This window comes from Wolbachia endosymbiont (group B) of Melanargia galathea (assembly GCF_964030625.1).
Taxonomy (GTDB): Bacteria; Pseudomonadota; Alphaproteobacteria; order Rickettsiales; family Anaplasmataceae; genus Wolbachia.
This window is the reverse complement of record NZ_OZ034910.1, coordinates 403,700-461,370: the sequence shown is the minus strand read 5'-3', so window position 1 is coordinate 461,370 and position 57,671 is coordinate 403,700. Positions and strand designations below refer to the sequence as shown.

At 34.7% G+C, this 57,671-nt stretch carries 58 protein-coding genes and 2 pseudogenes (2 of these 60 running past the window's edge); 35 read left to right on the top strand and 25 right to left on the bottom strand.

What is annotated here, in order from left to right:
• The 5 genes from AAHF52_RS02135 to AAHF52_RS02115 form a co-directional block, all read left to right on the top strand.
• Positions 1-857: the 3' portion of a helix-turn-helix domain-containing protein gene (locus AAHF52_RS02135; protein ID WP_213863740.1), read on the top strand. Its footprint begins 82 nt before the window's first position; only the last 857 of its 939 coding nucleotides appear in the window; the start codon falls outside the window, past its left edge; it ends in the stop codon at positions 855-857.
• Between the two features lie 169 nt (positions 858-1,026).
• Complete coding sequence (locus tag AAHF52_RS02130; protein WP_143688756.1) at positions 1,027-1,692, top strand: RadC family protein; 666 nt, start codon at positions 1,027-1,029, stop codon at positions 1,690-1,692.
• 170 nt (positions 1,693-1,862) lie between these two features.
• The gene (locus AAHF52_RS02125) at positions 1,863-3,059 is read left to right on the top strand and encodes a hypothetical protein (protein WP_213863739.1); all 1,197 of its coding nucleotides are present in this window, start codon (positions 1,863-1,865) and stop codon (positions 3,057-3,059) included.
• An 86-nt stretch (positions 3,060-3,145) separates the two neighbouring features.
• On the top strand, positions 3,146-4,054 hold the full coding sequence (locus AAHF52_RS02120) for a helix-turn-helix domain-containing protein (protein WP_006013992.1): 909 nt from the start codon (positions 3,146-3,148) through the stop codon (positions 4,052-4,054).
• A gap of 46 nt (positions 4,055-4,100) precedes the next feature.
• Positions 4,101-5,087, top strand: a complete 987-nt coding sequence (locus tag AAHF52_RS02115) for a helix-turn-helix domain-containing protein (RefSeq protein ID WP_006013990.1) — start codon at positions 4,101-4,103, stop codon at positions 5,085-5,087.
• A 95-nt stretch (positions 5,088-5,182) separates the two neighbouring features.
• Here the strand turns inward: AAHF52_RS02115 and AAHF52_RS02110 are convergent, their stop codons facing one another.
• From AAHF52_RS02110 to AAHF52_RS02040, 15 genes and pseudogenes are all read right to left on the bottom strand, one after another.
• The gene (locus AAHF52_RS02110; protein ID WP_143688973.1) at positions 5,183-6,097 is read right to left on the bottom strand and encodes a patatin-like phospholipase family protein; all 915 of its coding nucleotides are present in this window, start codon (positions 6,095-6,097) and stop codon (positions 5,183-5,185) included.
• 8 nt (positions 6,098-6,105) lie between these two features.
• A complete protein-coding gene (locus AAHF52_RS02105) occupies positions 6,106-6,321 on the bottom strand; it encodes a hypothetical protein (protein ID WP_006015629.1) in 216 nt (71 codons plus the stop codon).
• Between the two features lie 67 nt (positions 6,322-6,388).
• Positions 6,389-6,922: an ankyrin repeat domain-containing protein gene (locus AAHF52_RS02100; protein ID WP_006015625.1), complete on the bottom strand. Its 534-nt coding sequence runs from the start codon at positions 6,920-6,922 to the stop codon at positions 6,389-6,391.
• A gap of 52 nt (positions 6,923-6,974) precedes the next feature.
• Positions 6,975-7,919 carry a contractile injection system protein, VgrG/Pvc8 family gene (locus AAHF52_RS02095; protein ID WP_006015622.1) on the bottom strand — a complete coding sequence of 315 codons (945 nt, stop codon included), beginning with the start codon at positions 7,917-7,919 and terminating at the stop codon, positions 6,975-6,977.
• A complete protein-coding gene (locus AAHF52_RS02090; protein ID WP_006015620.1) occupies positions 7,920-8,129 on the bottom strand; it encodes a tail protein X in 210 nt (69 codons plus the stop codon). It lies immediately after the preceding gene.
• A complete protein-coding gene (locus AAHF52_RS02085; protein ID WP_039950887.1) occupies positions 8,126-8,473 on the bottom strand; it encodes a phage tail protein in 348 nt (115 codons plus the stop codon). The genes AAHF52_RS02090 and AAHF52_RS02085 overlap by 4 nt, the downstream gene beginning before the upstream one ends.
• Positions 8,473-10,737, bottom strand: coding sequence for a phage tail tape measure protein (locus tag AAHF52_RS02080; RefSeq protein WP_342068477.1), 2,265 nt, complete (start codon positions 10,735-10,737; stop codon positions 8,473-8,475). Before AAHF52_RS02080 ends, AAHF52_RS02085 begins: the two co-directional genes overlap by 1 nt.
• A 109-nt stretch (positions 10,738-10,846) precedes the next feature.
• On the bottom strand, positions 10,847-11,104 hold the full coding sequence (locus tag AAHF52_RS02075) for a phage tail assembly protein (protein WP_264375233.1): 258 nt from the start codon (positions 11,102-11,104) through the stop codon (positions 10,847-10,849).
• 88 nt (positions 11,105-11,192) lie between these two features.
• Positions 11,193-11,699: a phage major tail tube protein gene (locus AAHF52_RS02070; protein ID WP_108783961.1), complete on the bottom strand. Its 507-nt coding sequence runs from the start codon at positions 11,697-11,699 to the stop codon at positions 11,193-11,195.
• An 11-nt stretch (positions 11,700-11,710) separates the two neighbouring features.
• Positions 11,711-12,886, bottom strand: coding sequence for a phage tail sheath subtilisin-like domain-containing protein (locus AAHF52_RS02065; protein ID WP_264376938.1), 1,176 nt, complete (start codon positions 12,884-12,886; stop codon positions 11,711-11,713).
• Complete coding sequence (locus AAHF52_RS02060) at positions 12,883-13,440, bottom strand: hypothetical protein (protein WP_264376937.1); 558 nt, start codon at positions 13,438-13,440, stop codon at positions 12,883-12,885. Before AAHF52_RS02060 ends, AAHF52_RS02065 begins: the two co-directional genes overlap by 4 nt.
• A 6-nt stretch (positions 13,441-13,446) precedes the next feature.
• Positions 13,447-14,718: a hypothetical protein gene (locus AAHF52_RS02055; protein ID WP_264376936.1), complete on the bottom strand. Its 1,272-nt coding sequence runs from the start codon at positions 14,716-14,718 to the stop codon at positions 13,447-13,449.
• Entirely contained in the window at positions 14,715-14,918 is a 204-nt protein-coding gene (locus AAHF52_RS02050) for a hypothetical protein (RefSeq protein ID WP_108784583.1), read from the bottom strand. The genes AAHF52_RS02055 and AAHF52_RS02050 overlap by 4 nt, the downstream gene beginning before the upstream one ends.
• 4 nt (positions 14,919-14,922) lie before the next feature.
• The gene (locus tag AAHF52_RS02045) at positions 14,923-16,116 is read right to left on the bottom strand and encodes a hypothetical protein (RefSeq protein ID WP_342068476.1); all 1,194 of its coding nucleotides are present in this window, start codon (positions 16,114-16,116) and stop codon (positions 14,923-14,925) included.
• A 20-nt stretch (positions 16,117-16,136) separates the two neighbouring features.
• Positions 16,137-17,435 (bottom strand): annotated as a pseudogene (locus AAHF52_RS02040) (DUF4815 domain-containing protein); the annotation flags it as partial.
• A 221-nt stretch (positions 17,436-17,656) separates the two neighbouring features.
• Here AAHF52_RS02040 and AAHF52_RS02035 point away from each other — a divergent pair.
• Complete coding sequence (locus tag AAHF52_RS02035; RefSeq protein WP_264376686.1) at positions 17,657-18,670, top strand: IS110 family transposase; 1,014 nt, start codon at positions 17,657-17,659, stop codon at positions 18,668-18,670.
• Positions 18,671-18,799: 129 nt separating this feature from the next.
• Here the strand turns inward: AAHF52_RS02035 and AAHF52_RS02030 are convergent.
• The 8 genes and pseudogenes from AAHF52_RS02030 to AAHF52_RS01995 all read right to left on the bottom strand — a co-directional run.
• Positions 18,800-19,432 (bottom strand): annotated as a pseudogene (locus AAHF52_RS02030) (DUF4815 domain-containing protein); the annotation flags it as partial.
• Between the two features lie 15 nt (positions 19,433-19,447).
• Positions 19,448-20,131, bottom strand: coding sequence for a hypothetical protein (locus AAHF52_RS02025; RefSeq protein ID WP_108784542.1), 684 nt, complete (start codon positions 20,129-20,131; stop codon positions 19,448-19,450).
• A gap of 90 nt (positions 20,132-20,221) precedes the next feature.
• Complete coding sequence (locus tag AAHF52_RS02020; protein ID WP_342068475.1) at positions 20,222-22,270, bottom strand: AAA family ATPase; 2,049 nt, start codon at positions 22,268-22,270, stop codon at positions 20,222-20,224.
• Positions 22,271-22,287: 17 nt separating this feature from the next.
• A complete protein-coding gene (locus tag AAHF52_RS02015; RefSeq protein WP_264376934.1) occupies positions 22,288-23,526 on the bottom strand; it encodes an AAA family ATPase in 1,239 nt (412 codons plus the stop codon).
• Positions 23,523-24,023: a hypothetical protein gene (locus tag AAHF52_RS02010; protein WP_264375362.1), complete on the bottom strand. Its 501-nt coding sequence runs from the start codon at positions 24,021-24,023 to the stop codon at positions 23,523-23,525. The genes AAHF52_RS02015 and AAHF52_RS02010 overlap by 4 nt, the downstream gene beginning before the upstream one ends.
• A 37-nt stretch (positions 24,024-24,060) precedes the next feature.
• Complete coding sequence (locus tag AAHF52_RS02005; protein WP_226079816.1) at positions 24,061-24,849, bottom strand: AAA family ATPase; 789 nt, start codon at positions 24,847-24,849, stop codon at positions 24,061-24,063.
• 11 nt (positions 24,850-24,860) lie between these two features.
• Positions 24,861-25,682: an ATP-binding protein gene (locus tag AAHF52_RS02000; RefSeq protein WP_264376933.1), complete on the bottom strand. Its 822-nt coding sequence runs from the start codon at positions 25,680-25,682 to the stop codon at positions 24,861-24,863.
• Between the two features lie 94 nt (positions 25,683-25,776).
• Positions 25,777-26,271 carry an RNA polymerase sigma factor gene (locus AAHF52_RS01995; RefSeq protein WP_264376932.1) on the bottom strand — a complete coding sequence of 165 codons (495 nt, stop codon included), beginning with the start codon at positions 26,269-26,271 and terminating at the stop codon, positions 25,777-25,779.
• 591 nt (positions 26,272-26,862) lie between these two features.
• Here AAHF52_RS01995 and AAHF52_RS01990 point away from each other — a divergent pair.
• The 28 genes from AAHF52_RS01990 (at position 26,863) to AAHF52_RS01855 (ending at position 50,189) form a co-directional block, all read left to right on the top strand.
• On the top strand, positions 26,863-27,315 hold the full coding sequence (locus AAHF52_RS01990; protein WP_226079873.1) for a crossover junction endodeoxyribonuclease RuvC: 453 nt from the start codon (positions 26,863-26,865) through the stop codon (positions 27,313-27,315).
• 103 nt (positions 27,316-27,418) lie between these two features.
• Positions 27,419-28,639, top strand: a complete 1,221-nt coding sequence (locus AAHF52_RS01985; RefSeq protein ID WP_253303060.1) for a DNA modification methylase — start codon at positions 27,419-27,421, stop codon at positions 28,637-28,639.
• Positions 28,640-28,772: 133 nt separating this feature from the next.
• Positions 28,773-30,665 carry a hypothetical protein gene (locus AAHF52_RS01980; RefSeq protein ID WP_108784567.1) on the top strand — a complete coding sequence of 631 codons (1,893 nt, stop codon included), beginning with the start codon at positions 28,773-28,775 and terminating at the stop codon, positions 30,663-30,665.
• 183 nt (positions 30,666-30,848) lie between these two features.
• Positions 30,849-31,331 (top strand): hypothetical protein, encoded by a 483-nt coding sequence (locus AAHF52_RS01975; protein ID WP_342068474.1) that lies wholly within the window; start codon positions 30,849-30,851, stop codon positions 31,329-31,331.
• A gap of 14 nt (positions 31,332-31,345) precedes the next feature.
• Positions 31,346-32,836, top strand: a complete 1,491-nt coding sequence (locus AAHF52_RS01970) for an ankyrin repeat domain-containing protein (protein WP_405197536.1) — start codon at positions 31,346-31,348, stop codon at positions 32,834-32,836.
• Positions 32,833-34,677: a phage terminase large subunit family protein gene (locus tag AAHF52_RS01965; protein ID WP_342068473.1), complete on the top strand. Its 1,845-nt coding sequence runs from the start codon at positions 32,833-32,835 to the stop codon at positions 34,675-34,677. Before AAHF52_RS01970 ends, AAHF52_RS01965 begins: the two co-directional genes overlap by 4 nt.
• 244 nt (positions 34,678-34,921) lie before the next feature.
• Positions 34,922-36,265 (top strand): IS110 family transposase, encoded by a 1,344-nt coding sequence (locus tag AAHF52_RS01960; RefSeq protein ID WP_262986668.1) that lies wholly within the window; start codon positions 34,922-34,924, stop codon positions 36,263-36,265.
• 13 nt (positions 36,266-36,278) lie between these two features.
• Positions 36,279-36,512 (top strand): gpW family protein, encoded by a 234-nt coding sequence (locus AAHF52_RS01955; protein ID WP_264375273.1) that lies wholly within the window; start codon positions 36,279-36,281, stop codon positions 36,510-36,512.
• 39 nt (positions 36,513-36,551) lie between these two features.
• Positions 36,552-36,839: a hypothetical protein gene (locus AAHF52_RS01950; protein WP_007302904.1), complete on the top strand. Its 288-nt coding sequence runs from the start codon at positions 36,552-36,554 to the stop codon at positions 36,837-36,839.
• Positions 36,840-36,854: 15 nt separating this feature from the next.
• Positions 36,855-37,130: a type II toxin-antitoxin system RelE family toxin gene (locus AAHF52_RS01945; RefSeq protein ID WP_127463629.1), complete on the top strand. Its 276-nt coding sequence runs from the start codon at positions 36,855-36,857 to the stop codon at positions 37,128-37,130.
• Between the two features lie 128 nt (positions 37,131-37,258).
• A complete protein-coding gene (locus AAHF52_RS01940; protein ID WP_264687457.1) occupies positions 37,259-38,656 on the top strand; it encodes a phage portal protein in 1,398 nt (465 codons plus the stop codon).
• Entirely contained in the window at positions 38,656-39,699 is a 1,044-nt protein-coding gene (locus AAHF52_RS01935) for a S49 family peptidase (protein WP_264376332.1), read from the top strand. Before AAHF52_RS01940 ends, AAHF52_RS01935 begins: the two co-directional genes overlap by 1 nt.
• 77 nt (positions 39,700-39,776) lie before the next feature.
• Complete coding sequence (locus AAHF52_RS01930) at positions 39,777-40,145, top strand: head decoration protein (protein WP_264376270.1); 369 nt, start codon at positions 39,777-39,779, stop codon at positions 40,143-40,145.
• A gap of 37 nt (positions 40,146-40,182) precedes the next feature.
• Positions 40,183-41,187 (top strand): major capsid protein, encoded by a 1,005-nt coding sequence (locus AAHF52_RS01925; RefSeq protein WP_264376269.1) that lies wholly within the window; start codon positions 40,183-40,185, stop codon positions 41,185-41,187.
• Between the two features lie 93 nt (positions 41,188-41,280).
• Entirely contained in the window at positions 41,281-41,586 is a 306-nt protein-coding gene (locus AAHF52_RS01920) for a hypothetical protein (protein WP_262986521.1), read from the top strand.
• A gap of 1 nt (position 41,587) precedes the next feature.
• The gene (locus tag AAHF52_RS01915) at positions 41,588-42,094 is read left to right on the top strand and encodes a phage tail protein (RefSeq protein WP_264376268.1); all 507 of its coding nucleotides are present in this window, start codon (positions 41,588-41,590) and stop codon (positions 42,092-42,094) included.
• Positions 42,091-42,573, top strand: coding sequence for a hypothetical protein (locus AAHF52_RS01910; protein ID WP_264376267.1), 483 nt, complete (start codon positions 42,091-42,093; stop codon positions 42,571-42,573). Before AAHF52_RS01915 ends, AAHF52_RS01910 begins: the two co-directional genes overlap by 4 nt.
• Positions 42,560-43,024 (top strand): phage baseplate assembly protein V, encoded by a 465-nt coding sequence (locus AAHF52_RS01905; protein WP_264375274.1) that lies wholly within the window; start codon positions 42,560-42,562, stop codon positions 43,022-43,024. The genes AAHF52_RS01910 and AAHF52_RS01905 overlap by 14 nt, the downstream gene beginning before the upstream one ends.
• On the top strand, positions 43,025-43,279 hold the full coding sequence (locus tag AAHF52_RS01900) for a PAAR domain-containing protein (RefSeq protein WP_264375275.1): 255 nt from the start codon (positions 43,025-43,027) through the stop codon (positions 43,277-43,279).
• Positions 43,263-44,354, top strand: coding sequence for a YhcG family protein (locus AAHF52_RS01895; protein ID WP_264375276.1), 1,092 nt, complete (start codon positions 43,263-43,265; stop codon positions 44,352-44,354). The genes AAHF52_RS01900 and AAHF52_RS01895 overlap by 17 nt, the downstream gene beginning before the upstream one ends.
• Positions 44,355-44,361: 7 nt before the next feature.
• Entirely contained in the window at positions 44,362-44,697 is a 336-nt protein-coding gene (locus AAHF52_RS01890) for a GPW/gp25 family protein (RefSeq protein WP_213864022.1), read from the top strand.
• 2 nt (positions 44,698-44,699) lie between these two features.
• On the top strand, positions 44,700-45,494 hold the full coding sequence (locus AAHF52_RS01885; RefSeq protein WP_213864020.1) for a baseplate J/gp47 family protein: 795 nt from the start codon (positions 44,700-44,702) through the stop codon (positions 45,492-45,494).
• Positions 45,494-46,648: a phage tail protein gene (locus AAHF52_RS01880; RefSeq protein ID WP_264375277.1), complete on the top strand. Its 1,155-nt coding sequence runs from the start codon at positions 45,494-45,496 to the stop codon at positions 46,646-46,648. Before AAHF52_RS01885 ends, AAHF52_RS01880 begins: the two co-directional genes overlap by 1 nt.
• 168 nt (positions 46,649-46,816) lie before the next feature.
• Entirely contained in the window at positions 46,817-47,521 is a 705-nt protein-coding gene (locus AAHF52_RS01875; RefSeq protein WP_264376876.1) for an ankyrin repeat domain-containing protein, read from the top strand.
• Between the two features lie 38 nt (positions 47,522-47,559).
• Complete coding sequence (locus tag AAHF52_RS01870; RefSeq protein WP_342068472.1) at positions 47,560-48,012, top strand: ankyrin repeat domain-containing protein; 453 nt, start codon at positions 47,560-47,562, stop codon at positions 48,010-48,012.
• Positions 48,013-48,016: 4 nt separating this feature from the next.
• Positions 48,017-48,451: a DUF2924 domain-containing protein gene (locus tag AAHF52_RS01865; protein WP_264339131.1), complete on the top strand. Its 435-nt coding sequence runs from the start codon at positions 48,017-48,019 to the stop codon at positions 48,449-48,451.
• Positions 48,445-49,932: a recombinase family protein gene (locus tag AAHF52_RS01860; RefSeq protein ID WP_342068471.1), complete on the top strand. Its 1,488-nt coding sequence runs from the start codon at positions 48,445-48,447 to the stop codon at positions 49,930-49,932. The genes AAHF52_RS01865 and AAHF52_RS01860 overlap by 7 nt, the downstream gene beginning before the upstream one ends.
• Before the next feature lie 131 nt (positions 49,933-50,063).
• Positions 50,064-50,189, top strand: coding sequence for a hypothetical protein (locus tag AAHF52_RS01855; protein ID WP_010405125.1), 126 nt, complete (start codon positions 50,064-50,066; stop codon positions 50,187-50,189).
• Positions 50,190-50,336: 147 nt separating this feature from the next.
• Here AAHF52_RS01855 and AAHF52_RS01850 read toward each other — a convergent pair whose 3' ends face one another.
• Positions 50,337-52,295, bottom strand: coding sequence for an ankyrin repeat domain-containing protein (locus AAHF52_RS01850; RefSeq protein WP_214303357.1), 1,959 nt, complete (start codon positions 52,293-52,295; stop codon positions 50,337-50,339).
• Positions 52,296-52,450: 155 nt separating this feature from the next.
• The gene (locus AAHF52_RS01845; protein ID WP_264376879.1) at positions 52,451-53,890 is read right to left on the bottom strand and encodes a hypothetical protein; all 1,440 of its coding nucleotides are present in this window, start codon (positions 53,888-53,890) and stop codon (positions 52,451-52,453) included.
• 970 nt (positions 53,891-54,860) lie between these two features.
• On the opposite strand from AAHF52_RS01845, the gene AAHF52_RS01840 reads away from it, so the two are divergent.
• A protein-coding gene (locus AAHF52_RS01840; RefSeq protein WP_342068470.1) for an ankyrin repeat domain-containing protein crosses the window boundary here: on the top strand, positions 54,861-57,671 show its 5' portion. The gene runs 1,380 nt beyond the window's last position; only the first 2,811 of its 4,191 coding nucleotides appear in the window; its start codon is at positions 54,861-54,863; its stop codon lies beyond the right edge, outside the window.

Sequence of the window (57,671 nt, the reverse complement as noted above, 5' to 3'; positions counted from 1 at the left end):
GATATACTCAAAAAGATTTAGCAAAAAAAATCGGAACAACATATCAGGTAATACTTCAATACGAAAAAGGAACACGCAGAATTTCAATTAAGAAGTTATATGAATTAGCAGAAGCATTATCAACAACTGCTAGAGATCTAGCTTGCGTACAAGAAGTATCAAATGAGGGAAGGTATGAGGGAGAAGAGGTATTAAATCTAGTAAGAAGACATAGAGAGATTAAGGATCAAGAATTACGTGAAACGTTTTATTTATTAACTAAATTCATCCGTATTAGTGAGGAAGAAAGTGGAAAGGCGGTAAAAATAGAAGTAGCAAAGGGTTTGGTTAAGGAAGGAGTTTCTGCTCATGTTATCTCTCGAACAACCAATTTATCTGTTGATGAATATGATAATGATGAGAAAAAAATTTCCATTCCGTATAAAGTAGGTCAAAGAGTAAAAGAATGGAGGTTGAGAAGAGGATACACTCAGGAAGATTTAGCAAGTAAAGTGGGCATAATAAATCAAAGAATATATGAATATGAACAAGGACGAGCTGCTGTTTCACTTGAAATGTTAGATGAAATAGCAAAGATGCTATTAATTAATATTACAGATCTGCTTCCAGAAACAAGAGAAAATGAGAATAGTGAAGTGGAACTATCAAGGTTAATAGAAGAATACAAAAAGATTAAAAGCCAAGAATTACGTCATGTACTCATAAAATCTCTGTTTGAAAGCATACAAGTTTGCAAAGAGAAAGTGAAGAGAGTAGAAAAGATGAAAATTGCAAAGAATTTAGTTAAGGAAGGAATTTCTATCAATATTATTTTAAAAACAGTGGGCATCTCTTTAGACGAAATTCAACAAATTTAAAATAAAAAATCAGTATCTATTAATATCTTTACCTATTCATGAAAAAATAAGTAAAAAAGATTGAAAAATTGATTTGACTTCACTCAAAAGCTATGGCCTTATGCCAATGCTGACAAAAAACAGCAGTAAATATATAAAAACATTTTGTTATTAGTGAAGGGTAATTTTTATGAATAATAAGAAAGATCGTAGAGAAGAAATAGAATTCAGAGCATTAGAAAGCAACGGTAAAGCACTACTTGATCGTGAAGTAATAGAAACGTTTCTAAGTGCAGTGCATGACAGGGAAGAAGCTCGAATTATTGCTAGAAAGCTAATAGATAATTTTGGAATAGGAGGAGTTTTAGGCCAGGAAATAGATGACTTGAAAACTATAGAAGGGATAACTGACTCTACAGTAGCAGTAATTTTATGCCTAAAGGAAGCTGCAAAGAGAGTACCAAGAGAAGAGTTAAAGAAAGGACCTGTAATGGATAACTTGGAAACCATAGTAAAATATTTGAGGGTGAGTATTGGTTATTCAGAGGAGGAAAAGATGAAAATAATATATTTTGATCAAAAGTGCCGTTTAAAGGGGGAAGAAGTGTTCACTGGTACAGTGGATAAGGTACCTTTTTACATAAGAGAAGTAACAAGAAAGGCATTAATAAGAAAAGCGACGTCAATAATAATATCGCATAACCACCCAGAAGGAAGGTTAAAGCCATCTGATGAGGATGAAGCTGTAACTAAAGACTTGGCTAAAGCTTGTCAGACTATAGGGATTAGGTTGCTGGATCACATTATCATCACAAGTGTTGGGTATTTTAGCTTTAAAGAGCAAGGACTGTTATAAAGCAGATGTTTGAAGATTTTCATGAGTTGTTTAACTACTTGAATGAAGAAAGTATTTGCAATCACATTAATCATTGCTTATAATTAATGAGAAAGTATATATTGAATTAATAATAAAGTAATAAAGTAGGTTATAGACTTAGTAAAGTATATTTAATAGCGGAGGCTAATATGGTTAATAAAATAATTGTACCTTTTGATGATCAAGAAGGAGGTACTTACGAGTTAAACATTGATCTTGATAGATTATCAAAAGGTGAGGTGTTAAATGCTATTGTAGGAATTGGTCGTACTAAGGAGCAATCCACCTTTGTAAGCAAAATTAATAAGGCTAAAAAGCCTGAAGAAATAGCACCTTTCCCTGGTAGAGAAGTTCGCGAAAACAAAATCAACTATGGGAAAGGATTTGACTATGTTTATGGCACAAAACCTGTAAGTGATCAAGAAGATAAAAATCCATTTGCTTCAGCTTTGAAAAAAATAAAGCCAAGTGCAGAAAAGTTGAGCTGGTTTAAGAGTGCTGTGGTAAGAGCAAAAAGTCCAAATGAACTGCACAAGGTTGTAGACGAAGCACTAGCTGCTGGAGCAAGGCTAAATGCATGTAATGATGGAGAGTGGAGCCTCGCGGAATATGTGATACTGGGCACACATTTTCATAAATTTGATAAGGCTGATCGTAAAAAGCTAATACGTAAATTAATGCTAAACGGTGCAGAGTTTCATGATACTTTATTGGAGAATAAATTGATAGGTGAAATCTATAATGAGCTACAACCAGAAGTTCAGCCACATATAGATGAGAGACTAGAAGAACTAGAGAAAGCTGGCGAAAGTGCTGTGCAAGAAGGAGAATTAATAGATGTTGAAATAGATAATACAACATCGTATATAGAATTTTCTGGGGATAGCAAGGTAGAGGTAGCCAAAATACTGGAAGCAAAAAGAGAGCTAGGAAGTAATATTTTAAAAATTGGCAATGATGCAGTTGAGGTTAAAAGTGAGAAGGGAGGTATAAGAAACTATATCGATATGTCAGATGGAAGCTCTATTATATTAGAATTTCCTACAAGCATTGGTAAGCTAGATATTATATTGTACCACGATGTAAAAAAATATGATCAAGTACAAGTCAGAGTAGAAAATAAGGAAATGTGGTCTAAATTACAAGAAAGAGGCGAAGAAATAGGAAAAAATTGTCTTTTTGCTGGAGTAAAACTTAAAGAAGCAGTAGAAAAGGGAAGTTTTATGAGATGTGGCATATGGAATAGCAAGCAGCTTATGAAGGAGGTTGATAGCCCAAGTGAAAAATTGTCTTCATGGGTAGATAAAGTACGTGAAAATAGTAAAGAAACTTTTAGGGGGCTTTAATTCATTTATTTTAAGGTTCCAGAGTCTACCATTATATCTGGAGCCTTTGAGCTATAGTAGAAAATATTATATGTATGGTTCTTTGTATGGAAAAAAGTCTAGACTGTGAGGTAGGGCAAAAAGTAAAAAATTGGAGGTTAGAGAGAGGGTATACTCAGAAGGATTTAGCGGAGAAGGTTGGTGTAAAGTACTGGGCAATACTGCAATATGAAAAAGGGAGTCGTAAAATTCCAATTAAGAAATTATATGCTATAGCAGAAGCATTATCAGTAAATGTTAAAGGTCTAGTTTGTGGAGAGACGCTACCAAATGAAAAAAGATATTTTGAAGATGAAGAAATATTAAATTTAGTAAAGGGTTATAAAGATAAAGAATTAAGCGAGGTATTTTATTTATTAACCAAATTTATTCGTTTGAGTGAGGAAAGAAGCAGAAAAGCGGTAAAAATAGAAGTAGCAAGGGGTTTGATGAAAGTAGGAGTTTCTGCTCATGTTATCTCTCGAACAACTAACTTATCTATTGGTGAGTATGAGGAGAACAAAATTCCGGTTCCATACAAAGTAGGGCAAAGGATAAAAGAGTGGAGATTGATACGAGGATATACACAAAAAGATTTAGCGAATAAAGTTGGCATAACAAATCAAGGAATATACGAATATGAACAAGGGAGAGCTGCTGTCTCACTTGAAATGTTAGATGAAATAGCAAAGGTATTATCAATCAGTATCATAGATCTACTTCCCGAATCAGATGAGGATAGTGAAGCGGAAGAAAAGCTATCAAAGTTGATAGAAGAATACAAAAAGATTGAGAGTCGGGAATTACGCGATATGCTAATCAAGTCTTTATTTGAAGGTATACATGTTTATAGAGAAAAGGTCAGAGAGGAAAAGAAGATTGAAGTTGCAAGGAATTTAGTGAAAGAAGGAATTTCTGTTGATATTATCTTGCAAACGACAGGCTTATCAAATTATATGATTGAGAAATTTTTGTGATTTCATAAAAACTTAGCCAATAGTGGATTTTTTTGTGATAGAATATATGTTTGCTTCTGTAGGAAAAACAGCTTTTAGAGGATTTATCTATGATAATTCAGAGCATATTGGCTCAGTAAGCTACGAGCTGGGGAAAAAAATAGAAGGTTGTAGGATAGTACAAGGGTATACTCAGGCAAAATTAGCAAGCAAAATTGGTTTAACACATAAGGAAATACATAACTTTGAACTAGGGTGCAAGGCTATTACAATCAAAGAATCGTATATAATAGCAGGAGCATTGTCAGTTAATGTTATAGATCTACTTCCAGGACCAACAGTACTAAGAGAAAACAGTTGGTATGAAGATGAGGATAAAGAAATAGTCTATCTAACAAAAATACATAGAGAAATTAAGGATCAGGAATTACGCAAGAAGCTGTATCCATTAGTAAGGTTTGTATATATTAGCGAGAAAATTAGCCAAGAAGAAGCGAAAATAGAAGTAGCAAAGAATCTAGTGAAAGAAGGAGTTTCAGTTGATATTATTTCCCAAGTGACTCGCTTATCTACTTACGAATATGATGATATAGAGAAAGAAATTTGTACTGATTCTATACTCTACAAAGTGGGGAAAAGGATAAAAGAGCAGAGATTAATACGGGAATACACTCAGGAGGACTTGGCAAATAAAATCGGTTCAACACCTAAAGAAATACACGACTATGAACGAGGATATACAGACATTCCAATTGAAATATTATATAAGATAGCAAAGACATTATCAGTTAACATTAAAGCTCTTGGACTAACAGAATATGAAAATGAGCCAGTTTTTGGGTTTATAGGTAAATGCGAAAAAATTGAGGATCAAGAATTACTGGATACGGTAGCTAGATCTTTATCTGAAGGAATGCAAACTGGTAAAGAAAAGGTTAAAAAAGCAGAGAAAATCAAGATTGCAAAAGATCTAGTTAAGGAAGGTGTTGCTATTGATATTATTGTGCGAGCAAGTGGCCTAACTGCTGATGAGTTGGGTGAGTGTGAAAATTGAATGTGTTTAAGATATAAGTAAAGTTAGTTAATGATTTAACCAGCAGAATTTGCTAACCAACTTTTTTGGCTCAGTTGAATTTTGCTTGGTATAAATTAAGATATGAAATCGCAAAGTTTATCTATTAATTTCTGGTTGTCCTCTATCATTGCATTTGCCTCTTGCTGAAGAGATTTGATATTTTTGAGTGTAATATTGTCCATCTCAGTCGATGCTACTTTCAATTGCGATTGTATTCTTATATATTTATCGTCTATTACTTGTTCTAGTTGATAATCAACGCAATCCAATCCAGAGGCAAACATCACATTCAGTAGTGGCTTGATCCACCCTATTTTGCCAAATTTCCTTGAGTTAGCATACTTTATACTTCTATCTGTTCCACCAGTGCCTATTGATAGCAGTATAATCTCATCATTTGGAAATAACCTCTTACCACTTGCATATGCACAAGCCGCTGGATTATTTGCAAACACTCCACCATCTATCAATACTCTCTCTGTTTGGCTAATTTTCAGACGTTTTGGTGTGAAGTACGTTGGAGCAGCTGTTGTAGCTCTGAGTGCATCTTTCAACTTAATGTTTTTTTCTTTCCAACTTTTGAAGAAAAATTCACAACTATTGTGAATGTCATAACTGGTGAGTAGTAGATTACTCGCAACATCGGCCATAGTACTTTCACCAAAGTATTTGTTGAGAATAAATTCCATATTTCTATATGAGTACTGAGAACCACTCAGCCAAGAAGCAATTGATTTTCTCCAAAATGATGATTGAAAGATATATGCTCCATACTCTTGATAAAGTTCAACCAAATCATTGGCAGAGTATTGAAGTTTATTGCTTTTACAAAGTCCAGCAACAATAATCCCACCGGTTGAGGTTCCTGCCATTAAATCAAAAATCTGGGAAATTGGCTTTTTTGTCCTAGATTCAATTTCTGCTAGAATAATGGCAGGTATTATCCCTCTAATGCCACCTCCATCAACGGATAAAATGTATTTTACCACTGTGAAATTTATTTGTGTTTTTGCTCAAGCTCATTAACTTCTTCAATGAGGTTTTTTACCCGCTCCTCAAGGCGATAAACTGTTTCCATTAGTTCGTGATTTCGTTCTATAAATTGATCATGAATTTGTACTTTTAAATCAAGCTTAGCGAGCCACCAAATTGTTGCTATGGTCTGTATTACTATCGTTACTATTACTGTGATTGGGATTTTTTGCTTTTTCATGTGAAGATATTAACTTGTTATGGATAGTTTTAGAAGTTTATATACAGATTATAGAAAACTTACAGCTTTAGTGATTTCTTTCTATTGATTTGTATCGATCCTCTGCTTCTGCAAGTAGCTTAATGATTTCATCATAAGGTTTGTCCTTATTATGCCGTGATCTTAATACAGCAATTTTCCTTGGTGTTTTTCCATCTGTATCTCTAATGGTAGGGTCTGAACCTTTGTCTAATAAAAATCTAATTATCTCCAATTTGCCTTCATATGTAGCTGCATGTAAAGGTGTCCATCTTTCATATTTCGTAGCATTTATATCAACTCCTTTTTCTACTAGGAATTTTACAACCTCTGCACATCCCTCTTCTGCAGCATAATGTAGTGCTGTTAATTTAGGGATCTGCACATTAATATCTAATAGATTTTCTACTAAGAATTTTACAGTCTCTAAGTTACAATTTTGAGAAGCAATGCGTAATATCGTTTTATAATTATCTGCAGCCTTTGCCTTCATGTAGGAATAGGTAGCAATAATACATACTATTACTGTTATAAGCCACCAAAAATGCAGCTTGTTTTTTGTATCTTGACCCAATTTATCCATATTCAACATCTTTTTAATATTAAATAGATCATTTACTCATTTTTTATTAACATTACTTACTCAAAGATGCTGACAACATAGTAAGGTAACCTGAGCTATTTAAAGTATGCTCCGCTCTATTAACTATCCATTCACCATCTACCGCTTGGTTAAAGTCTATAAGATTAAGTTTAGCTTCTGCAAAAATTTGAGGATTACCAGGCATAGTTATATCTAAAGCTTCATTGTTACGCTTCAATTGTTTCAACTTGGCATTTGCTGCACTCAGCGCTGACTCTGCATTAGAGTAAAGTTCCAGCATAATATAACTTGGCTCGCTACTACCAACTGTTTCTTTAATAGTTTCGCCCTTTTCATAGCTATGCCACTTTGCCACTACTGAATTATACTTATCACGTACGGTAAAATGTACTTTCCAGTTAATTGTATCTTGAGGTCTAATAGTCGTTGTTCCTAAAGCTTTTCCTGTGGCTGATTTTGCCATATTCTTTGAAATAAACAATATATACCCACCAGCTAATTTTGCCATTGCTTCACGCTCTGTTGCGATCTTTGTTAACAGACTTATATCACTTTCATCTGCCTGATTAATATGGGGTATCAATACACTCTTAAATTCCTTAGCGACTTTGTATCCATATCCATGTTTTTGGGCTATTTCTTTTACTAAGTTTTCTATGGTAATTTGGCGCCATTCTTTTGATACTTTTGCCTTCAAAGATATTCTTAAATTTGTTGCATGAGCTTTGATTAGTAGAGTCTTAGGTGGACCCTGTATAGTCACTTCGTTGACTGTATATATACCCATTGGAAAGATTCCAAATTCCTTATAACCTAGTGCTATGTTCAATTCATTCGGAATATCTATGTCTTCATCCCTGTAATTAACACACACTTCAACTACATCATCTATTATTCCTGATTCATCTGTAAGGTGCAATGATATAACTCTATCTTTAATTGATTCACATTTATCTATTATAAAATCTGGCTGCATTTATTCCCAGACCTTTAATTTTGACTTTTGTACTATTTTCTTAATAGTAGGAAGCTTTATCTTTAATCCTGCAGGCAAAAAGCTTCCGTATTCTGCCAAACCTAAGTTCTCTGCTAGTACTAATTCCACTACTCCATCAGTAAATCCGTAATGTTTCCAGCAAATCAGATCTAACATCTCATTTTCTTTACTCACATAGTATACAGTCATCTATAGCTTTTTAAACTCAAACTAAATTCAACTTTTCTTGGTAGTCCATTAGGTAAAAAATACATCTGCTTTTCTTCTAACCTAGTAATTACGAATTGTCCTAAAATATTACCTAAACTATCTACTAAAATATGTGGTTTTTCAGCTTCTTTCACACTCTTTAATTGATTTAGCCCGTTGAGATTATGCAGATAAATCATTCCTTCTAAATCTATATTTTCTACACCTTGACCGATATTTTGTAATAGTGGCATATTTTCAATACACTCAATCGTGCTCCAACGATTTTCTTTGCTATACTTTAAACTTGTGGGAGCAAACTTATACGGACCAAGAGATAGCATCAATAAAATGTCTCTACCGTATCAAATAAAACATCACGTGACTTTTCTCTTATCCTTTTTATTACTTCATCTGCAAGACTACGAACATCTTGGTTAGGTTCTGCTTTAATGCTGATAGTGTAATTATTAGTGATGTTCTGAGTTTTATTTTGTTCTTTATTTTCAAACTTACTCCTTGCAAATATCTTATCGCTCTCTGTCTCCTCAATAAGGCTTTTGACTCTGAAGCTATTTTTATTTCTCTTTGAAAATTCTTTAATTATACTGTTACCTAGCACAGGATTTCCACTGTTGAGAATATTACTCTTTATGGGAGTATGGACTGCTTTTATTTCAGTTTTTCTTTTTTCAAATTCTTTCAGTGGGCTATTTTCCAATACTTTTCCAAATACACTTTCCCCTATCCATGAAAAAGCTTTTCCTATAGGTTCAATGAGTGATTTCCACAAGCTAGAGAAAAAGTCTTTCACCTTTTGCCAGTTAGCTATAACAAGAGCTGCACCAGTAACAAGTCCAGCAACTAAAAGTCCTATAGGGTTAACGAGTGTTATTGCTCTTAGTCCTGTTACTACTGCAGGAAAAACTGTAGCTGATAAAAATGAAAATACTCCAAGTAGGTTTGCTTTCAGACTAAAAATCGTACTTCCTAGCAATGTAAATCCGTATCCTAGTCCTACTGCTACAATTTTTAAACTTATCAAGGATGCTACAGTACCCATGATCGCCGTGGTTAAAGTTGGATATTTTTCTGCAAACTCTGCTATATATCTAGTTTTTTCTTGTAAAAATTCAGCTATAGATTTTAAAGTAGGCAACATCACTGAGCCCAGGTTCATACCAACTTCAGCTATTGCATTTCGAAGAAGTCGTAATTTATTAGCTGTAGTGTCTGCACGATTTTTGAATTCTTCTTGTAGAGAGCTCTTGTACTTTTCTGTATTAGCCAATAACTTTATTGCATCCTCATACTTATTAAAACTTCCAGCTAATAATGCAATATCATCTTGATATTCCTGACCGAAAAGTTTCATCAGGATTGTAGAACGTTCCTGATTATCCATTTTCTTTAGAGTTTGAAAAAAATAGAGTAATGCTTCTTCGCCGTTTTCGCTTATTCTTTGTACTATTTCTTCTGCAGTTATTCCCATTTGCTCTAATGCTGCTTTAAAATCCCCTCCTTGTTCTTCAGCAGTCTGAAGTTTACTAAGTAGAGCATTTATAGCAGTTGCAGCTTTTTCAGGTGTTTTACCTAAGCTAATGAAAGCATTTGCTAAACTACTTGTTTTCTCGATATCCAAACCAAACTGCTTTGCAGTACCACCAACTATTGCTAGAGTTTCAACCATATCTCTTGCTTTAGCAGCAGTGTTATCTGATAAGTGGTTGATCACATTACCAACATGTTCCATTTTACTAACATCAATGCCATAAACGTTAGAGAGTTTAGCTATAGAATCACCTGCTTGCTCTGCAGACATATCAAATGCTGTAGACATTTTTGCCACTGTTTCTGTAAACATAAAAAGATCTTCTTTCTTGATACCAAGTTGACCACCACTTGCAGCTATTTGTGCCAGTTCTGCGGCTGATAATGGTATAGTGCGTGACATCTCTTTTAACTTCTTTGCAAATTTAGTTGCTTCATCCGTTCCTTTTTTAAAATCTACCACTTTTGTAACATCAGCCATAGCACTTTCAAAGTCAATCGCAACTTTAACTGGAGCTGCAAGCGTTAGCCCTAGCCCAATAGTCTCTATAATTTGTGACTTAAAATGTGCTTTGCTTGCTAAAAAACTTTGGTGACTACGTATTGCAGACCCAAGCTTACCATACTTACCTTTTAGCACTTCAATAGAAGAACCAAGTTTATATTGATCACTTACTAATGACTTAATATTTCTTCCACTTTTCCTTACTTCTTCATTAAATGAATGCAAAGCATCTCTCTTTTTCAAATATGCTTCTTTTGCTTTTGTTGCAGAAAACTTAGCTTTATCAAATTCAGCTTTTAAAGTTTTGTTCGGTTTCTCTATTGCTTTCATTTGTTTAGCTAAAGATTTTACTTGATCTTCAAAGCCCTTCCACGACCTCCTGCTAGTCAAAACATCACTACCCAACTGCTTAAATTTTGATACTGATTTTAAAGATGAGTCAAGCTTTCTTATGTTCTCACCAAGATGAGTAAGTTGACTACTACTGCCCTTTATTACAGTATTAAAACTGCCATCAAGTACTGCACCTATTTTTATCGATAATACTGACATTTGAACTCCCTAGCTAATTTGCTCCATAAAATAAATTCACTAATCTCCATATCAAGTATTTGTTCAACTCCGCCTCCTACAACAGAGCTGAACATTAATACTTCTGACCTCAAGTTCTTTGAATAACTGGTGAAAAAAAATCCTTGAGCACCTCTTGTACTTTAACATAATCAGCAATATCTAACTCCTCAATTGATTCTTTTGCCACTGATGTTAAGTTCGCTGTCAGAGTGACTTCTTTACTTAAATCACTACCATTTAGACGATCTATGGCAAGATAATCCCTAACTTTTGGACGTCTAACGGTAAGTTCTGAGACAGAAATTCCATCAACTGTAATTGGGTTGTTTAGTGTTATAGTTTTCATAAAATTCTCCTAAAAAATAAAATATTTTTACACTTTTAAAGTTATTTTAATATGCTTCTCCTTAAAAAATAAAATTTCAAATAAGTTTTCATATTCCTAAAACCGTTTGCAGCAAGGCCATTTGATCAACGCCATTTATCTTTCTTATCATATTTTCAGCATCGATCTCTATCAGCTCATTGCCACCTATGGTAAGTTTATAGTAATGAGCAGCTACAGTACACTTCAGCGTTGCTTTTTCAGCAGGTTTCCAGTTACCAAAATCAAATTCTTTAAAAATGCCTCTTAAATTGATTATTACTGCTTCAATATCATTACTTCCACTACCTTGCATTCCACCACGGAGCATCAAAGCTACTGAATTTCCATTTATCAACCCAAATAGCCGAAAGAGCTCTGTATCGTATTCAGCAAAAGTGAAATCTGCTTCAAGCTTTTCCATGCCCATATCAATATTTACTGGAATATCCATACCACCAGCTCTGTATTCTTCAGTTTTTATGGTAAGCTTCGGCAAGGTTATTTCATCAATTTTCCCTGCATAACCACGACCATCAACAAATACGTTAAAATTTCTCAGTATTTTCGGTAACACTTTACTTGCTCCTAACTTATTATACTATTATTTACAAGATGAGACCTGAATATTATTTGCTCAGCCGGATATGGTGGTGTAAATTCGAAATCAAAATATACTTTCCCGCTTGCAATATTTGCCGGTGTATTGAGCTCTGGTGTTGTATAACATTTTCCGCTAATAATTGCTCCTTGTGCTTTTAAACTTGCAAGATAAGAATTCACCCCCTCAATTACATCATCTATATAAGTTTTGGTGATATTTCGATCAACTGCCCAGAGATGAGCTCGAAGTAAACTATCATTAATTAAATCTGCAGTCCTTCTCACTGACAAAAAAGCCCATTTTGAGTCATTTGAACATGTTCTATTTCCCCAAAGCCTATAGCCATTTTGATGAATTATCGTTGTTACTTCATTTTCATTTAAGTGGTTTGCTCTGCAATTTGTATTACCGAGAGTAAAATCAATAGGCCTGCTTGTTCCAACAATACCGTTTATTTCTTTATTTGAAGGTGAGTGCCAGAAGCCTTGCTCGCTGTCTATCTTAGCTATTAAACCAGCTACAAATGGACTCGATGGCAAGATTTCTTCTTTTCCTTCAATAAATAACTTAATCCATGGGTCAACCACGTAAACTCTTGAGCTGCCTACACTTTTTCTCCATTTTATTGCTTCTTCATCATTAGTATTTGGTCCATCTGCTACTATTATGCTTCTCAGCTTTTCTGCTATAGGAATTAATGCTGCAACCACTGGATTTTTGCCATCTTCTGGTAGTTGGTGAGTAAACTGAGGTGCAATTAATATTCTTGGCGCAACATGAACTATGCTTTCACTGCTGAGAAATGCCTCAATTCCCTGATATTCTCCGGTTTCCTCATCAACACCGCCAATTATATTCTTCAGCGTCTCTTCTTCTTTTAATTTTGGATCACTTTCTTCAACTCGAATAACTACTACTGTTGCACCAATTTGGGAAAATACTCCATTTACTGCTGAAAAAAGAGTCCCCTTTTTGCCAAGTTTTACCGCTTCTTTTAAGCTTCCTGCTATCAGTACTGGCTTATTCAGTGGAAATTTTTGCCCATCTGCTTCAGGTGCAGTACCAATTACACCTATCACTGATGATTTAGCTGTGCGTACTACCTTGGCCCCTGAGGTTACCTCAATAACATTTACACCATGTAAAAATTGCTCTGTCATTTTTTTTGCATTCTTTGTTTAAAATCATTGAGCAAAGCCTGTAGCTCTACTTCACTTTTAGCTTCTTCAATTTTCCTCTTCGCCATGTCTTCCAACTCCTCGCATTTCACTATCGCTTTTACTGCTTTTTTCACTTTTTCCTCGATTATCCTTGCCATTTCGATAACTGTAATACCACGGACTTTTGCTAAAGGTTCTATAATTTCTTTATCCTTTTCATCTATAGATTCTGGTGCTGCTAGAATGCTTTTTGCGGCTTTCGCTTGTATCGCATACGACTTAGACTTCTGGTGAGAATGTCCTGTGTATTGGTTAGTATAGTTATCATAATAAGCACGAAGATTAGAAAGTGCAGAAAATTTCGCATTTTGCAATAACTCCAATTCAATATCTTCTTGATTCCGCTGAGCAATTTCTCCTCCTTCTGTTAAACAATAGCTTTTTTGCCAATCAAAATCTTTTGGCGCTTCATACCAATTTTTACCTTTTGGCTTGCTTTCAAGTATTGTTGTTTCTACTTGTTTATCATTTTCAAATCTAATGTAGATAGACATTGTTTGTTACCTCCAAATCTCATGCGTGTTAGATAATCCTGGACATTGCCAAGCCCTTAGCGTTCTCTCTACATCTATCTCAAGCCCTGTAGTTAAAAAATTGCTCCGAAAGTTATAAATACTCCACCTCATAAACCAACTGTAATGGTGATAATCAGATGTGTAAAAATATGGCGATGCGTAAAATAAAATTGCTACTGTCTTATTTGCTGGCACAGTAATATTATTTGAACTACTAAATACTGCAGAATTAGTTGAGTAGTTGTAAATATTTGTCCAAGTTATTCCTGAGATTGCCGATTTATTAGTATTAACGTGACTAGGTGTTCCTACGAATAACCCTGCTCCTTCATATCCTGAACTCCAACGTGATGAACCACTAAAATGAAGCGTTCGTGTTTTATCGCTGTTTGTAGTGTTTTTTACAAATATTACTCCAAGTAGTGCATATGGGTAACTGTATTGATCTGAGCTGTGACTACGACGTAAAAATGCTTTTCTGTACAGAAATTTACCGTTACTTCCTTGTAAGAAGTACAACTGTGGTGGATGATAAAAACTAGAATACGTACAATCATAAGTATTACTACCTGCAAGGAGCTGCAGCATATAGTCGGTTTTTGCTGTATCTTTATACCACTGCCCTAATTCTGTTTTGAAATAGCCATTATCATCAGACCAACCATAGTCATTATATCGATTAAGAATGCCAAACAGAAAAGGTAATGATTCAGGTTCAACCATATTGCGCTTTCTTATCTCTTTTATAATTGATGACCCATTTGGCACATCATTAATCGAGTTAAATTTAGTTGTAAGGATTTTTAATTGGTCTTCTCTAGTTTTTATTTCTTTCATAACTGATGAACCAGTTGGTATATCGCTTATGGCTTTAAGGCTATTTAATGTGTTTCTTATGCTATTTAGATCTCCGGCATTATTGATGGTGGCAACATGTGAATCTTTTCTGCTATCAAGTAGTGATAAATTTGTAATTCCTTTTTCATCTATTTTCTTTAATGACTTTCCTTCTAATTCAGAGATTGCTGCTAATGCATTGTTTTTACTACTATCTAATTTATTTAAATGACTTGTGCTACTGTCAAGAAGTTCTTTTAATTTTATGTCAGTCATCTGTACAATATCAAGTACTGTACTTTGCCCAGCAATAGACTCTAGAGATTTTGCGAGATATGCGAGTTGATCAGGGGTAGCATTTACAGATAGATCTTTCAGTCTCTGATGCAATGCATAAACTACTTCTTTGGCGATAGTCATCTGTTATTACTCCAAAAATTCAAAAAATTCTCAAAATTCAGTCGTTCAAATGCTTTTTGAAGATCGTTGTGTTTACTTTCCCTCTCACTCATATCTTCATCTATTTTTTCTACCGCTTTGCGAATACGTACCACATCTTGCACAGCAATATTCTCTGGATGTGGTAAAGGATATCCGCGCCTCGTTTCATTATTTGGCATTTTTTTACGTTATAACAATCCGCAAGTTTTTTACCTTTGGCCGATAGACAACCGTTCCACTTAAAACTAATTTTATCCTTGTCTCATTGCCATTAAAGTTTGTCAGCACATGAGTTCTCTCTACCCAATTTTCTCCAATTGGTTTTCCTGATGTTAAATTTACTAATTGCCAATCCACATTTTTTTGCACATATGCTTTAACATCTGCAGTGCCAGGTATCAGCGCATCATATGTTATGGTAATCTTAGTGTTAGCTCCTGCTGTAATGCTTCTTGTAACATAATCTCCGAACTCTGAAAGATTACCCAGAACTAACTGTAACCCAGGATAAAGAACTGGACTTTTTTCTCGCCCTCCTTTTAGGCTTGCTTTTACCGTTAATTCCCCATTTATTCTTTCACGCAGTGCGAGCGGCAAATTATCAGACAAAAAATTTTCTTTTCCTTCTTCATCTGTTAAAATAAATTCTACATTGGTATCAAATGCTACTTTTTCGACGTTCGTCAAAACAATTAAATCTGATACGTTATTTGCAGTAACCTTGCCAAGATCAATAATGTGAGAAACTTCGCTAAATTTTGCAGCCAAAAGCCGAAACGTTAAATCTAAGTTCTGATGTGGAGTCCAAGTACTTGCGTTGCTAGATGAGAGTAATACTCCTACTTGATATGGCTGACTCGTTACCCAACGGCTATTTACTGCATCATATTTGCCAAGTTTTGCTATTTTTACTGCAGTACCCTGATCATCAGTAAGCAGTACTATTGCATACTCTCGTCCTGCATGGCAAAACACTGGTGACCAAGTAATACGTGTTGCTGTGCCATCCACCTTTATATCTCTTGGCTCAATATAACTTTCAGCAATGACAGTCTGCGAGGGCATTCCCACTGCTGTTTCTCTAATCTGCACAACAACACGTTTTTTGCCTTTATTTACAAACCATAGTTCCACGCCTCCTATGTGCCTACTTTCATTTAGAGTAAATGTTTGCGCTAAAGGATCAACTCTTCTTGCCGCGATAACTCTTCTTCTTTCCTCTATGGTAATTGTTTTTTTACCAGTATAAGTTGCTTCTCCATAACTGCCTTTATCACCGAAGAACTGCACTAACTTAGTTCCAGCAGGAATGTTTCTTGGTACAGTAAATCTTCCTTTTATTTTTCCTCTGTTATCAGCAATAAATGTTGCGATCATGTTTTTCTTTCAAATATTTTCTATGCTTGAGGTTGAATAAAAATTCCATCAAACTTTAATTCCTTAAGCTTTTCACCAGTTGCAAAACCCTCAATCTCAAAATTTTGAGTTGCTTCTCGCATAAATTCAGTTTCGTATGAGGTACTTGACAGCAGCTCTGTTGTTTCTTTAACATTAAATACTCTGGTTACTGGACTTTTCCAATTTGTTTTTACCTCCGTCCAGTGATCAATATTTTTATTTAAAGTAATTTGTGCTGGTACTGGATCAAAGGCTTGATACGGATTAATTTTTTCTCCTGTAGTCTGTAAAAGCTGCTCCAGTACCGGTTCAAGTTCATACGGCAACAAATAAGTTTTTTCTCCTCCATCAATATCAGCAATCGTTACATCTATTGGTAAAATTAATTCCTTGTTTACTATCGCTGCAGACTGCGAAATTCCTTGATCACGCATATCATCATCGAAGAACGAATCAACAAATACTCCTTTTTTCGTTGTAGGTTCTCTTGAATTTGCATCACTGCGTAAACGTTCCTCTGCAACCAGCGCATAAAGATCATTTATTCCTTTTTTCATTGCTTCAAGCTCATTCATCGGTACAGCATGAATAGCATTATTCACTATTTTTACCCCTTCGCCTTTCTTCCACGTCTGATGAATGTAGCAGAGCAAAAGTTGTCCAGAGGGCGCTTTAGGCATCGATGGTCGCCAAGAATGGGAAATTCCTTTTATTCTCCTTACCACCCCTTTGCTATCGATAGTAATTAAATCAAAGCGGGGCATTTTCCAGGTATAATCAATCAAAACCAAGCTGTTATCAACTGCTCCTTTTACTTTACACCCCTGCTCACTTATATCTTCAGGACTTACATGAGTGCGACAGCGGTAAGTTATTTGATAACTACTTCCAGGAGCTGGTTCTTTGCCGGGTAATGACCAATCAATATTTCCTGCGTTTAGTTTATAATCTACACTATTTTCATAAATAACATTACCTTGTTTAATTTGAATAATTTCAAGTACTGCAGAGTCAGGTATTGGATCAACAGCTCCTGAATATGAACCATGAGTAATGGTAATGGTTTTTTGAACAGTTATATCTACTTTTTTAATTTCACTTATTGGAAAATCATTAACCTTCAGTTCCATTACTCTTTGGCTATTTGGCTGAAAAGTATGTGGTTCTGATTCAACTGATTTTATATCTGGATCTTCATCAAAAGAAATGCGAATACTGTGAGGTAACTCAATCTCATAGCCATCAACATGAGCTTTTCCCTCATTAATTACAAATATTTTTTTTCCTCCTTCCCCCTTGTATCTTGTAAAAAGCATCTAATGTTTTAAGCTTAAGCATTAGGTGGAGGAGGGAAGAACTCTGTTTCCCCTCTTAGATATAAAATCTGTAAGAAAGATAAGAGTTCCCTCCTCAAAAGTATAGGCTGGACGGTATCGTAGAAAGACCTAAATGGCTCTAATTCTGTATCCACAAGGTTAGCCTTACTTTTCGTTTTAAATGGTAACGTATGGGGTTATATATGATCAACAACTTTCTTGGAATTGATGTATCAAAAGATCGCTTTGATGTTTTTCTTTCATTCATAAGTAAAAAAGAAAAGCGTGAAACTAGGAAAAGAAGCTTTAAGAACGATGATCTTGGGTTTCAAGGTCTGCTGAGTTTTCTACAAAAGCATAATGTGGAAGAAGTAAAGTCATGCATGGAGGCTACTGGTTGTTATAGCGAAGCTTTGGCTGAATTTCTGCACAATGCTGGACATTTTGTTAGTGTTGTAAATCCTTATTGTATTAAATCTTATACAAGGAGTAAACTCGTAAGACAAAAGAATGATCAGACTGATGCAGAAATTATTGCTGATTATTGCCAAAGACAGGAACCAACTCGTTGGACACCACCTTCTTCTGAAATGAAAAAATTAAAACATCTTTATCGTTGCTCAGTTGCGTTAAAAGATGAATTAGCATTAGTAAATAACCACCTAGAAAAAAAAGAGAGACTGCCTAAAGAAGTTGCAAATGCTTGGGAAGACCTTGCAATGAATATAGCTCAAAAAATAGAAACAATAAAAAACTCCGTACGTGAACTATTAAAGCAACACAAAGAGTTGTTGGAAAATTTTCAACTTCTACTGACTATTCCAGGCATAGGAGAGGAATCAGCAGTAGCTATTTTAGCTGAAATCCCTGACATAAAAGCTTTTAGAGATGCCAGGCAATTGGCAGCATATACAGGAGTTATACCGAAAAATATAACATCAGGTTCATCTGTACATTCTAAACCAAGATTAAGTAAATCAGGTTCACAAACATTACGTAAGGCCCTTTTCTTTCCTGCCATAGTAGCCAAGAATCACAATCCTATCATTGTGAGTTTTTGCCAAAGACTAAAGAAGAAGGGTAAGCATAATATGGCAATTGTGGGAGCTGCAATGCGTAAGCTACTCCATATCATTTTCGGTATCCTGACATCCAAAAGTGCTTTTGATCCAAATCATATCAAGAATTACAGAACTAGGATGTTGACTGTAGTTTAAAATCAAAAAATGCTTCCAATCCATTCAACATATTCACTAACTGTAATCTGTGTACTGTTACACAATCAGAAGTATTTTTTGATTTTATGATACAGCTTGAGTAATTTTTTTGTTGACTAGCAAGACAGTATCTTCCTTTTGCAGGAACATTACTTCAAGGCCATTTACAACGTAGGAACCATTTGCCTCTTTGTCATAACGAGCAAGAGCAGTAGTTACTATATTTGCTTGTGGTGGCGGTGAATGTTCTATCAATACTCCATTTTCAATATTGTAAATTGGGTAAAATTCGCCATTTGTAGAGTTAACAGTAACACTTTCTACTTGGTATCCCCAAATGGTGGAAACTTTAAGCCTTGCAGCTCCTACTTCCTGATAGTTTCTTGTACCAATAGCAGGATCACGAAGATTTTCGTCCTCAAGTTCTGTAATGGTAGATTCTACGTAATAAACACCTATACGCACTGTGGTACTCAGTGGAATAACAAACTCTTTTGCCTCTACTTTTCTCACCGCTCCACGAAGATAGATTTTTCCTGACTCAAGTGTAACTTTACCAGTTTCTCTATCTATAATACAATTGCTTCCTGTTATAACATCGCCATCACGAAATATTGCATCGCCTATGCCTTTAAGCTTAGAGAGAGCATATTCTTGCGTCTCGTTTAATTCTGCTGACTGTAGACCTCTTCCTGCTAGAAACAAGCTTTTTTCGTATTCTTTGTCAGGATTAAAGCGGTTATAATAGCTATTTAAGGTCATCTTTTTTCTCTTTTTCTAAAATGTCACTACAAACGAAAAAGTTTCCCTGGTTGCTGAAGTCCTAATGAGCGGTACTGTATGTTCTAAAACTAATAAGATCCCTGGGTCTTCTATATCTTGTGGTTCAAAATACCTTTGTCCAGGAGGCAATTTTTCTTTTACCCTTGTACCAACCATAACTCCTAGTTCCCTTATCACTTGATTTGCTGCATCCGTGAAATCGAAAGTAAATTTAAGGTACAAATTATTGGTTGGTACATTTGAGGACCTAAACCTCCCTGTTGGAGTCAAAAGCTCTCCATTCTCATCACCTGTGCAAAAGAGAACCTCATCTGCAGTACGTCTGCCAAGTTCATTCAAGAGCTTTATAGAATTTATAGGTTCAGGTGGTGTGCTTTGAGTATATTCTACAGTAACTGCACTATTTGCCGTGATAGAGCTATTTTCCGTAAGTTTTATTACACCAGTACTGCTATCAACTGTATAGTCTATACTTGGCTGATAAATTATTTGTCCTGTAAAAACCCTTACATCTTTAATAGTGTGGTGATCTAGAGCTATTTCACCCTCAACAAAAACTTTTTCGACCTGATGGCTACTTTCCCAATTTGAGTCACCACTGCCCCAGGCAAGATGTAGAGACTGCTCTTTTATACTTGCTGCTATTGCTGCTCTTCCTGACTGTGTGAGAATTGACATTTTTAATTAAGTCTCCTATATTATATATGTACGATGACTTCAAAATTCGTCCGCAAAAATCAAAATATTTTTTTATATCAGAAAAATTTTTTAGGAGAATAGCTCAGCTCCACAGCTAAACTTTCCAACACCACGAGCAAATGGTCCGCTAGGAATGTCAAGCCATTTATCTTCTTTTGAACCAGTAGCCATTCCCTTAACCAGCTTCCGTGCTTGTAACAGCTCTTGAACTATACGCTCCATTCTATCTCTTCCTATACTGTGAAACTCCTCAGGTAGTCTATGCCGCTGTTTATACACTCCTGTACTTCCTGTATGGGTAAATGGATGTCCAGAAATTGCTGCTCGTGTAATTGCAGTTATAAGATGCTGCTTTGAATCTTTTTCGTTCATATTTTTTATTCTTAATCTTTCAGTTATGTCCTCTAACAATCCTGTTTCTTCATTTCTTAAATAAGTGCGTAAAGTGCGATCAGCCAAACCGTTTGCTTTAACAATTGCTCCATAAAATAATGCGTTCTGTCTTACAGATTCTCCTATTGATTTAAAAATTGTCAGTTTAGCTGTATCTTCCACAGACCAAAAAGCGTATGAACACCTAACACCATTAACAAGAGCAGATGTACCTCTAATGGCATCACGTGCTTGCTCAACAGTCGATATAGGTTTTTCACTTTTTGGCTTTCTCATATGATGGGCAGTAATTATTGATGCTCCAGTGCTACCTGCTAAATCAGATAATAAAGACATCAAATAATCGCCTACGGCTGGGTCAGTATTTAAATCAGCATGCACGAATGATGCAAGTGGATCAAATACGATTAATTTTAAGTCTTTTATTTTATTAAGTTGTTTTGTTATCGATTCAAATTCAGGAGAAGTCTCTATAACTTTACCTGAAACACTCTTTATGATTGTAAGTGATCCACTAACATTTGGTAATGGTAAAATAAAGAGCCTATCTTTATATTTTAATCTTTCGCATTGCGAATCAAGACGCTCTAAACGACGATGTATTTCACTCATATCATCTTCTGCTGAGAAAATTACCACAGATCCATGTTCAGTAACTAAAGGACCAAAACCACATGGCTGATCTTTTCTACTCGCAACTTTCAGTGCTAAATCAAGCAGAAGCATACCTTTACCAGTATCTCCCATTGCAGCTAGAATAGATGTCACTCCTAAAGGAAATAACCCTTCAACAAGAAACTTTTGCTCTGGTACTGGACCTATAAAACGTTCCACACTCCATTCTTGAATATTAAGAAATTGCTTAACGATGATTTTTTTCGAGTTATTTTCAATGAATTCAGGAATATTCATCTTTTCTTCTATACCATCAGCTGAATCCCATCCTTTTGGTTTATTCTCCGGTATTTCAAGAAGAGTAAGTGATAAAACACCAAGAAAAGTAAGCTTTTTCACAACTTTCTCAGCATATTGTTTACCTGGCTCATCATTGTCTGGCCAAATAATAACATGCTTACCCTTAAGTGGTGACCAGTCTGTTTTTTCTATTGGTGCATTTGCTCCTAACATTGCAGTTGTGGCAGTCATACCTTGCTCTATCAGAGCATCTGCACACTTTTCACCTTCAACTAAAATCACCTTATCAGATTTCATGATACCTGGAATATTATATAAAGGCCTGGTCTCTGGTAGAGTAAAACTAGACCTTTTTACATCAAAAGGAAGATATCTTTTTCCTGAATCAGTGTTATAACGATAAACTGTAACAATCACTTGATCACTTTCATCGTAATAGTTCCATGATGCCGTTGGTTGCCCCAGAGTGTTATTTTTTTCCGAATAACCAATCCACTTAGCAATATCTTCTATCGTATCAGTAAATTGATTTTTTCCAGTAACAGCAGCCCAAAGATCAAAAATATCTCCTCCTTCTTCGGTAGAAAAATCATGCCATAATCCGGCTTTACTGCCAGTTAACTCCACTATCATACTTTGTCCTTTATTGCCTTGTAGATCACCTACATAGAACTTATCACCACGAAAAGTTCCTCTTGGCAGTAAATAAGAAAGACATGACCTTATATTTGATAGGAGTTGAGTTCTTAACTGTTCTTTCTTCCCTAATAATTTATAATGTCCATTTCTTTGTGAACAATAAATATCCATACCTACCTGAAGAATTTTTATGTTCTAGCTATAACGTTAGCAGATTTCCAACATCCATTAATCTTATTGATGAATTTTGTTGGTATAGATCTACCGTTTCTAAGTTCATATACTACTTGTAAGATATTTGTACGTTTATTGGGTTGAAATATTACTATTCCAGATGTATAAAAACTTCTTAAAGCGTTAGCACCAACGAGAGCTTGAAATGGATTCTTTTCCAATATAGAGGTAGGTACTTTTTTGGTGTGATTTGTGATGATTATTCCAGCCATAGGATTAATCTTGGAACGTAGTTTTTCTATTGCATGCTGCAGACCATAGTTAACGGAATTATAAGGAGAATCAATCACAACTAAATCAAACTTTTCCTCTACCATATTTTTTATTTTTTCTATACCTTCTTCATTTAAGGTCAAATTCATCTTGTTCGTCACAATTAAGTTTTCTGTTGCTAAATGAGGAAGTTTGTTGAGTTGTTGTATACGTTCTCTAATGTAATCATATTCCATTTCGTTTTGTAGATAGAATATTTTTAGCGGTCTTGTAGGCTTCATGCCAAGAAATGATCTTCCTGCTGCCAGATGTACTAATAGAGAAAGAAGAAAATGACTTTTGCCAATCTTTGGAGTACCACCTATGACCAAAAGACCACCTGGTGTCAAAATTCTTGGGCCTATTATATCTTGTGGCATTGGTGATTTGTCATTTAAGTAATGGTTTACAGAAAATGCTTTTCCTTCGTTTTGTTTTTCTTGTAATATGGAACTTCTTTCATCTTTACCGTTCAACCATGTTTCAGCAGAATCTATATTACCTTTAACTAAAGTCCAAAGGTCTATTATATTTCCTTTCTTTTCTTCGATCAGGTTGTACCAATTTCCTGCATTTTCTCCTTCCATTTCAACTATTATCTTATTTCCATTTCTACTGCCAATATAGAATTTATCTTGGTAAGATTTGCCTTCAGGTAACAAATAAGATAAACAATCTTTGATGTTATTAATTAATAATGATTTTATTTTCAAAGCATTTTTAGATGAAAAATCCATAAAATTCTCCTTGTTTATTCCAAATTTGTTCAACATATTTTTTAGACGTTTAAAGTCAAGATTAGCCAGCTCACAAACAGTTTCAAAAGATCGTGAGCGAATCCATTGACAAGCCTCTTTTTTAAGTTTAGGGTTTTTTCCTGCTGCATCCTGAATAGCTCTAGTAATAACAGCAGCCCACAACTTTCCTTCGTCATACTTCAAAATGGCAACCAATCATCTTGAAAACTTTTTTGTAATTCTGGAGTAATAACTGTAGTAATCCTATTTCTATCTCCGTATGTATTATTAGTTTCAACGCCTACTTTTACTGTAAACTCTAAATCGTTGAAATCAGCTATAGAGTTTATTCTTCTAGCGGTAACTGCTTTCTCTGAAGTGTCATTTGCATGAATATTTCTGGATGATTCCAAAATACTACGCAGCATAGAACGTCCAGATTCTCCCCAGATGTCTTCTTCACCTTCTGCTTTGCCATTTTTGATACCTATAATCTGAAAAATCTTGCGTTTTGCATATGGGCCTTCAGTGACGGTAAATTCTACATTTAAATAGATACTGCCAGTAGTGTAGTTTTTAGTGAACCAATTTTCATAACCTCCAGGCTTTATTGCCATTTTTACCTTGACTATTGTACCTTTTGGTATTAAACTGCTTTGCAGTTTCGCGTTATTAAAATCAGTTAAAAAATCTTGTAGCATACGCTCTCCTATAAGTTGACTTTAAAGTGAAAATTAGCTATTCCATTAGCTGCCAATGACCATTTATCTTATCGACAAGTTTATTTTGCACGCGTTCACCATTACGAAGCTCAAATACTATCTGGCGTACACTACTTTCTTCATCATGAGCAAACATCACCATACCAGTACTGTAAAATCCACGTAAAGATCCAGCACCACTTAGGCCTTGGAATGGATCTTCTTCGAGCATCTTTTTTGATAATTTTTTTGTATGATGAGTAAGTACAATACAAGCATCTGGATTGACAGCACTGCGTAGCTTTTCAAGAGTCTTTTGCAGAAAAAACAGCATAGCACTATTGTCATTTTCATTTCCATATTCACTGCTAAAGATGTTACGTAATGGATCTATGGCCAAAACATCAGGTTTAAAGCGTTCATTTACAATCTCCTTAATTTCACTTATTTCATCATGATTAAATGATAAGTGCACTTTTGGCGTAATGATTAAGTTGTTAGCAGCTACATTCAAAAGTTCATTATCAAGTTGTTGCAAACGTTCTTTCATATATTCATATTCAATTTCAGTTTGCATGTAGAAGATTTTCAAAGGTCTATTTGGTGTCATACCGAGAAATGATCTACCAGCAGCCATGTAAACAAGCCAAGAGATCAAAAAGTCGCTTTTGCCAATCTTAGGAGGGCCACCAAATACTAACAAACCTCTTTTAGTTAGAATTCTTGGTGAGATTATATCCTCTGGTATTGGCGATCGATCGTCCAAGTATTCTTTCACACTGAAAAAAGGAATTTTTTGACCAATAGTTAAAAAGTTTTGTAGCATATAATAACCTCCTATATGTTGGGCGTGACAGGTTGAATTGCAAAAGCTTTAGTTTTAATTTTTGTAAGAAGTTTTCCTAGATGCGGTTCTTCAACCATATTAAGGCAACCACTTCGATCTTTAGCAGGATATCCCCAAGAATTAATCGTCTGACAGACAAATGAACGAACCTCTGTACTATCATCTTTCTTGATTCCAACCATACTGATTACCTCATCAACAATACCTGGAATTTCACTTGCAGTTTTAGCTCCTTCACATTGAGGTAGCCAAGTTGAGCGATTGAAATCATCGAGGTATTGTCCAAGAGTTCCAACTGTAATGATGTCTTTATTTGGAATATGTTGAAACTGATTGAGCCAAGCCATCATTTCTTGAGCAAGTAACCCGTAAGCAGCTCTCATATCTTGTTTTCCTGATCTTTCAGAAAAAGCTTCAGGTTGCATTTTTGCCCATAAAAGACATAAACGCGAGGCTACTGTAATACTATCGATAAAAACACATCGATACTTGAGAAACTCCGAAGCAAGCTCTTTGTATTTACTGGATACATGCTCATAGTGTCTTTGGCTATATGCTGAGTCAGATTTTAACGCAGGATTAGGACCACCTATGAGACATGCAATATCTCTTGCCTCATTCCAAGTACGAATACTTACAGAATCCCCTTGCCAATCTTGAACAGCAAGTAAACCTGCCTCAAAATCAAGACAAAGTGTTGGTTCATTTATGGTCTTTAAGAGACTAGTTTTACCTATACCATAAGGACCAAAGATGACCATTTTTATACCTGTTTGAACTTTTAGCCGTTCATTGCTGTTCATTATTTTCATTTTTCTCCCAGTACCTAAATATATATGTACGATGACCTAGGCAATTCGTCCGCAATTTGCAAAAAAAAAATTTTGAGCAAATATAATCGAGAGCTTATAACTTCTCTAAAACTGAGAATTTATCGCGTATTCGTTCTAGTGTGCGATAGATAGTTGTCTTTGGTATTTTGGTTATTACAGAAACTTCAGTAATAGTAAATATCTTAAGTAATTGACATAAATTACTATCTTTTTCAGACAAAGTTGAAATTATATTATTTATATCAGTGCGAATTATCGCTTCGATTTCCGAGTTCCTATGATCTGGAATATCGTCGTTTATATCATCAAAAGTTATATTACGTTTTAGACACAACTGATTGCGTAACATATTGCGAGCACAATAATTAGCTAATCTAGCAACGAAAGTACTAAAACTACTTCTTTTCTCATCGTGCTGGTTAAGATATTGCCAAACCTGACAAAAAAGCTCTTGTTCTATATCTTCGAGACTTTCGTTAATAAAACAGCTTTTGGATTTAAGGCGCGAAGCTTGAAATCTCACATGTTTAACAATTGTAGAATCGATTCCTTGATAAGAATTCTTCATAAAAACTCCAAAAGTTTCATGAATAGAGATTTTTACCAAGACTTTGTATGACTAATTTATTATAAAAAAGTAGTAATAATTTTTTTATCTAAAAGAATAAAATCTTTAAAAGTTAAAATAAGATTTAAACGTTTTGATACACTACTGAAGCTATTTTTTCATAGGTAAAAAACTACCAATTTCGTACCTAATTTCTGAGTTACTAATTAGTATTTCAGAAAGCAGTGATCGTTAAGTTATTGATAATATTGTCTTTTTTATGTTCTATTCCTAAAAGCCGTTTCTAAAGTTAAGTGGCTAAAATCGGCCAGTGAAGAGGATTTACGGATTACTGAAGTCTTATATATATTATATATATATTTAAATACAGGTAAAATATAATATATGATAATATAATAATATAAATATTGGCGTAATATAAGTTATGTAAAATAGTTATTAAGATAAGTAAAGATGAAAAAAACTCAAATGGCAGGATATGAAATTTTTTTTAATTTTTTTTCAAAATTGCGGACGAATTTGCGAGTCATCGTACATATATATTATACAGGGCATTGAACTTTAATTACACAAAGGAGTTTTTGTACGTCAATCTTAACGCTAGATCTCGGCAAGCAAACCGGCTGGGCAATTCTAACAGATGGAGTAATTGAAAGTGGAAGCAAAAGCTTTCATGGTAGCCGTTTCAGTGGAGGTGGAATGTGTTTTTTAAGTTTTCACAATTGGCTTAATTCTTTGAAACATGAGTTCACTGCAGTGTATTTTGAGGAAGTAAGAAGACATCTAGGAACTGATGCAGCGCATTGCTATGGCGGTTTTCTCGCAGTTCTGTCTGCTTGGTGTGAAGAGAACAATATTCCCTACCAAGGTGTTAATGTTAAAACTATAAAACGCTTTATAACAGGCAAAGGCAATGCAAGTAAGAGTGAAGTTATTGAAGCGATACGTGAAAAAAGTTTTTCACCTAGAGATGATAATGAGGCCGATGCTTTGGCATTAATGTTCTATATTAGTAAAGATATTAATAAGACAAAAAACCCATGAAAAGTGGGTCCTTTCGGCCATAATGGCGGGTTTGGTGGGTTCAACCCCAGGCCTTCTCTAGCGTCAGATATATTTTAAATATTAACTTTTTAATTATTAAGATATGAATTTAGCAATCCACTACTATCCTACTCGAAACCTAGTTGAATATGAGCGTAACCCACGTAAAAATGACGATGTGGTCAACAGAATGTGTGCTTCTATTCGAGAATTTGGCTTTCGTATACCAATAGTTGCAAAAAGTGATGGCACTGTGGTTGATGGTCATTTAAGACTTAAAGCAGCAAGAAAACTTGGTATGGAAAGTATACCAGTGGTCTTAAGTGATAATTTAAATGAACCACAAACTAAAGCTTTTCGATTACTGGCAAATCAATCAGCTAATTGGGCAAAGTGGGATGATGAGCTTTTGAAAGTAGAAATTCAAGAGTTAGAAGATTTACAGTTTGATCTTAAAATGACTGGATTTGAATTAGAAAAAGTTCAACATTTCCTTGATGATTTAGATAGTGAAAAAGAAGATTTTTCTGACTTGGTTGGTGATGACAAAAAGGTAGAAATAACAAAACCAGGTGATCTATGGATTTTAGGTGATCATCGAATCTATTGTGGTGATAGCTCTGTAGTTGAATCATATAAAGCGCTGTTAGATGATAAAATGGCAGACATTACTGTTTGTGATCCTCCATATAACGTTGATTATGGTAGCAGTCAAGAAAGAGAGGATAAAAAGATACTAAACGATAATCAAGGTGAAAAGTATGAGCTTTTTCTCTATGATATTTGTACTCATATTTTAGCATATACTAAAGGTGCAATTTACATCTGTGCATCATCATCAGAGTTTTCAACGTTGCAAAAAGCATTTGAGGAAGCGGGAGGAAAATGGTCAACTTTTATCATTTGGGCGAAGAATCACTTTACGCTAGGAAGATCAGATTATCAAAGACAATACGAAGCAATGCTTTATGGATGGAAAAGCGGCAATAAACGTGAGTGGCATGGCGGTAGAAATCAAAGTGATCTGTGGTTTTATGATAAGCCAATACATAACTCACTGCACCCAACAATGAAGCCAGTAGAGCTAATGGAGAGAGCAATAGTAAACAGCAGCAGATCAGGAGACATAGTACTTGATCCATTTAGCGGTTCTGGAAGTACACTGATTGCATGTGAGAGAACAGGAAGAATTTGTAGGACAATAGAGCTAGATTCAAAATTTGTAGATGTAACCATAAAACGTTGGCAAGTGTACACAGGTAGGGAAGCAATTCTTTCTGGTGCTGGTAAAACTTTTTCAGAGATTCAAGAAGAAAAACAGTAAGAAAAAAGTGGAAAAGATAACGCAAACAGAAATTTAGTAAGCCTTGGTAGTTGTAATATTAATTTACTGGTATATACCGTATTTTAATGAGTTTAGCGTAACAAATAACTTTGGATTAAATGTGGTGTACTTAATGAATCAAGAAAAGACGTTAGCTGGAGTAGTAACGTCGCAAACAAATAATGAAGCATCGTTTTCTGAAGAAGTAGAAAATAATGTTTCAAATTCTACACTATCTGTTAAGGAGAGAATTGAATTGTTTGAAAAAGGTACGAAGCAAGAACCTGACCTGAACACTGAATGCAAACTAGCTTCTTTAAATGTGATTAGCAATAGTAGCGATAGCAGTATTACAGCAAAAATAGACGAAGCAGGTGCTGATTTTTCAGTGAGTTGTTCTTCTTTAGTATTTGATGATGGTAAAGACATAGAGGACGAATTTAATGCAGTTTGTGAGGCAAATGGAATAGAATATAACCGTCCGTATTCTCTTGATCAGCTTGAGGCAGCATCCAACACATCTTCCAACCCCAAAATAGACAATACAAAAGAAATGCAAAAAGAGGAAGAGGATAAAGAATTAGGAGATAAACCAAAGCCGTTACCTAGGAATGGAATGTTGGAGAAGGACAATATTAGAAATGTAGCTCCACCTTCACCTAGAACAGCAGAAAATCATCGGTTGAGTATTATTCAGGATATTGCACCACCAAAGCTACCACATTCTTCTTTCCAATTAAATGGAGAAAAATGTGATGAGCAAGAAGCTATAGGAGAACCTATGTATGCAACTATAGACAAAAATAAAAAATTCTCGAAAAGAGGTTTAGATGGTGAAATAAACGATCAAAGTCCGGAGATGGAAAAGTCAAATTCTGAAGAAACATCAATTAAGAAAGGATCAGAAGATATAATTGGTGAACCTGTAGATCTGAATACAAAATTTTTAAAAAAGAGTTTGGAAGGAAGTGATAGTGGAATAGACAATAGAAGTGCAGAGATGACAAGATCAAATTCTCAAGTAACAGAAATGAGTGAGTTTTGTGGCAGTCAAGGATGGGAGAATATGTCATTAAATCATGATAGTCCAGTTACACTTTCAACTAGCTCATCAGAAAAAAGTGATAATGAAGAAACCCCGTTAATTAAAAAAGAAAAGAAAACAAATAGAATTTTGCCAAGAGTAAAATATGCAGTGCAGCAGAAGGAATTTGTAATTTTCGGTATAGCTGCTGTTGCACTTAGCGCTTCTGCAGCTTTGGTATATCTACAGGATAAAGGACAATTTATTGCATTTTTTGCAAACAGCCCTCTCTATATTACTATGCCAATGATAGCAATTACTTCATTGCTTGCAATTAGCACAATATTTTGTGGAATAAAGCAATTTAGAGATACTGAAGAGTGTCAAATAGGAGGAAAGAATGCGAATGAAACTTTGAATCAGGTGCTAAAGTATCAACCAAAAGATAAAGTAATAAAATCATTCAAACTTGAATACAGCAATGGTACTCATTCACATTTTACACTTAACGCTTGGAAGGGTAAGAACAACTTCATTAATATTGACGACAAAGTCATTAGTAGAAGAAATAAAGTAGAATCAGTAATCAAAGATAGGCCATTATTTACAGCATTATTAAGCAGTTTGGTTGCTGCAAATATAGTATTGCCTTTATTACTGTATGTAGAAGGTGGTATTAATAGTGTACAGAAGTTTTACCAGAACGCTTTGATTAATAACGTAGGGTTATCACTACTTATAGGCTCGAGTATACTTGCACTATCAGTGATATTCCTTGGAGTACATTACTACAGAAAAACAAATTGCACAAATCTTGTATATTGTGAGGAAAGAATTGAACCAGAAAAAGTTAATGGAAAGTTCATTGAGGAAATAAAGGAAGCAAGGACAAAAGTGCTTGAAGAAAACCATAGTAAAGATGCCAAATGCAGCAGTTTAACGCTAGAGCAAGTAGTGGTTGAATCTCATAACTACAAAGATGCAATTTATAGTATTAGTTGAAAATGGCCAAATTTCACTATGTAAAAAGAAAGCAGCTATAAACCGGAGTACTTCGCTCTATATTAGTAAAATATCTCTAAGACGCCGGCAAGTATAAACAGGTAGGAAATTGCTGATACTGGCAAAACCTTTTCAGAGATTCAAGAAGAAAATTCGTAGAAACAAGAGAGAGGAGAAAAAAAAGTGAAAATCACACAAACAGAATGGGCAAGAGAGATAGGAGTATCAAAGCAATATGTCTGTTATTTAGTAAAAAAAGGAATAGTTGAGTTGGAGGATGGTTTGATCAATAGAGAACAAGCAAATGAAGCGGTGGCAGCAATAAGAGATCCAAGTCAGCCACTTAGGAGGAAAAATCCAGAAAACGAAAATACAAGTAACCTTTCCACGATGTTGCTAAAAACTAGAATAAAAAATGAAATGGAACGAGGTAAACTTCTTGAGGCAAAAGCTAAGGTTGAGATAGGAGAACTTGTCTCAGTAGAAGAAGTAGAAACTGAAGCATTTAATGTAGCAAGAGTTGTCCGTAATAATTTGCTTAATATTCCAAATAGGGTTTCAGCGCTACTTGCATCACTGAGTGATACTGAAAAGATTCATATGGCGCTAACTGAAGAGATTACAAACTCATTACAAGAATTATCTAATACTAAATTTCAAATATAAAAAAGATTTTGAATATAAAATGGCTAAGTTTAGAGTTAATAAAGTGTCTAATCAATCAACCAGGATTAGATGTTAATGTTAGAGGATTAAATGGAAAAACCCCACTACATTGCGCTATAGAATTTGACGAATTAAGTATGGTAGATCTGTTACTCACGAAAAAGAACATTAATCCTTTTATAGAAGATAATGATGGTAAAACATCTCTTGATTACGCCAAAGAAGGGAAAAAAGCAGAAATATTACAAGCGCTAATCAACAATAAATACGGATCAGAGCAAGATAGTTTACTTCATTTAGCTGCAATGATAGGTGAAGTTAATGCAGTTAGATATTTGATAGGAAAAGGTATTGACGTTAATGTACGAAATGCTTTGCATCATACGCCATTACATCTAGCAGCAGGGATAGGACATGGAAATGTTGTCAAAATTTTAGTAAAAGAAGGAAATGCTGAAATAGATGTCTTTGATGCACGAAATCAGACACCAATGCACTATGCAGTTAATAACAAAAAGTTAGAGATAGTAAAGTTACTGCTGAAACTTGGAGCAGATGTAAATAGTGCACGCATGGAACAAAACTCAATGAAATTGTCGCCTGTGCATATAGCTGTAAGTAATACTAATTACGATGAAAGAGACTTATGTCTTGATATCCTCAAATGCTTAATAAAGGAGCCTAATGCTCAAGTCAATTTGCAAGACTACGAAAATAAAACACCACTACATTACGCTGAAAGACTTAAAACAATAGAAGTTTTACTAACGCGAGAAGATATAGACCCTCTGGTAAAAGACGATAGCGGCAAGACACCATTTGATTACGCTAAATCTGAGATAAAGAAGGCTTTGGTGAGTAATAAATACGGTTCTGAAAAGAATAGTCTACTCCATTTAGCTGCACAAAGAGGAGAAATTGAGATTGTAGATGCAATTTTAAAAGAAGAAATCAATATTGATATTGTAAATAATAAAGGTCTATCACCGATTTACCTTGCTGCGGAAAAAGGGCATTTACATGTAGTAAAGTTATTGCTGAAAAAAGGAGCAAATTATACACCTGTTTTGCACTTAGCAATCAAATCAAACAATTTAGAGTTACTTAAAGTTTTGTTTACTGAAAAAAATGGGTCTTTGCTCTGCAGAGATACCGTTGTTAATTTTCCAACCCTTCATAATAAATATATAGCACAGAGAGAAATAGCAGATAAAAGGACGAAAAAACATAATAATATTATCTGCATCTATACTACAGTCAGCGCAACAGCAGTAGCAGTATATATAGGGTTGATAACAACAACAATAAGCAGTGCAATCATTTTTGCAACAATAACAGGGATATTTGCGCTTGTTATAGCAATAATGATAAGTGAGGTGAGCAAAAGATATATAGAAAACGAATTTCAGAAAAAGGTGTTTATGGAATTGGAGGAGTGTGGAGGAATAAACTCTACTGTTAACAATATTGAGATAGAACCAATTATGAGTAGATGCAGACAATGATATACGCTAGAGCTTTTTCTGAAGGTTTAAGACCAGATTCGTCGCTTAAAGTATCAGAGTGGGCAAATGAGTATCGAGTTTTAGCAGCAACTGCAGCATCAGAGCCAGGGAAATGGAGAACAGAAAGAACTCCTTATTTAAAAGAAATAATGGATTCACTTTCTCCTTCTTCACCTGCAGAAAAAGTAGTATTCATGAAAGGAGCGCAGATTGGGGGAACAGAAGCTGGTAACAATTGGATAGGCTATATCATCGATCAAACACCAGGGCCAATGCTAGTAGTACAGCCAACAGTTGAAATGGGAAAACGTTGGTCAAAAGGAAGATTTGCGCCACTGATTGAAAGTACACCATGTTTAAAAAGTAAAGTAAAAGACCCAAGATCAAGAGATTCAGGGAATACTGTACAAAGTAAGGAATTTCCAGGTGGAATAGTAGTAATAACCGGAGCAAATAGCAGTGTAGGCCTCCGATCTATGCCAGTAAAATATCTCTTTCTTGATGAAATAGATGCCTATCCAGGAGATTCGGGAGGTGAAGGAGATCCAGTTTTACTCAGCATAGCCCGTACTAATACATTTGCACGGCGAAAGATTTTTTTAGTATCAACGCCAACGATTCATGGAATAAGCAGAATTGAGAAGGAATTTGAAGCTACAGACAAGAGATATTTTTTTGTACCATGTCCGCATTGTAATTATTACCAAATTTTAAAGTGGTCACAAATAAAATGGGAAGATAAAAATCCAAATACAGCACACTATATGTGTATAGAATGTGGTGAAAAGATAGAAAATCATCAAAAGACAGAGATGCTAGACCGTGGAGAATGGAGAGCTACAGGGGCAAAAGAAGGGGAGAAAAAAGGATTTCATCTTTCAAGTCTTTATAGTCCAGTAGGCTGGTATAGTTGGCAACAAGCAGTAGAGAACTTTCTCCATGCAAAGGAAAGTGAACAATTACTGAAAGTTTGGATAAATACCACGCTTGGAGAAACCTGGGTAGATAAAGGAGAAGTACCGGACTGGAAGCAATTATTTAACAGGAGAGAATTTTTTCAGATTGGCACAGTACCAAAAGGCGAAGTAGTTCTCACAGCAGGAGTAGATGTTCAAAAAGATCGCTTGGAAGTAGAAGTTGTAGCCTGGGGAAAAGGCAGAGAAAATTGGTCAATAGACTACCGAGTATTTGAAGGAGATACAGGAAGTGGAGAAGTATGGGGAAAGCTTTCGGAGCTCCTCAATCATCATTTTATCGGTGAAAATGGGCTTGAATATATGATAAGTATGATGGCAGTAGATGCTGGATATGCAACGCAGGAAGTATACAATTGGGTGAGAAGTCATCAAGGATCAGGAAGAGTAATGGCAGTGAAAGGTGTAAATAAAGCGTTAGTGCCACTTAGTAGCCCAAGTAGAGTAGATATAACAGTTGGTGGTCAAAAATTAAAAAGAGGAATAAAGCTCTGGCCAGTAGGAGTATCAATATTAAAGTCAGAGTTATTTCAACTACTTAATATTTTGAAAGAAGAAGAGGGAAAAGCTCTACCTGGATACTGTCATTTTCCTGAGTATGCACCTGAATATTTTAAGCAGCTAACAGCAGAGCAATTAGTCAGCAAGGTAGTAAAAGGATACACCAAACAAGAGTGGCAAAAGGTAAGAGAAAGAAATGAAGTACTAGATTGCCGGATTTACGCAAGAGCAGCATCTATTGCACTTGGAATTGATCGTTGGCCAGAGAGTAAATGGAATAGTTTAAGTGAAAAACCAGAAAGTAAAAAATCAAAGAAAATAGTGAAAAGTAAATGGATCAGCACCGGAACAGACAAAATCTGTTAAACCAGAAAGAAACGTCCTAATGCACATTGCAGTAATTTTTGGATATAATTTTATGAAGAAGTGCTTCTGCAGTTATAATCGAGTTCGCAATGGTGCAATAAATGCCCGTGGATCAGTATGATTTTGGAAGGGACGGTCAAACCATTGATGGAGCTTCTTAGCTACCTCGTTTAGAAGATTGTGTAATATAACCGCCCCAAGCTAAAGCACTTCTTCATTATAAGGTATATATAAGGGATTTTATATGGCAAAAGCAAAAAGTAAATTAGAAGTAGTGAATCCTAATGCAGCAGGGATTGATATTGGTTCATCTGTACATTATGCATGCGTACCAGAAGGGAGAGATAAACAACGCGTTCAAAAATTTGGGTGCTTTACAGTAGATCTTCATAACCTAGCAAAGTGGTTGAAAAAGTGTGAAGTTAGAACGATAGCCATGGAATCAACAGGAGTATATTGGATTCCTTTGTTTCAAATACTTGAATCATATGGATTCGAAGTTAAACTGGTAAATGCACGACATGTAAAAAATGTACCTGGAAGAAAATCAGACGTTCAAGATTGCCAGTGGTTACAGCAATTACATAGCTATGGGTTACTTCAAGGATCATTTAGGCCTGATAACCAAATTTGTGTACTACGTGGTTATAATAGACAACATGACAACCTGATAAAAAGTGCAGCTGTACACACTCAACGTATGCAAAAAGCATTAATTCAAATGAACATTCAATTACACAAGGTTATTAGTGATATTACAGGTGTAACTGGTATGCGAATCATTAAAGCAATAATTGCGGGTGAAAGAAACTCTAATAGATTGGCTGAATTGAGTGATAGACGAATAAAAAATGACAGATCAACCATAGCAAAAGCACTAACAGGTGACTATAGAGAAGAGCATTTGTTTACATTAAAGCAAGAATACGAAGCATATACTTTTTTTCAAGAGCAAATAAAAGAATGTGATAAAAGTATGGAAAACTATTATAAAACACTTGAAACAAGATCAAATGAAAATAAGCAATGCAGTAAAGTAAAGAGGTCTGCAGGAAACAAACCAAACTTTGCTGCACACGAAGAATTGTATCGAATAACTGGCATGGATTTCACCAAAGTTCCAGGGCTTAATACATCAAATATACAGACCATCCTCTCAGAAGTTGGTCTTAATGCTAATAAATGGCCATCAGAAAAACATTTTACTTCTTGGTTGGGATTATGTCCATTTAATAGGATTACAGGAGAAAGAGTGATTAGAAGTGGAACTCGTAAAGTAATTAACCGTGCTGCAAATGCTTTTCGACTTGCTGGTTATTCTATGTTGCACAGTAAAAGTGCATTAGGTGCGTACTGTAGAAGATTGAAAAATCGATTGGGAGCACCAAAAGCAATAACTGCTACAGCAAGAAAATTAGCATGTATTTTTTATCAAATGCTGAAATGTGGACAAGAATATGTAGAAAAAGGAATGGATTATTATGAAAAGTTATATAAGGAAAGAGTAGTAAAGAATCTGGGTAAAAAAGCCAATGAATTTGGTTATATCCTGATAAAAAAAGATGAGCTGATAGGGGAAGTTTCTTAGAAGCAAGTAGTAAATGTATAACGAAGATTATTTAATTCAAGTCGAAGAAGCGATAAAGAAGCTGCAAAGCGGAGAGCGAGTAGTATCAATTGCATATGGTGACCATGTTGTGAGATATGCTGAAGTTCAGATAAATGATTTACTAAACTTAAGACAACGTATTAAAGCTGAACTGAAAGTTGCAGGTGTGAGACCGAAGAGAAGAATTGTGATTGCGACAAGTAAGGGGATTGACAAAATTGTGTAAAAATGTTATAGTTTAAGATTGGTATTTTCTAGTTAAAATATGGATCAAAGTCAAGAAAGGCTTAATGTTAATGTAAATTTTGAGGGGGAATTTGCTCACTACCTTATAGAAATGGCAAAAGTTCAAAATAGAACTATAGGAGAAGTTGTAAAGGACCTAGTGGAAGAAGAAATTGAAGCAAGCAAATTATCTGAAGAAGATGATGAAATAGATGAAGTAGATATAAAGTTGGCTAAGCTTTCTCTTGAGCGTGATGCTAGAGGTGATGAAGAAATTAGAAGTGAGGATGTAGATTGGAATAGAATATTATCTGCAAAAACAGTCTAAAGGTGGAGATACAAGCTGGGATACGATATTATCTATTCAAAAAGAGTTCTTGAGGAGGACTTTCTTGCATTACCACAAACGATAAGATCTAGAGTGAGAAGAGCTGTAGATAGTCGTCTTGCAACCAACCCTAAAGCAATAGGTAAAGCATTATCGCATGAATTCAAAGGGTATTTTAGGATACGAGTAAGTGATTATCGTGTAATTTATAGGATAAATTACTCAAAACACACAGTAACTATTACTGCAATGGGACATCGGAAGGACATTTATGAACGCAGCCCAGAATAAGCGTTGGTATTTGTGCAAGAGCCTCATGCATAATTTATAAAGTGTTAACAGCCAGACTCTCCAGCAGCTTGCTGTAATTTTTTAATGTCAAATTGCGCAACAAACTGCTGCATAATCAAAGAGGCAAAATGCTATTAAAATCGTTCAAACAACTATTTAGTAAGCCAAAAATCAAAAGCTCAGCGTGGGATGCAGCAGGCTCAGGAAGAAGATTTTTTCACTTTCAACCAGAGTTAGGAAGTATAAACAATTTGCTGTCTCAAAGCCTTGAAACTTTACGTAGTAGATCACGTGATATGGTGAGAAAAAATCCTTACGCTGCAAATATAATTGATACGATAGTAAGTAACTCTATCGGAACAGGAATAAAACCACAATCAAAAGCAAAAGATGGAGAATTTCGAAAGAAAGTACAAGAATTATGGCTAAAATGGACAGACGAAGCAGATAGCTGTGGAATAAGTGATTTTTATGGATTACAAGCTCTAGTATGCAGAAGTATGATAGAGGGAGGAGAATGTTTTGTACGTTTAAGAACGAGAAAGCTGGAAGATAGATTTTCTGTGCCATTACAACTGCAAGTACTTGAGTCTGAACATTTAGACAATAAAACAAATCAAACTTTAGCAAATGGTAATGTAATAAGAAACGGGATTGAGTTTAACAAGCTTGGGCAAAGAGAAGCTTATTACTTATTTAAAGAACACCCTGGTGAAAATACCTTTGGAGAGTCAGTAAGAGTGCCAGCAAACGATGTTTTACATATCTATAAACCACTGAGACCTGGACAAATTAGAGGGGAGCCTTGGCTTTCTAATATACTGCTAAAGCTCTATGAACTTGATCAATATGATGATGCAGAATTAGTGAGAAAAAAGACAGCAGCGATGTTTGCAGGGTTTATTACGAGACTCGATCCTGAGGCAAATATTTTAGGAGAAGGTGAAAGTAATGAGCAAGGAGTAGCACTATCTGGTTTAGAGCCAGGAACAATGCAGCTTTTAGACCCAGGAGAAGACATAAAATTTTCAGAACCGTCAGATGTTGGAGGAAGTTATGAAGCGTTTATAAGACAGCAACTCAGGGCAATAGCGATTGGTACAGGGATAACATATGAACAGCTAACAGGAGATTTAACAGGTGTTAATTATTCATCCATTCGAGCAGGATTAATAGAGTTTCGTCGTAGATGTGCTATGCTGCAACACAACATTATGGTATTTCAATTTTGCAGACCAGTATGGAGTAGATGGCTAGAGTTAGCAGTACTTTCTGGAGAACTGAGTACAGATGAAAAAGTAGTGAAAGAAGAAGTAAAATGGATACCACAGGGATTTGATTGGGTGGATCCACTGAAAGACCAGCAAGCACAGCAAATGGCAGTAAGGAATGGATTTAAGAGTCGATCGGAAGTAGTATCAGAAATGGGTTACGATGTTGAAGAAATTGACCAAGAAATAGCAGAAGATCAAAAGCGTGCAAATAGTCTCAACTTAATATTTGACTCTGATTGTAAAGGATTATGATGCTCTTAGGAAAACCATTAATGCTTGAACCAAGGAGTTTTGAGCTATTGTCATTAAACAATCAAAAACATCCCACGTTTAAAAACATAAAGCACTCCATCAAAAGTAACGTAGAAAGAACTGCAATTATACCAATTCATGGAATTTTAACTAAAAAACCGGGTGCGTTTGATGAAATGCTCGGGATGACATCATATGAGCAAATAGAAGTACAAGTAAAGCAAGCATTAGAAGATAGTAGTATAGAGACTATTTTACTGGACATAGATAGTCCCGGAGGAGAGGTAAACGGTATTTTCGACTTAGCTGATTTTATCTACAGTGCAAGAGCAAAAAAGAGAATTGTGGCAATAACAAACGATGATGCATACTCTGCTGCATATGCTATAGCTTCAAGCGCTGAGAAGATTTTTCTCACCCGCACTTCTGGTGTTGGCAGTATTGGAGTAATAGCAAGTCACATAGATCAAAGTGGGTTTGATGAAAAATGTGGAATAAAATACACAACTATTTTTACAGGCAAGAGAAAGAATGATTTAAATCCACATGAGCCTATTAACTCTGAAGGTTTAAAAAGTTTGAGAGAGGAAATAGATCGTTTATATGAGATGTTCGTCCAGCTAATAGCACGTAATCGAAATCTTTCTATAGAAGCAATCAAATCAACGGAAGCAGGGCTATATTTTGGGGAGAAAGCAGTAGAAATAGGCCTTGCAGACGGAATTACAATTCTTTCATCTATTAATAAAAACAGGAGTATTACTATGAATGAACAAACTACAAATGACCTAGAAACTGATAATTTAACCAAGTATCGTACTGAAGTTCTTGAATTAATACGTTTATGTAATTTATCGAAGATGCCAGAAAAGATAGGAGAATTTATTGAGCAGGGCGTAAGTGTTGAGCAAGCAAGGGAGGTTTTAATGGAATTACTTGCAGAGAGAACAAAGAAGACAGAGATACTGAGTGCAATACCACAGAATTCAGGAGAAGATTTGATGATACAAGTAGCTAAAGCTAGAGCACAATCAAGTATTTAAGTTTTTTTATAACCGCCGCGTACAACAATTATAAACATGGCGGTAAAACTAAAGGGGAAAATAAATGAGGAAATTTTATGAGTTGTATAAGCGAACAAAATAATCTTGGTGACCTATTAAAGTATGAGGTGTCAAGTCTATATTCAAGAGATCAGATAACAGTAGCAAAGGGACAAAATCTTAAACTTGGTACAGTAGTGGCTCTCGATAAAGATAGCATGGTTAAGATAATAAATCCAACTGCCACAGATGGTACACAAACAGCAATAGGTGCAATAGTAAGTGATGTAAATGCGACAGAAAATGCTAAAGCAGTAATTATTACTCGTGTTGCAATGCTAGCTGATCGTGCGGTTGTGTGGCCAGCAAATATCACTGAAGAACAGAAAGCTGCAGCAATAAAGCAACTTGAAGGACGAGGGATCATTATCCGCAAGGGAGCTTAAAAAAACTATTAAAAACACAAAAGGGGGAAAATAAAAAATGCAAAATCCATTTACAAACACAGCATTTAGCATGACGGCACTAACAAATGCAATGAATATATTGCCGATAAATTATGGACGAGTTGAAAATTTAAATTTGTTTCCAAGTAGGTCAGTAAGATTTAGACATATTACCATAGAAGAACACAACGGAGTTTTAAGTCTATTGCCAACACAAGTTCCAGGAGCACCAGCAACAATAGGAAAACGTGGCAAAAGAAAGGTAAGAACATTTACGGTTCCACATATTCCACATGATGATGTAGTCCTGCCAGAAGAAGTGCAAGGAATAAGGGCATTTGGATCAGAGAGTGAACTGAAAGCGCTGGCAGATGTAATAACTGACCATTTGCAGCTAATGAGAAATAAACATGCAATAACGTTGGAGCATTTGCGTATGGGAGCGCTGAAAGGAATAATTTTAGATGCTGATGGGTCAGAATTACTAAATCTGTACAACGAATTTGAAATAACACCAAAAGTAGTAAATTTTGCACTAGGAACAGCAACAACAGATGTAAAGCGTAAGTGTCTGGAAGTACTCCGGCATATAGAAGATAATCTAAGTGGTGAATATATGACCGGAATTCATGCCTTGGTAAGCCCTGAGTTTTTTGATGCATTAACTTCGCATAGTAAAGTGAAAGAAGCATATGAAAGATGGCAAGAAGGAGCAGCGCTAAGGAATGATATGAGGTCAGGATTTACATTCTGTGGAATAACATTTGAGGAATATAGAGGGCAAGCAACTGATCCTGAAGGAACGGTGAGAAGATTTATAGAAAGAGATACAGGGCACTGTTTTCCAGTAGGAACAGCAAGTACATTTACAACATATTTTGCACCAGCAGACTTTAATGAAACAGTAAATACTCTTGGACAGCCACTCTATGCAAAACAAGAGCCAAGGAGATTTGATAGAGGAACAGATTTACATACACAGTCAAATCCTCTGCCAATGTGCCATAGACCTGGCGTATTAGTAAAAGTCGCTATAGCATAACATACTGGTAGAGTAACAAGTTGGTGAGGCACAGAACGACTCTACCGGTATGCGCTTTCTTAGCATGTAAAGGTTAGTATATCAAAAAGAAATATGCAAGAGAATATTAAGCGATTATTAGAAGATTGTTTTGCCCATTTAGGAGAAGTGGCTTTGTATAAATCAAAGGATAAGTCATACATGGTACAAGTATTAAAGCAACAGCCAGATAAATTATACGAGATTGGTGAAGGACAATTTGTGGAAGAAACTTTAGCGTTAGAAGTAAGTGCGTTTGATGTGTTAAAGCCAATAGTGGGAGATGTTTTTGTTATAGGTGATCGAAGATATAAAGTACACTCACCGCCACTTAGAGACAAGTCTGGAATAACGTGGAAAATAAAAGCGTCTGGGGTGTAAAATGTCTATTCATATAGAAGTTGAGGTAATAGAAAGTGTAAATGCTAAAAGAAAAAAAATAGAATTAGCAATAGTGAGAGCGTTAAACAGAACAGCACTATGGCTAAAATTGAAGACAGCAAAAGAAATTAGTGAGGAAAAGAAGATAAAATTAAGTTTTATAAGAAAGAGATTAAGAATTTTTAAAGCAAAAACAAGCAGATTAGAAGTGTTAATTAGAGCAAATCTCTACGACATTAGAGCATCGACAATTGGTAAAATACAAAAAACAAGAAGAGGATCGAAAGTAGGAAAGCATGAGTTTATAGGAGGATTTGCAGCAGTTATGCCAAAAGGAAATAGCGGTATGTTTAAACGTGAAGGAAGAGCAGCATTGCCAATACAAGAAGTAAAGCTACCACTGGAACCTGAAGGCTCAAGAATAATAAAAGATCTTGTTGATTATGAGAGTGAGAGAGTGTTTGAGAAATACTTTAAGCATGAGCTAAACTATATGTTAAAGATATGACAAAGTTCTGGAAAGATTTACATCAAGCAATTTGTACTAAGTTAAAGGAAGAAATACCGGCTATACAGACATGTGAAATTTATCCATCGATAAGAAAAGAATTATTAGCGCCAGCGTTATTTGTAGAGCTTGTGAGTTTAGAATCGGGAAAAGATCCTGGAACAGAGGAATTAGCGCTGAAAGCAAGATTTGAAGCACGAATTGTGATTGATAGCACAATAGAAAATGCCCCTATTATTGTCAGAACATTAGCTGCTGAGGTTGCGAAAGTAGTAAATAAAAATACTTGGAACGTGAAAAATGTTTCACCAGGAGAATTTATATCAGGAGGAGGAGATGACTTTAGACCAGAGCTCGATGCATATTTAGTGTGGATGGTTGAATGGGTGCATACAATACACGTAGGGCGATCTATTTGGAAAGAAGGAAAATTTATGCCACACAAAATAGAAATCGGTGAAATAAATGTTAGAAAATAATTTTGCAATTTCGGAACTACAGAGGAAAATGGCCAACATTGTTCGTATAGGAGTTGTAAAAGAAATAGATTATGAAAAAGCAAAAGTAAGAGTTAAAATAGGAGAATTTTTAACAGATTATTTACCATGGATAACGAGCAAAGCAGGAAAAGATAGAGATTGGTCTCCACCAGATATCGGTGAACAGGTTATGATATTTTCTCCTTTTGGTGAACTATCATTAGGAGTGGTATTAGGAGGAATATATCAGGAAAAATACTCTGCACCAGAGAATAAAAAAGAAATAAATAGTATAAAATTTCAAGATGGGACGAAGTTTACATATGATAAAGGAAAGCATCATTTAGAGATTGAAGTAGTAGACAAAATAACACTGAAAGCTGGGGAATCGAGCATAGAGATGACGAAGAGCGAAATAAAACTGAAAGCAGATAGAATAAACCTTAATTAAATGAATAAATCGGTTGTACGAGTAGGAGATTATTGTGTAGAAGTAACACCGCATTTTTGCATTAGTGGGAGTAACAATGTTTTTGTAAATGGTAAGCCAGTTTGCCGAAAAGGAGATAATTTTACAGAAGGAAGAGCATTAACTAAAGGGTCAAAAACAGTGTTTACAAATGGCTATAGTATAGGAAGAGTTGGAGATTCAATATCTTGTGGTTCTAAAGTAATAAGTGGTAGTAGTAATGTTTTTTCAGGATAAAAATAAACCATCTGCTATACTTACCAAAAATAAAGTTATGAACATGGATATAACTATTAGCCTATTAGGAGACATTAGTAATTTAATAGATAGAGCAAAGAATCATCTTTCTGTTCAATTCAACTCTACTCTAGTATTGTTAAACTGGGAAATTGGCTCCAGAATTGATCAAGATATTCTAAAGCACAAACGCGCAGATTATGGGAAGCAAATCATCTCCCAACTTGCAAAAGAACTTCAGATTAAATATGGACGTGGGTTTGATAGAGCGTCATTATTTCGTATGGTGCAATTTTCTAAATTCTTTCCTGATCAAGAGATTGTCGCGACACTGTCACAACAATTGAGTTGGTCACATTTTGTAGAAATTATTGCAATTTCTGATGAGCTGAAGCGTAATTATTATATAGAAATGTGTCGTATTGAAAGGTGGAGTGTTAGGGCACTACGTAGTAAAATCGATACTATGTTGTATGAACGTACAGCACTAGCAAAAAAACCTGAAGATTTCATAAGAAGGAGTATAAAAAATTTACGTGAAGAAAATATGTTAGCACCAGAATTCATTTTTCATGACCCATACTTCCTTAGCTTCATGGAATTGCCATCAAGTTATAGTGAGACTGATCTAGAAAATATAATCTTGGATGAATTGACAAAGTTTTTACAAGAGTTTGGGAATGATTTTTGTTTTGTAACACGTCAAAAAAGGATGAGTACTAAAACAACTGACAGGTATTTGGACCTGCTATTTTTTCACAGAGGATTAAAACGCCTTATAGCAATAGAACTAAAAATAGGTCGCTTTGAACCAGCTTATAAAGGACAGATGGAATGGTATTTAAATTGGTTAGATAAAAATGAACGAAAAGCAGGTGAAGAAAAACCGTTAGGGATTATTTTATGTGCTGATAAGGATCAAGAGGATATAGAATATCTTGAACTCGAAGGCTCTAATATTCATGTTGCACAGTATTTAACACAGCTTCCTTCTAAAGAAATTCTTGAAAAGAAGTTAAGAAAGGCTATTTCTATAGCACGTGAAAAACATGCAAGTATTCAGTCAGAGCCATGAAAAATATATGCGAGGAATGGATGCTAAAACGGGAAAAGCTCTTGAAGGAATAGAGCACTTAAAGCAGTCGATAATTGATATACTGACCACTCCTATTAACAGTAGAATAATGAAGAGAGATTATGGGTCAAGACTATTTGAATTAGTAGATAAGCCAATAAATAGAGATTTAACTTTGGAAATCTATTCAGCAGTAGCAGAAGCTCTACAAAGGTGGGAGGAAAGATTTAAGCTAGAAAAAGTAAAAATGACAGAGGTGAAAGAAGGAAAAGTAACGCTTGATCTAGAAGGATTATACTTACCAAGCGGGAAAAACATTCATTTTGATGAAATTGTAGTTTAAAGATGCAGCAGCTAAATATTGTAGAAAAGCCAAATTTCGAGGAAATCTTTTCGAGAATGAAAGAAGAGTTAGTCCGTAGAGATGAAACCTTTTCAGGATTAGTAGAATCGGATCCAGCAATGAAGGTATTAGAAGTAGCAGCATGGAGAGAGTTGTTACTCAGACAAAGGATAAACGAAGCTGTAAAGGGTAATTTACTAAAATTTGCAACGGGAGAAGATCTTGATAATTTAGCTGAGTTTTATGGAGTGGAGAGGCAAAAAGAAGAAGATGATGAACGATTTAGAAAAAGAATTAAAGCAAAAATAGTGGGCTCAAGCACGTGTGGAAGCAAAGAACACTATCGATATCATGCACTGTCAGCAGATAGTAGAGTAAAAGATGCACTAGTGGAATCAACTATACCAGGGAAAGTACAAATTTCAATCTTATCAACACAATTATCCACAACTGGCATAGTGTCAGAAGAGCTACTTGAAATTGTAAGAAAGCAAGTTACTAGAGATGATATAAGAGTTTTAACAGATACAGTAACAGTGATAGGTTGCAATATTACGGAAATAGATATTCACAGCAGAATGAGTATAAGTCCTATAATATCAAAGGAGGAAATCAAGAAGCAGTTTATTGAGAAGTTTGAAGCAAGTAGAAGGTTGGGATGGAATGTTACAAAATCATGGATAATAGCAAACCTATTTGTAGATGGTGTAGAAAATGTGGAATTGATCGAGCCAAGAGAGGATGTTGTGGTGCTAGGTAACGAATGTGCAAATTTGCGAAATTTAAAGATTGAGTAATGCTATTACCCCCAAACGCAACAAAGCAAGAGCAAGCACTGGTTGATGCAACAGATTATAAGGTTGATCCGAGCTGTATCAGAGGATTTAAGTTTAGTCTTAAAGAAGAAACATTGCCTTGGATAATAGAAGAATATGGTTTAGAAGAAATACTGCGCTGGGTAAAAGATAGAAGAAAAGCCGTAATAGAAGGAGTAAAATTTCAAAGACTGAGAGGAACTCCAGCATCACTAAAAATAGCACTAAAATGGGCAAATATAGAAGATATTACAATCATAGAAGAACCACCTGGTAAACATTTTTTCGAGTTGCAAATAGGAATAAAGGATGTCCCAAATGACTTTTTTGTGGATGCAGTAGTAGAACTTGCAAAACTATCATTACCAGCAAGATCAAGGCTAATGAGGATTTTCAATGATCACCATAACGTTGATAGGTTTATTTTAGATGAAAGTTTATTCGGCAGCTTATTGTCAGACTATTCAGGTAGAAAAGTTGAAAAAGATGGACCAGTACTGTCATTTGGTAGAAAGAACACATTTGAGCTAAAAAGCTTAAATCCAAATTTTAAGTTTAGCACTTTTCGGATTCATTATGAGCAAGCATTTAGTAATGACATATATCGATTAGATGTAGCAGTACTTGGAGAAACAGAGCCTCACACAAAGGATTACAAAGGCATCTATGAAAGAAATCATCAATGGTACAATTTAAAAGCACTATATCCATTACCACAGAGTTTATTACCAGAAATTAAGTTTGCCAAAGCACAGATTGTACTGTCAGATAGCTGGAAATTAGGAGAAATAAATGGGTGCTTTCCAGTAAGTAGCGTAGAAGAAAGAGGAAATAAATTTGTATTGGGAAGCGATAAACTTTCAGGGCAATATTGGAATTTAAAACACAAGCCAATTTTAGAAAGGTTTAGCGTTACTCACCACTACAAAATAGAAAACTATACAGATCAGAAGATTACAAAATATGGTTTAGCAGAACACAACGTTTACTATAAAAATGATTTAGAGCAAAAAGACTCAATACACGAGTTAGAAAAGCACATTTTAGTATTTTACCCGGGAGTACTGAAGTGGCATGAACATCGACATTTGCACAGAAGTTGGAAAGATAGTCGAATAATATCTCTAATAAGTTAAGTACTTATATTTAGATCCTCATATATTATATTAATAATAGGTAAAAGTGTATGAAATAAAAAGAAAAGGACTTGCTTTCTCATGCTAAAAAGGACATGACTTGAATAGCGGCAGGTAAATATAAGAAATTTGTCTGGCGCTAGAAAAGCTAATTTTATGAGGTATGAAATGAGTTTTAGCAAGAGTAAGTTTTTTAAAGAAGTATCAAGTAACGGATTTAAAAATATTAACAAAAAAAATGAAGAAGGAGAGACGATCTTGCATCAAGCAGTAGAAATCTCTGATTACAAAACAGTGAGATTATTAATAAAAAAAGGATCAGAGGTAAATGCAAGAGATAAAAAGGGTTATACACCACTACACTGTGCAGTATTTGCGAAAAGCTTAGAAAATGTAAAAGTGTTGCTAAGGTCGGGAGCGGAAGTAAATGCCACTCAATATGTCACTGGATGTACGCCACTACACTCTGCGTGCAAAATAGGAGGAGTTGAAATAATAAAAGAGCTAGTAAAAGCAGGAGCTGAGGTTAATCAACTGAATAAATATGGTGCAACACCAATGTATTACATTTGGGAAAGTGAAAAGTATTGCCTATGTGATAGCAAAGAAAGTGAAAAGGCGAGCAAATTTCTGAGAGAAAAAGGTGGAGTAACAAAAAGTAGAGAACTGACGTGCTATGGAATAGAGAGGCTAGTGGGAGAAATAGCAGACATGTTGAATGGAAGCTACATGCCGGAGCTAAAAATAATAGAGATAGGAGAAATAAGGAAGAGAGACAAATCACTAATAAAGGAAGAATGTGAAAATTTAGCAAGCAAAATAATGAGCCAAGTAAGTGAAATGATAGATGAGGGGGTGAAAAGGAGGGCTTAAAGAAGGGGTTTAAATTCAGAGAAAAGGTGAGGTAGGTCATGAGTAAAAAAGGAAAAGAGGAGTCACTATTAGAGAACTCATTTAAAAATATTTATGCAAGAGACGAGAAGGAACTGCATTATGCGGTAGACGCAAAAACAGTGAAGTTATTAGTCGAAAAAGGAGCGAATGTGAATGCTAAAGATGTAGAAGGATACACAGCACTGCACCTAGCGGTAACGGAGAAACGTCTAGAAATCGTGAGGGAATTGATAAAATCAGGAGGGAATGTAAATGCTGAAGAGTATGGCAATAAATGCACTCCATTGCACCTTGCATGTATGGTAGGAGAAAAAGAAATAGTGGAGGAGCTAGTGAAAGCTGGAGGAGAAATAGAGCAAGCGGATAAATTTGGAATGACAGCGATGGATTATGCGAAAACCAGTAAAGAAGTAACTGAAGTATTGAAGAAAGAAATAGACAGAATTGAAAAGCTATTTATGAAGAGCTGAAAATATGGAGAAAGAAATAGAAAAGAAAGTAATGAATTTAGAGAGAAAACCTTTGGGTGAGCTGAGAAAAATATGGAAGAAGGTATATGGAGAAGAAGCGCCTAGATACTCAAAGAAATATCTGATACCGAGATTAGCTTATAGAATGCAGGAAAAAGCGTATGGAGAAATGTCAAGAAAGGGGACAAAAAGACTAGAGTATCTGGCAGATCGGCTAGAGAAGGGAAAAAGAATAAGTAGCGATAAATTACCAGTAGAGGGGACAGAATTAATATTAGAGAGAGGTGAAGAGACGCATGCGGTAATGGTAACAGATAAGGGTTTAATCTACCGAGAAGAATTTTTCACATCATTGTCAGCAGTAGCCGGAAAAATAATGGGAATGAGCTACAATGGGCCGCTTCTATTTGGAATGAGAGATAAGGAGAAAGAATGCTGAAAGAGGTAAGATGTGCGATATATACGAGAAAATCAAATGAGGATGGACTAGAGCAGAAGTTTAACAGTTTAGATGCGCAACGAGTAGCATGTGAAAAGTACATAAAGAGCAGAGAGGGTTGGGTAATATTGGCCAAAAGGTACGATGATGGAGGTTTCTCAGGAAAAAACTTAGAAAGACCAGCGATAAAGGAATTGTTTGAAGATGTAAAAAAAGGAGAAGTAGATTGTGTAGTAGTATATACGCTAGATAGGCTATCAAGGGAAACAAAAGACAGCATCGAAGTAACGTCATTTTTTAGAAGACATCGAGTAAATTTTGTAGCAGTAACACAAATATTTGATAATAATACGCCAATGGGAAAATTTGTACAAACGGTATTGTCAGGAGCAGCACAACTAGAAAGAGAAATGATTGTAGAAAGAGTAAAAAATAAAATAGCAACATCAAAGGAGCAGGGATTATGGATGGGTGGAACTTTGCCGCTAGGGTATAATGTAAAAGATAAAGAATTAATAATAAATGAGAAAGAAGCGAAAATAGTAGGGCACATATTTGAAAGATATTTGGAGCTGAAGTCAATGGCAGAACTAGCAAGGGAATTAAATAGTCAAGGTTACAGAACAAAATCGGATATCTTTAAAAAAGCAACGGTGAGAAGAATAATAACAAATCCAATATATATGGGAAAAATCAGGCATTATGAGAAAGAGTATGAAGGAAAGCATGAAGCAATAATAGAGGAAGAAAAATGGCAAAAAGCGCAGGAATTGATAAGTAATCAGCCATATAGAAAAGCAAAATATGAGGAAGCGCTGCTTAGGGGAATAATTAAGTGTAAGAGCTGTAGTGTAAATATGACACTGACATACTCAAAAAAAGAAAATAAAAGGTACCGATATTATGTATGCAACAATCACTTAAGGGGAAAGAATTGTGAATCAGTAAATCGAACAATAGTAGCAGGAGAAGTAGAAAAAGAAGTGATGAGAAAAGCGGAGCAGATATATGAAAATTGGAGAGAAAAGACCGAAGAAAAATGGGAAAATTTAAATTTTGGAAAGCAGAAAGAAGTAGTGAAAAAGTTAATAAAAGGAGTAATGATAAAAGAAGATGGAATAGAGGTGAGTTTAGAGGATAAGGTGGAATTTATACCAATAAAAAAGAAAGGAAAGAAATGCACAGTAACTGAGCCAGAAGGCAAAACAAACAATGCACTACTGAAAGCAGTGGTAAGAGCCCATCTGTGGAAACGGCAACTAGAAGAGGGAAAATACGAAAGTGTGAAGGAGCTGAGTGCCAAAATTAATATAGGTACAAGACGTATACAGCAAATTTTAAGGTTAAATTATTTAGCTCCGAAGATTAAGGAAGACATAGTAAATGGGAGACAGCCAAGGGGTTTGAAGTTAGTTGATTTGAGAGAAATACCGATGCTGTGGAGTGAACAATTAGAGAAGTTTTACGGCTCAGCGTCGTAACGTTTATAAAAACAACATGAAAAAACATCGAAAAAAGTATGTGCCAGAAAATTAAAAAAGGTTATTGCAAAAGGAGCTACTACAAAGGGCCACACAAAAAGATGTTGAAATCGATATAGAAGAGCAAATAAATGTTACAAAATCAATTATGTAAAAATATCAATACAAGTGATGAAGATTTTAGCATATTAGGTGCAACAATGGTAGAAAATGATCCAATTTTAGCTGCATATTTTAATAGTAGACCTGGAGTGTAAAAGGCAGCTCAGCCAATTGTATGTCCCATATCCTCATTTTGTAGCCAGCTTAAAAACAATATAAAAGAGTATTCTTAGAAGACATTGGTACAATTTCCTTAATCTATAAATTATAGTAGTTTGTATTTAAATAATAATCTTCAACTTTTATGGCAAACTAGCAATTTTTCCCCTAGAATCAGAAGCCCTTCTTAGCTCTTCACGTCCTACCCATGAATCTTTGTTCTTGTTAGACTCGCTTATTACTTCAGGACGCATTAATCCACCAGATCTAGCAAAAACACCTCGATCTATAGCTTCAATAACCGATAAACCTCCCAATAAGCAATTTTGCCCTATTTCTTCATGACTTGCTATTTCTTCAAATAGATCTTCATCGCTCACTTCTACTCTTATCAATTTTTTATTGTTCTCATCAGGATATAATCTAACTTCTAATTCTCCCAAACTAGTATAGAAAGTTAATACTATACTGCTGCCTTCTGTAAGATCTGTATAATTCCTTATGCCGTTTTCAGTTTTAATTTCTACTTCACTTTTACCGATCTTTACTATATTTCTTCCACAGTTTACCTCTCCATCGGTTAGACCTAAACCCCTTACCCCATCTGTTATCTTTATAATGTCTATTTTACTATCTTTAGAATATTCTAAGTAAAAAACGGAGTTGTCTACTCTTGCATCTTTTAGCTCTCTATTGGTTGCACTTTTTGCGATTTCAATAAACTTATGAGAATTGCTAATATAATCTCTATAAGCTTTTTTTAGGTTAGTTTTATGCTCTTTAAATTCTGATGTCAGTGTGTTAGCATCAACTGTATTACCAAACACTGCCCCTTTTGATACTAATTGACATATTATATTACTAGCAACTTTAGGATTTTTTTCTAATTCACTGATTTTTTTCATCACATAATCGGTAAAAGTGTACTCATTACCTGAAAAGAAATCTTGTGAAAGAGAATAGTTTAATCGTACACCAGACTTTATAGCATCGTTTACAATCTTTTCAAGTTCAGCCATATTTTGAGCTTGAAATACCTTATCAGAAAACCTATTTAACTTCTCCTTTTGATTTGAAGTTAAATTAACGAGTAATTTACTGACCTGTCCTTTCTTTTGCTGACGATAAATAATATTTTTATCATAATCTAATGCTCCTGCTTCTAGAAATATTTTTCTTAACTCTTGAGCAAGATCTTCATTATCCCAAGCAAAACGATCAACATACGAAAACACTTTTGATTCACCCATTCCTTGCCGAATATTTAGCACTACTTTTAGGTCTGAGTCTCTTTTATGCTTACTTAAAAACTCCTTTAAATTTTTAGTGCAGTCTGAATCTAGTACAAGTAAGTCATACAATTCCTTATTCATCTTTTTCTGTTTATCAGTTAAAAATAATTCTTCAATATCATAGCAGAGGTTATTAGTTGCTATTCGTTGTGGAGTTTTGCCCTTTCTACTTGTTATATTAGGGTTAGCTCCTTTCAGGAGAAGAGAGTTTGCATTATCGTAATGACCTTTAGCAGCAGCAAGGTATAGTGGTGTTTTTCCTTTATTATCTTGTATGTTAGGATCTGCGCCTGCTTCTAAGAGTAAATCTATAGCCTGATTTCCTGTGCGACGAAATCCACCAATATTTGCTCCTGCAATCGCATGCAATACTGTTGATTGAGATTCTCCTCTTCTTAGGTTAAGAATTACTTTTAAATCTTTATTGTTTCTATTATCATGTAAAAATTCTTCAAGAGGTTCAGTATTATCAAATGAACCACAGTTAGAAGCTAAACATTTTAGAGCACTAAGTAACTTTTTGTTTAAATTTTTTTGACTTGGCGTAAGATCGTGATCTAGAGCAAACCAAACACAAATCTGTTCACTTAATCCAAGTTTGCTATCTATCAAAGATGATGGTTCATTATAATTTCTAACTGATGGTAAATCTCCTGAGTACCACATATCATTCATCAGTTCATTTAATAAATGCTCTTTAGATGATAAATGTTCTATAATGGATTCATATTCGAAATCATATAGTTCTGATTTGGATTTTGGTTTTAGTAAATTGATGATAGATTTTACTATCCCAGTAGACTCACCCATACTTATCCCTCTAAGCTAAGATATATGATACATTGTATGCGATATGTAACATTAAGTCAATAACCATAATCTTTTTACTACTCACGTCGTTAAGCTTTTGTGAAGTTTTTATGGTGAGTAATATAAGATCTTTAGACAATCAAGCAGTTTAGCATTTACCCTACAGTACGGCTTGTTGTCTGTTTTGAATTTGTTACTATCTCACACCAACTATTTTTTTTCTTTTCATTAGATAAGGTAATTTTTTCAGAAGATTGACGTAGTGTTTCATGTTTTTCAAAATATCCTCGTTTAATCGCATCATGTACTGAATATCCACCAAGTAAGCAATTTTCTCCTATTTCTTCCTTATCTTTTAATTGATCAAGTTTCTTCTTGTCATCGTCACTTATCTTTACTTCAATTTTATTGTTGTCTTTATCACTAGAACGTAGATGAATACTAATCTTTCCTACTTCAGTAGTAAAAGACATTTCAATGCCACCTTCTAAAACGTCTGTATAATTTCTTTTTCCTCCTACATTTTCAACTCTTACTATACTCTTTCCAACATGAAATATATGATGTCTAAAACTTAAATCTTTCACTTTTGGATTATTTATAACTTTTGCAACCTCAACAGTGCTATCTTGCGAATATTTTACATAAAAATATCCATTATCCATTTCTACGTGTAAAGCTTTGCCTTGGGCACTACTGTTTATAATACCTTCATCTGCTACACTTTTTAGCTTGTTATCGATTTCTTCACGTTCTGCAAAAATCTCATAACTGAACCCATAAGTTGCATACAATAACTTATCATCATAAAAGGAACTGCATTTTACTCTTCCACCTTTTAATAGTAAATTACTCATGATATTGCGTATAATACCTATATTTTTATCATCTGATACACCCTCGTAGGCAGGAATATCTCTTATTCCCTTAGAAACTAAACTTGTTATAGTCTCACTATCGTCTGATAAACTCTCATAAGGTGGTAATCCCTTATGCTGTCGTATTCTATCAGGGATATTTCTTATTTCCTTAAAAATTAAACTTGTTATAGTATACTTATCATCGTTATATTTTGAATTGAGTCTTATCCCTTTTTGCAAATATTTATTTGTTATGCACTCTATACGCTCTAAAGCAGTGTTTGTAAAATTTTCATGCTTATCCCTATAACCTTGATCATTTTTTGTTACTACATCTTTTAACTCTTTACGAAATTCATCAATTAGACTTCTCTCACTTTCAGTCAGTAGTAGATCTAACTTAATTAAAGCAGAGTCTCTTGGACTAATAGAGTAATTTTTCCAATATAAATCACTATCATCAGTTTCACTCTGATACGACAATGTATGTTTTACACATGTGTCAACAGCCTCCCTAGTTTCATGTCTCTGATCAAGGTCATAACATTCCGAACGATTACTTATTCCTTGAACAAACAAACTATAATCATCTAAATCTGTTATGTCATCTTCAGGCGTTGGTTCCTCATTGCTATTACGCTCAATTTTTGAATGCCATGGCTCAGTATTTAATTCCTCTCCTAGCTTTTGTTCACTGATAGATTCTACAACATATTTTACTGACTCTGTATCCATACTACCTCCTAGCCTAGATATAGAATATATTATGTACAATATATAATATTGGTCAAGCTAATTTCAACACAATCTTTTTACTACTCATATTTTTGTTAAGTTTTTATGGTGAGTAACAATGGAGTATGTAGATAGGTTAAAAGTTGCTTATGACTGCAAATTTGAGCTAATTTTACTATAGATTAAAATAGTTAAGACCTATATTTGATATCACTATTATTAAGAGCGTGATGGATTATGCTTTAAAGGAGTACGGAAACTGCTGAAGTTTTTACAGCAAACCTGTATGGAGCAACTTCAGCAGAATAAACAAACACATGCCAGTATTAGTAGAGAATTATTTATAAGTCAATTAACTTTTTCAAAAAATATTTTAGTGAAGATACCATGCTAGCTAGTGTTATAAACAATTCAATTGTTTACTCCTTCAAAAAAGATCGTATATTTTTGAGAACAAGTTGCGTAAAAATAAGGTTATAAAAATAGAAGATTTAAATTATTTCCATAAGCTTAGGCAAAACAGTTCGTATGTATATATGGATAAAATGGGCTAATATGGCTAGTTTTAGCGTATAGCAAAGTCAGAATACAAAAAAGTTCGTATGTATCGCGCGGTAGACCAACGCATCCCAAAACAAACTCTTCTCTCACTGGCTAATTTTGGTTGTTAAAAATGGCTGCAATATTTAAGTTATTAGTGATGTATATTATTAAGCTAATGATAGTTTATTTGAAAGTACAAAGAGAAATTTATGGTAGTTTTCTACTTTAACTAGAATAAAATTCTTCTGATTCATACCTCCCATTTTATGAAAATATTCCTAACTTTTCCGCTACTTTTTCTTGTCAAGGTCAATTCTTAAGAAGGGCTATAAGTTATTGCGTGACGATATAACCTAGAGAATTTCATCCATAATTTTCCGATTATTAATAACTTTGCTATAAGAATATAATTTTGAAGGGGTGTAGGATGAGCGATTTAAGCAGAAATATAAATGATGAATTACTTAAGGCTGCTAAAATAGGTAGTACTGATGAAGTAACCCGTCTAATAAGTGAAGGAGTAAGTGTTAATGCAGTAGATGATAAAGGAAAGACTCCTTTACATTTAGCTACTGAAAAAGGTCATAAAGAGATAGTAGAGATCCTATTAGAAAAAGAAGTGGATGTTAATGCAAAAGATGTCTATGGATGGACGCCTTTAAGTTTGGCTATTCAAAATGGTTATAAAGAGATAGTAGAGATCCTATTAGAAAAAGAAGTGGATGTTAATGCAAAAGATGTCTATGGATGGACGCCTTTAAGTTTGGCTATTAAAAATGGTTATAAAAAGATAGTAGAGATCCTATTAGAAAAAGAAGCGGATGTTAATGCAAAAGATGATAAAGGAAATACTCCTTTACATTTAGCTGCTGAAAAAGATCATAAAGAGATAGTAGAGATCCTATTAGAAAAAGAAGCGGATGTTAATGCAAAAGATGCTGATGGATGGACGCCTTTAAGTTTGGCTATTAAAAATGGTTATAAAAAGATAGTAGAGATCCTATTAGAAAAAGAAGCGGATGTTAATGCAAAAGATGATAAAGGAAATACTCCTTTACATTTGGCTGCTGAAAAAGATCATAAAGAGATAGTAGAGATCCTATTAGAAAAAGAAACGGATGTTAATGCAAAAGATGATAAAGGAAATACTCCTTTACATTTAGCTGCTGAAAAAGATCATAAAGAGATAGTAAAGATCCTATTGGACAAAGGGACAAATGTTAATGCAAAAGATGTTGATGGAAAGACTCCTTTCGGTTTAGCCACTAATGAAGAAATAAAAGCTCTATTGCAAAACACAGATGAATTACTCAAGGCTGCTAAAATAGGTAGTACTAATGAAGTAACCCGTCTAATAAGTGAAGGAGCAAGTGTTAATGCAGTAGATGATAAAGGAAATACTCCTTTACATTTAGCTGCTGAAAAAGATCATAAAGAGATAGTAAAGATCCTATTGGACAAAGGGACAAATGTTAATGCAAAAGATGTTGATGGAAAGACTCCTTTCGGTTTAGCCACTAATGAAGAAATAAAAGCTCTATTGCAAAACACAGATGAATTACTCAAGGCTGCTAAAATAGGTAGTACTAATGAAGTAACCCGTCTAATAAGTGAAGGAGCAAGTGTTAATGCAGTAGATGATAAAGGAAATACTCCTTTACATTTAGCTGCTGAAAAAGATCATAAAGAGATAGTAGATGCTCTACTAGAAGTAAAAGGGATTAATGTTAATGCAAAAGATGATAAAGGAAATACTCCTTTACATTTAGCTGCTGAAAAAGATCATAAAGAGATAGTAAAGATCCTATTAGAAAAAGAAGCGGATGTTAATGCAAAAGATGATAAAGGAAAGACTCCTTTACATTTGGCTGCTAAAAAAGATCATAAAGAGATAGTAGAGATCCTATTAGAAAAAGAAACGGATGTTAATGCAAAAGATGGCTATGGTAATACTCCTTTACATTTAGCTGTTATGAATGGCTGTTCAAAGGTGATAGAACAGCTTGTAGGGTCACCAGGTTTTGATCTTAATATAAAAAATAATTATCACTGTACTCCACTAAATTGTCCTCTTAAAATTTACTCATACGATAAATTAGATGCAGTTGAAATTTTAATTAAAGCTCTATTAAATAACGAGATTGATGTTACAGGCTCTGCCGATAGTATTTTAAGTTGGGCTGTAAAATTAGGCTACTCAAATATTGTTAAAGAACTTATCAAGCTACCAGGTATCGATGTTAATCAATTAGATATCCTTTTTAGTGATGGTGGATTTCCTCTATATCTTGCTGTTAAGGAGAACAAGATTAGTATAGTCAAAGAACTATTAAAGGTACCAGATATTGATGTTAACAAACAGCAAGTTCTGTATCGCATTGATAGACCAGAAAGTTATGGTTATAATCCTTTAAGTTTGGCTATTAAAAATGGTTATAAAGAGATAGTAGAGATCCTATTAGAAAAAGAAGTGGATGTTAATGCAAAAGATGGCTATGGTAATATTCCTTTACATTTAGCTACTAAAAAAGATCATAAAGAGATAGTAGAGATCCTATTAGAAAAAAAAGCGGATGTTAATGCAAAAGATGTTTATGGATGGACGCCTTTACTTTTGGCTGTTATTTATGGTCATAAAGAGATAGTAGAGATCCTATTAGAAAAAAAAGCGGATGTTAATGCAAAAGATGTTTATGGATGGACGCCTTTACTTTTGGCTGTTGAAAATGGTCATAAAGAGATAGTAGAGATCCTATTAGAAAAAGAAGTGGATGTTAATGCAAAAGATGGCTATGGCAATACTCCTCTACATTTAGCTGTTGAAAATGGTTATAAAGAGATAGTAGATGCTCTACTAGAAGTAAAAGGGATTAATGTTAATGCACAAGATGTTCATGGAAAAACGCCTTTACATTTAGCTACTGAAAAAGTTCATAAAGAAATAGTAGAGATCCTATTAGAAAAAAAAGCGGATGTTAATGAAAAAGGTGCTTATGGATGGACACCTTTAAGTTTGGCTATTCGAAATGGTTATAAAGAGATAGTAGAGATCCTATTAGAAAAAAAAGCGGATGTTAATGCAAAAGATGGCTATGGCAATATTCCTTTACATTTAGCTGTTGAAAATGGTTATAAAGAGATAGTAGATGCTCTACTAGAAGTAAAAGGGATTAATGTTAATGCACAAGATGTTCATGGAAAAACGCCTTTACATTTAGCTGTTGAAAATGGTTATAAA

Excerpts from the sequence above, each read along its gene's own strand:
- AAHF52_RS02130 (WP_143688756.1), top strand. The coding sequence starts at position 1,027 with ATGAATAATAAGAAAGATCGTAGAGAAGAAATAGAATTCAGAGCATTA.
- AAHF52_RS02125 (WP_213863739.1), top strand. The coding sequence starts at position 1,863 with ATGGTTAATAAAATAATTGTACCTTTTGATGATCAAGAAGGAGGTACT.
- AAHF52_RS02120 (WP_006013992.1), top strand. The coding sequence starts at position 3,146 with ATGGAAAAAAGTCTAGACTGTGAGGTAGGGCAAAAAGTAAAAAATTGG.
- AAHF52_RS02115 (WP_006013990.1), top strand. The coding sequence starts at position 4,101 with ATGTTTGCTTCTGTAGGAAAAACAGCTTTTAGAGGATTTATCTATGAT.
- AAHF52_RS02105 (WP_006015629.1), bottom strand. The coding sequence starts at position 6,321 with ATGAAAAAGCAAAAAATCCCAATCACAGTAATAGTAACGATAGTAATA.
- AAHF52_RS02100 (WP_006015625.1), bottom strand. The coding sequence starts at position 6,922 with ATGGATAAATTGGGTCAAGATACAAAAAACAAGCTGCATTTTTGGTGG.
- AAHF52_RS02095 (WP_006015622.1), bottom strand. The coding sequence starts at position 7,919 with ATGCAGCCAGATTTTATAATAGATAAATGTGAATCAATTAAAGATAGA.
- AAHF52_RS02090 (WP_006015620.1), bottom strand. The coding sequence starts at position 8,129 with ATGACTGTATACTATGTGAGTAAAGAAAATGAGATGTTAGATCTGATT.
- AAHF52_RS02085 (WP_039950887.1), bottom strand. The coding sequence starts at position 8,473 with ATGCTATCTCTTGGTCCGTATAAGTTTGCTCCCACAAGTTTAAAGTAT.
- AAHF52_RS02080 (WP_342068477.1), bottom strand. The coding sequence starts at position 10,737 with ATGTCAGTATTATCGATAAAAATAGGTGCAGTACTTGATGGCAGTTTT.
- AAHF52_RS02075 (WP_264375233.1), bottom strand. The coding sequence starts at position 11,104 with ATGAAAACTATAACACTAAACAACCCAATTACAGTTGATGGAATTTCT.
- AAHF52_RS02065 (WP_264376938.1), bottom strand. The coding sequence starts at position 12,886 with ATGACAGAGCAATTTTTACATGGTGTAAATGTTATTGAGGTAACCTCA.
- AAHF52_RS02060 (WP_264376937.1), bottom strand. The coding sequence starts at position 13,440 with ATGTCTATCTACATTAGATTTGAAAATGATAAACAAGTAGAAACAACA.
- AAHF52_RS02055 (WP_264376936.1), bottom strand. The coding sequence starts at position 14,718 with ATGACTATCGCCAAAGAAGTAGTTTATGCATTGCATCAGAGACTGAAA.
- AAHF52_RS02050 (WP_108784583.1), bottom strand. The coding sequence starts at position 14,918 with ATGCCAAATAATGAAACGAGGCGCGGATATCCTTTACCACATCCAGAG.
- AAHF52_RS02045 (WP_342068476.1), bottom strand. The coding sequence starts at position 16,116 with ATGATCGCAACATTTATTGCTGATAACAGAGGAAAAATAAAAGGAAGA.
- AAHF52_RS02035 (WP_264376686.1), top strand. The coding sequence starts at position 17,657 with ATGATCAACAACTTTCTTGGAATTGATGTATCAAAAGATCGCTTTGAT.
- AAHF52_RS02025 (WP_108784542.1), bottom strand. The coding sequence starts at position 20,131 with ATGTCAATTCTCACACAGTCAGGAAGAGCAGCAATAGCAGCAAGTATA.
- AAHF52_RS02020 (WP_342068475.1), bottom strand. The coding sequence starts at position 22,270 with ATGGATATTTATTGTTCACAAAGAAATGGACATTATAAATTATTAGGG.
- AAHF52_RS02010 (WP_264375362.1), bottom strand. The coding sequence starts at position 24,023 with ATGCTACAAGATTTTTTAACTGATTTTAATAACGCGAAACTGCAAAGC.
- AAHF52_RS02005 (WP_226079816.1), bottom strand. The coding sequence starts at position 24,849 with ATGCTACAAAACTTTTTAACTATTGGTCAAAAAATTCCTTTTTTCAGT.
- AAHF52_RS02000 (WP_264376933.1), bottom strand. The coding sequence starts at position 25,682 with ATGAAAATAATGAACAGCAATGAACGGCTAAAAGTTCAAACAGGTATA.
- AAHF52_RS01995 (WP_264376932.1), bottom strand. The coding sequence starts at position 26,271 with ATGAAGAATTCTTATCAAGGAATCGATTCTACAATTGTTAAACATGTG.
- AAHF52_RS01985 (WP_253303060.1), top strand. The coding sequence starts at position 27,419 with ATGAATTTAGCAATCCACTACTATCCTACTCGAAACCTAGTTGAATAT.
- AAHF52_RS01980 (WP_108784567.1), top strand. The coding sequence starts at position 28,773 with ATGAATCAAGAAAAGACGTTAGCTGGAGTAGTAACGTCGCAAACAAAT.
- AAHF52_RS01965 (WP_342068473.1), top strand. The coding sequence starts at position 32,833 with ATGATATACGCTAGAGCTTTTTCTGAAGGTTTAAGACCAGATTCGTCG.
- AAHF52_RS01960 (WP_262986668.1), top strand. The coding sequence starts at position 34,922 with ATGGCAAAAGCAAAAAGTAAATTAGAAGTAGTGAATCCTAATGCAGCA.
- AAHF52_RS01955 (WP_264375273.1), top strand. The coding sequence starts at position 36,279 with ATGTATAACGAAGATTATTTAATTCAAGTCGAAGAAGCGATAAAGAAG.
- AAHF52_RS01950 (WP_007302904.1), top strand. The coding sequence starts at position 36,552 with ATGGATCAAAGTCAAGAAAGGCTTAATGTTAATGTAAATTTTGAGGGG.
- AAHF52_RS01940 (WP_264687457.1), top strand. The coding sequence starts at position 37,259 with ATGCTATTAAAATCGTTCAAACAACTATTTAGTAAGCCAAAAATCAAA.
- AAHF52_RS01935 (WP_264376332.1), top strand. The coding sequence starts at position 38,656 with ATGCTCTTAGGAAAACCATTAATGCTTGAACCAAGGAGTTTTGAGCTA.
- AAHF52_RS01930 (WP_264376270.1), top strand. The coding sequence starts at position 39,777 with ATGAGTTGTATAAGCGAACAAAATAATCTTGGTGACCTATTAAAGTAT.
- AAHF52_RS01925 (WP_264376269.1), top strand. The coding sequence starts at position 40,183 with ATGCAAAATCCATTTACAAACACAGCATTTAGCATGACGGCACTAACA.
- AAHF52_RS01920 (WP_262986521.1), top strand. The coding sequence starts at position 41,281 with ATGCAAGAGAATATTAAGCGATTATTAGAAGATTGTTTTGCCCATTTA.
- AAHF52_RS01915 (WP_264376268.1), top strand. The coding sequence starts at position 41,588 with ATGTCTATTCATATAGAAGTTGAGGTAATAGAAAGTGTAAATGCTAAA.
- AAHF52_RS01910 (WP_264376267.1), top strand. The coding sequence starts at position 42,091 with ATGACAAAGTTCTGGAAAGATTTACATCAAGCAATTTGTACTAAGTTA.
- AAHF52_RS01905 (WP_264375274.1), top strand. The coding sequence starts at position 42,560 with ATGTTAGAAAATAATTTTGCAATTTCGGAACTACAGAGGAAAATGGCC.
- AAHF52_RS01900 (WP_264375275.1), top strand. The coding sequence starts at position 43,025 with ATGAATAAATCGGTTGTACGAGTAGGAGATTATTGTGTAGAAGTAACA.
- AAHF52_RS01895 (WP_264375276.1), top strand. The coding sequence starts at position 43,263 with ATGTTTTTTCAGGATAAAAATAAACCATCTGCTATACTTACCAAAAAT.
- AAHF52_RS01890 (WP_213864022.1), top strand. The coding sequence starts at position 44,362 with ATGCGAGGAATGGATGCTAAAACGGGAAAAGCTCTTGAAGGAATAGAG.
- AAHF52_RS01885 (WP_213864020.1), top strand. The coding sequence starts at position 44,700 with ATGCAGCAGCTAAATATTGTAGAAAAGCCAAATTTCGAGGAAATCTTT.
- AAHF52_RS01880 (WP_264375277.1), top strand. The coding sequence starts at position 45,494 with ATGCTATTACCCCCAAACGCAACAAAGCAAGAGCAAGCACTGGTTGAT.
- AAHF52_RS01875 (WP_264376876.1), top strand. The coding sequence starts at position 46,817 with ATGAGTTTTAGCAAGAGTAAGTTTTTTAAAGAAGTATCAAGTAACGGA.
- AAHF52_RS01870 (WP_342068472.1), top strand. The coding sequence starts at position 47,560 with ATGAGTAAAAAAGGAAAAGAGGAGTCACTATTAGAGAACTCATTTAAA.
- AAHF52_RS01865 (WP_264339131.1), top strand. The coding sequence starts at position 48,017 with ATGGAGAAAGAAATAGAAAAGAAAGTAATGAATTTAGAGAGAAAACCT.
- AAHF52_RS01860 (WP_342068471.1), top strand. The coding sequence starts at position 48,445 with ATGCTGAAAGAGGTAAGATGTGCGATATATACGAGAAAATCAAATGAG.
- AAHF52_RS01855 (WP_010405125.1), top strand. The coding sequence starts at position 50,064 with ATGTTACAAAATCAATTATGTAAAAATATCAATACAAGTGATGAAGAT.
- AAHF52_RS01850 (WP_214303357.1), bottom strand. The coding sequence starts at position 52,295 with ATGGGTGAGTCTACTGGGATAGTAAAATCTATCATCAATTTACTAAAA.
- AAHF52_RS01845 (WP_264376879.1), bottom strand. The coding sequence starts at position 53,890 with ATGGATACAGAGTCAGTAAAATATGTTGTAGAATCTATCAGTGAACAA.